Genomic DNA, 56,972 nt, shown 5'->3' on the forward strand with positions numbered 1-56,972 from the left:
GCAGTTGAAATCAAACCAGATAAGCATGACGCATATCATAATTGGGGGATTGATTTAGGGGATTTGGCTGGAAGGAAGGAAGGTGAGGAAGCAGACGCCCTGTATCAACAAGCCTTTGATAAATATCAAAAGGCAGTTGAGATTAAACCGGACAAGCCGACAGTGTATAAGAATTGGGGGATTGATTTAGAGAACTTATCTAAAAGGAAGGTAGGAGAAGAAGCAGATCGCTTGTATCAACGAGCCTTACAACTACAAGCTAGGTAGAAGTTAGGTTAAGAGAGTAGCGATATAAATGGAAAGAAACAAGATTGTGTGAAATATGTTATTCAATTTCAATTCTAACAAGTTTTTTGTCTGTGAGATGGTTCCAAACAAATGTACTCGCAGAAAACTCTTTTATGTATTTAACTCATACTATCTTGCTAGGTCATTCGATGGGGACAACAGGAGTAAGAAACCAAATGGCCATAATTATAGCATCTTTGAACAAAAAACCAGCCGAAGCGTGTAACTTACCGCTTCGGCTGGTTTTTTAATGCTTTACTTTTCCAAAATCCAAATCTTACTTCGCACTTACCGATTTAAACCATTCATTCACTTCTTGCGTGATCTGATCTCCGCCATTGGATTTCCAGTTGGCGACGAATTGGTCAAAGGCATCAATTGGCAGATTGCCGTAGATGATTTTGTTGAATGTTTCCATCTCGGACTGGCGGAGCAAGTTCCATTTGGATACCATGGTTGGTGTTGCAGCGCCAGTGAAATAGTTTTGTTTACGAACGTCGATCTGGGACATAACGACTTTACCAGCATACCAGTTTTCCGGTTTACGGAATTCGGCCATTTGTTTCTCGTAAGGTGTCTCAGGCTTCTCGCCGTTGGCCAGCTTCACGAGTGTTTTCATGTACAGATCCGGGATACGTGCTGGGCCGGTCAGGAAAGGGAATTCGTTGGAGAAGTCTTTGATCTTCTCTTTGTCACTGGTCGGTTGTCCGTCAATGATATCCCAGTCGTAACCTTTGGCGAAGCCGTATTCATACTCACTGCCCGCTTTCGGGTTCGCAAGGTTATCCAGCAGGTAGTTGTAATACAGGAAGATGGCTTCTGGATGCTTCGCATCTTTGTTAATCATGATACTTGCGTTGACACCAGAGTTCTGCCACTTCGTACCGATCTTGCCGTCTGGGCCAGCTGGAACAGGGTAAGCTTTATACTTCGAGCCAGGTACGTTCTTCAGCAGGTCAGGTGCAGGCCAGTCCGGTACCCAGTTGGCGCCAGGCAGAATGCCTGCTTTGCCAGCTGTCCAGCTTTCAGCGGATTTGCCTTCGTCCCACAGAGCGGAGTCAGCGTGGATATAACCTTTATCCATCCATTCAGCCAGCTTGGCAAGGGCTTGTTTGGCACCCGGGTTAACGGAGCCGTACTCGAGGTTGCCGTTCGCGTCTTTGTTCCATTGCTCCTCGATTGTGCCGTATGCACCGAACAACCAGTCGAGCTGACCCATCCAGGTGTTGGTGTTATTTTTCAGCGAGATTGCCAGCGGGAATACTTTGTCTGGAGACAGACCATCCGGGTTCTCGTTTTTGAATTTGTCCATGATGTTCTCAAGGTCTGCGATGGTTTTCGGAGCTTCCAGGTTCAGCTTCTCCATCCAGTCCTCGCGGAGCCAGAGCAGTGTATCGTCGTTATCGGTGTACTCCATGATTGGCATGTTGTACTTTTTGCCATCCTTGGTGAACGGATACCACAGTTCAGGATGTGCTGCTGCGTGATCTTTCAGGGTCTGACTCGCGTACTTGTCGAACAACTCATCGATCGCGATGAATTGACCGGAGTCGATCAGTTGATTGGTCAGTACCGCATTGGTGGGTACAGTGACGAAATCAGGCAACTTCTCGCCAGAGGCGATTGCCAGTTGGAGCTTTTGTCTGTATTGATCATCATTGGCCGGATACCAAGTGTCTTTATGCTTCATACCCAGCGTTTCGAGCATCCAGCGATCGTGCACGTTATTTTCTTTGGTATCTCCTTGCACGTATTTCTTCGGCATCAATACCGAACTGAACTCGATCGGCGGGTCATATTTTCCTTTGGCAAAAGCAGCTTCTGCTTCAGCTGAGCCGACATTTCCCGGCGTATTATCGCTACCATTGTCACTGGCTGTCTCGCCACTGCCGCACGCAGTGATCGTGATGAGCGCGATAACCATGAGCAGTGACCACCATGTTTTGAATTTGATCATTGTTCAATCCCCCTACGGTGTATGATCTTTACAATGTAACTGTACCAATTTGAGCGGGAGGGCATCTATATGAGTTTGTTAGTTTCCATAGGACTCTATTAGTGAATGTGCAAATGAATTTCAAAAAATTCGGTTTTCAGTCATGTTATTTATGCTGGTCTCTGTATTCCTGCGGCGTAACGCCGAATTGACGCTTGAACACTTTGATAAAATAAGCCGGGTCCATATAACCAATTTCCATGCTGATTTCATACACTTTTTTGGTGGTCGTCACGAGCTTGTGACAGGCCCGATCCATACGCAGGCGCGAGATGTAATCACTGATACCTTCGCCCGTTTCGATCTTATAGATTTTGGAGAGATGGGTCGGGTGCAGATTGACATGGTCAGCCAAAACCCGTAAAGAGACATCCAGATGCAGGTTCTTATCTGTAAAATCCTGAATCTTCTTCACATAATCGGAACGAATGTCCTTGATCTCGTTGGATGTGCCTTCCTTGAGTTTGCCGAGCACGCTGAGTGACCATTTCCGCAGTTTGCTGATGGTAGCGAAAACTTCGCCACTTTGCAAATCTTCGACATCATTGCCCATTAAAGTGGTCAGAGTGAGCTTGTTCCGGTGGGCGATGTTGGTGAACGAAGCGGTAATAAGAAAACCTGCCTCCATGCAATGTTCCCAGGATTCCGACCATTTCTCATCCAACTCTGCACAGACTGCGAGGATTTTCTCTTCGGCAGCATCCCACTGTCCGCTTTCCAACAGACTAATGAAGGTGGGCGGGGTGTACAGTACGTCGAGTGGACCTTGCGCCGCAGGTGTCTCGACATCGCTAACGCGCATGACAAATTCGCGTTCGTCCCCGACGATCTGCCGGAAATAGGCGGAAGCCTGACGGAAGCGATCGTAAATCTGTTCCGGGAAGGTGAACCACTCAGTGATAACGATGGAGAGGGAGCCTTTCAGAAACTGTTTTACTTTGGATTGAAGCTGAATCGATAGCTTCTCCAGCATGGTTTCTTTGCCAATATCACCTTTGCGATCTTTCATTTGCAGAAGAAACACCAGATATCCATGCTCCTCCTTGACGCCCCACACTTCCATAAACTCACCCATAATCTCTTCCGCCATATTGATGATCGCATATTCGATCAGGGTCTGATCATTGTTGTTATAGTGTCCGAATTCTTCTTCCAAACGAACCAGCATTAATGCGGCATCCCCGGTGTGAAAAGGGAGATCATAATTGGCGAGTTTCCGCTCCCATTCGGCAGCGGCGATTCGTTGTCCCTGTAGCGCCCCAAGGAGCAGTCGTCCTCGCAAATGGGGGAGATTCTCTCGCAATGTAAACTGCGTTCGTGTCAGTGAACTGACCAGTTCCCATTCATTGTTCAATTGATCGATGGCCTTCTGCACAGCACCCATTAATTCATCGTCAGTCGGGGGCTTCAGCAGGTAGTCTACGGCTTCGAACTGGATGGCTTTTTTGGCGTACTCGAATTCGGAATACCCGGATAACAGGATGCATTTTATTTTTTTGTCCCGGATGCGGATGCGTTCGATTAGTTCAATGCCTGTCATTTCGGGCATCTGAATGTCCGAGATCACGATATCGATGGGGTGGGTGTCAATCATTTGAAGCGCTTCGTGTGCCGAGTATGCTTTATGCACATGTTCGATCCCCAGTGTGTGCCATGGCTTGGTCATGGACAGGTTATCGACCCAGTGTGCTTCATCGTCTACGATCATCATTTGCATTATAATGTCTCCCTTGGTGGTTGAACTAAGGCATATTTACACTTGCCACTCCGATGACAGAATAACCTTCCGATCGCTGTTACCCCCAGATTTTCTGATTCACTTTTATAAAGGTGAAAATCTGGGGATAAAGGCGAACGCTTTGCTTCTTCAGTTTTTTTCTGTCCTCTGCGTTCACGTGTAAATGGTTCGTTCAAAATCAAATAGTCAACTTATCGTTCGTATCATATCAATTCGTCTCGGTATTACCTTTATCGGAATCGGTGTCCTCTTTTGATATCTCCCAGATAATTTCGGTTCGGAATCCGCCAAGTGGGGATGGGCCGAATAGGAGGTAGGAATGGCTTCCGAATGTGTGCATGATTCGTTGATTCGTATTCCAGAGGCCACAGCCCATTTCTTCCTGTAACGGTTCCTGCATCTTCAAGTTCAGCGCTTCGTACTGTTCCGAGCTTAAGCCTGGCCCATCGTCGTCGATGTATATTCTGCCAAAACCATTCTTGCGCTCCCCGGTAATTCGGATTTCCCCGGAAGAGTAAGATTTCGCTACACCGTGTATGACGGAATTCTCAACCATCGGTTGAAGCATTAATCGCGGCACCGATTGGGCAAGCATATTCTCAGGGATATCGATGTGATATTCAATCCGACCATTGCGCAGCTTCTGAATATCCAGATAGTTGATCAGCAGCTTGATCTCTTCCTGAAGCGACGATGTCTCCTTTTCCATACGGGTGGTATAGCGATAATACGCACTTAGGTTATGCGCCATGGAGACCACCGCTTGCTCGTCCTTCATCTGAGCCATGTTGATGATATAGCCTAGACAATTATATAGGAAATGCGGATTAATCTGTGCTTGTAATTGCTTCAGGGTAGCTTCCCTGGCTCTAATCTTCTCATGAAACACATTCTCGATCAGATCCTGAATCTGATGGGACATATCGTTGAATCGGCGGAACAGGAATGAGAATTCATTCTGGTTTTTGCTATGCAGTCGAACAGAATAATCGCCCTGCTCTACGCGGCGTAAGCCTTTGATCAGCTGTTTGATCGGATACTGGACATTTCGGTACAGCAGGATGGAAGCCGAGATGCCCACTACGAGTAGCAAAATCATACTGGTGTAGAACAGATTCTGACTGAGCGAGATGGGTTTCAAAATCTGATACAGCGGGATGACATCAACGAGATGCCAATCCAGATAGGTGGACTTCACGGAGCTAACCAGATATTTCTTACCGTTTAGTTCGACCACGTCCTGTGTAGTATCCTCTGGCGAGTGTGTATCCAGATACTGAGTAAGTGCTGCGGATAATTGCTTGTCCGCGCTGCGATTCAGAATGGGTTCATTTCCTTTGTGATATAAGAAAGGATCGCCTTGTCCGCCTGCTTTATACGTATCCAGCATATTCTGAATGTTCTCATAGCTGAAGCTGGCTTCAATCACCAGATTACTTCCGGTGAGCATCCCGGGTTGGGCCAAGGAATCGGTATAGAACCAGTAGAAGGATTTCATCTCATCTTGTGATTCGGCACTTTGGTCCCCATAGGTCCATTGTCCGCTCATATTTTTTTTTAAATACGCCTCATCATATCCTGTAGTTCGGTTGTAGTTCGCGATGACATCCTTATTCTGCTGTGAATGCACCGCATATCGGGTGGGCCATATATCGGTAACGCTCGTCTGAAGCGTCATCTTCTCCTGAATCACATAACGGGTCTGCATCCGGTCATATCGATCATCCCACATGTTGAGGCCGTTGAAGGCTCTGACATTCGGATCACGGGAGAGAATCAGGCTGAAATCCATCATCTGATTGATACGGGAGTCGATCTGACTGGACAAGAACGTGAGCTGTTTCGTGTTGGAGATCTGTAATTCTTTGCTGACGACATCATAAGTGACGTTGTTGGAGTAGGTGTACATGATCAGAATGGGGATGAATAAGACCACAATTAACAGGTTTATTTTGGCAAATAGACTGAATCGGGATCTGGTTTTATTTTGAAAAGGCATGAAGCGCTTCCATATATACATACAAAGTCTCCTTCTAATTCGTGTTCAGATATATAGGTTAAACCGTTCATTTACACAGTAACGGAGAGGACAGAAATAACGTGAAAAAGCGAAGCGTTCGCCTTTATCACCGGATTTTCCCCTTTAGAAAGGGGATCAGAAAAATCTGGGGATAACAGCGATTGGAAGGTTATTCTGTCATCGGAGTGTCCGTGTGAACCCATCTTTAGTTCAACTTATAGATTCCTAACAAAATACTATCAAGCCTAACAATGTTATATAGCAGACCTCAGTATGGCTTGATACTATTTATATCAGAGAACCCCATCACACACAAAAACTTTTTTTGGGAACAGGAGCAGTGCTATGGAGGCTAAATTGGAGGGTAAGCGGGTCCCGCAGGGAAACGTTGGGAACAAGCTGGAACAAAAGAGAAAAAAACGCTATAAACAGCCATGGATTCTGCACTTCATGGTGTTGCCGGCGGCCATTATGGTCTTTATATTTTCATACATTCCGATGTCCGGGATTTTGATGGCATTTCAGGATTATAAACCTGCCTTGGGATTTTTCAATTCCGAATGGGTAGGACTAAAGCACTTCAGGTACATGTGGGAAAATGATTACTTCCTGCAAATTACGTGGAACACGCTATTTTTTGCCTGTACGAAGATTGTCATGAATCTGATCATTCCGTTTGTCTTCGCCTTATTGCTCAACGAGGTACGGAAGATGGCGCTGAAAAGAACGATTCAAACGCTCGTGTATCTACCACACTTTCTGTCTTGGGTAACGTTATCCGGTATCCTGATCGACATTCTGGCCCAGACGGGTATTGTCAATCAGTTCCTGGTATCCGTATTCGGAATCAAGCCGATCTTCTTCCTGGGGGATGGCAGCTGGTTCCGATTCACGATTATCGCGAGTGATGTCTGGAAAGAGTTTGGTTTCAACACCATCATCTTCCTTGCGGCATTGTCCGGCATTAACCCGGCACTTTATGAAGCAGCTGAAGTGGATGGGGCAGGACGCTGGAAGCAAACGATGTATATTACCATCCCGGCACTTATTCCGATTGGGATCGTCATTGCAACCTTGGCACTGGGAAATGTGCTTAACGCCAACTTTGACCAGATCTTTAACTTATATAGTCCGTTGATTTACCAACAAGGTGATATTATCGATACGTTTGTGTATAGAGAAGGTCTGCTTAGTGGGCAGTTCAGTTTCGCTACCGCTGTGAATCTGTTCAAATCGGTCATCAGCCTGATCCTGATTGTGATCTCGTACCGACTGGCTTACCGATTCGCCGGATACCGCATTTTCTAGAGAGGAGGACGAACGAATGTATCATAAAACGATGCCTTACCGCATATTTAGCATATTCAACAATGTGTTACTGACCCTGCTTTCACTGCTCTGCTTGCTGCCTTTGTATCACTTGCTCATGGTATCTCTTAGCGCATCTGCACCTGCGAATGCTGGTCTCGTCACGTTCTGGCCGATTGGATTTACATTGGAGGCATATGCCAAGACATTTGCCAATACGAACTTCCTCTCCTCCTTATGGGTATCCGTGGAGCGGACCGTACTCGGTACAGGGCTTGCGTTAATCGTCAATACACTTGCAGCCTATGCGCTGTCCAAGGAGACGCGGGTGTTCCGCGCACGTAACATCTATCTGTGGTATTTTGTCATCACGATGCTGTTCAGCGGTGGCCTCATTCCGGGGTATATCCTGATTCTGAAGCTGGGTCTGATGAACACATTGCTGGCCTTGATCCTGCCGGGATTGGTTGCGGTGTTCAACATTATTCTATTGCTGAATTTCTTCCGTACCGTTCCGAAGGATCTGGAGGAAGCTGCATTTATTGATGGGGCAGGACATTTACAGACGTTTATCAAAATCTATCTGCCGGTCTCCGTACCTGTTATTGCAACGGTTTCGCTCTTCATGATGGTGGGGCATTGGAACGCATACTTTGACGGGATTATCTACATCCGTGATGCGGAAAAGCTGCCACTGGCAACATTCATGCAGACGATCATCGTGCAGGCCGATATGTCGAAGCTTGATCCAGAAGCGGTGAAGAACCTGTCCCAACGGACCATTCGGGCTTCGCAGATCTTTATCAGCGCACTGCCGATCTTGTTAGTGTATCCGTTCCTGCAACGTTATTTTGTAACGGGGATTGTGGTCGGTGCTGTTAAGGAGTAGTTAAATGTAAGGGTTAGAATAGGGCTGCGAAATAGGAGTCACTGAACTGGGGAAGGCCAGGGAGGTGGCTTCTTTTTGTGTTCTCTATCTACATTGAATTGGATATTATTCTATTTTTCAATAATGACTAAAGGACAGATGAAACTTCAATGATTGGTGCGTGTTTACTAAGTGGTATAATATCATTAAACGATAGGAGGTATGACTATGAAATGGCAAGAGGTCCAACAGATTTTCCCGAATCAATTTGTGAAGTTTGAAATCCTTCATTCTGAAGAGACAGAGAATCAAGAAGTTATAGATGAGGTAGCTGTGATCGGTCCTGTAAGCGATGAAAAAGCAACCCAAGAATTACTAAATAGCCGGGATAAGACCTTAGTCTATCATACTTCCAAAGATCAAGTCATTGTTAAGGTACGGAAGAATGTAGGTTTAAGGAGAAAATTATAAATGAACATTGAATATAGAGAGGGACTGTTATTTACTGAACTTACAATTCTTTTTAATGGAAAGAGAAAAAGGATCAATAACATAGTTATTGATACGGGAGCAAGTCATACCTTGATTTCTCAGGGTGAAGTAGACGATATTGGCATTCAAGTTGGGATAGAGGATGAGATCATAACAAGCTACGGAATTGGCGGTAAGGAACATGCTTTTAGCAAGCGGATCGAGGGAATACAGGTGGGAGATTTTGTTTTAAAGGATATACCGATAGATTTTACTTCATTTAAATATCATAATATTAACGGTTTATTAGGACTAGATATACTTAAAGAAGGTAAATTCAATATAGATCTAGAGAACTTTAGACTTTATCATTTATAAATGTAGAACAAAGCTATTTTTGAATTGAAAACTAAAACGAAGCCCGTTGCCTACGCTATGCTACCCTGTTATAATTCCGATATATCTATCGTATTGGGGGTTATGACGTGGCAATAGGGATGATGCCGGATTGCTCGTTCGCTAGAAAGCCTTACGCAAAGCCTGAATAGGGGCGGACTTTGTGTAGGGCGCGACAAAAATGAGATCGTTTGCCCTGGAATCAACATTAACATGGTTCAACCCGCAGGCTTTGCACCTTACTTTATTTTCCTAATAAATATAAGGGGCTGAAAGCCATGCAAACACCATTTATTCACAATCATCAATTTAATTACATTCATAAACAAGCTGATTTCCTGCTCAAAACGCTGTGCTCGGTCGTGGACCCCAAGGTATTGGATACGGTCCGTTATACCGTCAGCACGAATGCCGTTGGCATCTTCAATGATCTGACGCCGGAACAAAAGCAACTGCTGGAGCAGTTATCCACGTATGAGAAGACACATGAGTTGCAGACCTATCTGAACCAGCTGGAAGCATATCTGATTCCATTTCCGCAAGTATCCGCGAAGCAAATTCAGAAGCTGTTTCCCAAGGTAAAGAAGCTCAAAGTGCCGGATCTGGAATCCATCGATTACGCACGTACAACTTATCTGAGATGGACCGACATTGCTACCGATCGCTTGTTCATCGTGTATCCGCATGAAGGCAGATTCCTCGGAATTGAGGGACGGCTTACAGCCACGAACAAGAAAGGGTATTGTATGTTCTGTCATCGCCATCAGGAGCTCGGATTCTTCAACGTGAAGACCAAGAGTTATACGCCGGACAACATTTCTTCCGTGGCCCAGTACGTATGCATGGATAACACAGCTTGTAACCATAGCATCACCAATACTAGTATGTTGGAGAAGTTTCTTCTCTCGACCGTAAAATAATGCAAGACACACAGACAGGGTCGCTCTTTGGAGCGACCTTTTTGCTGTGTTCAAGCGGAATTGGGACGTCAGGTGTCATATCAATGTAGCACTATAATATCTTTATAGCGTCGAAGGATCGTTGGCATAATTCAGTCCCAGGTTATGTGCATGGTTCAGTAATGCCTCATAATGCTCAGGCTTGGATTCCAACGTTTCATATAAAAACTCAACCCTGGATCGGGACACGCCGCAGTAATCGGCAATACCCACATTGAGCAGATTGGCAATTGATTCACCATAGTTGCGCTTATGCATCTGTTCTTCCGTCACACCCGAAAGAGAGATCCACAATATTTGCTGATGAGGAAGTTTGTTCTTTCCATATGCAAACCCGTTGTTCATGACACGATCCACATAACCTTTCAACATGGCTGGTAGATGCCACCACCAGAGGGGAAACACAAAAGCCACAGCATCGTGCTTCTTCAAACGCTCCATCTCGGTTACAACCTCAGGTGAGAACACTTGATTCTCTTGGGTATAGTCGGGTTCATCCTTTTCACGAAGAATCGGGTCGAATCCAATTCCATGCAAATCCAATATTTCATAACCGTGACCAGCCTCGGAAAGCCCTTTTGCAAAACGTTCAGCTACCTGGAAGGTCAACGAATCTTTACGCGGGTGGGATACTACAACGAGTACGTTCATCTTATCTTTCACTACCTTTCTGGATTGCGGTCTTGTAGCCATAAATCAATGGCTGATGCTATTATAAACAGGTATGAGAACATCTGGAAGTACGCACTTTGATGTTCTATAAGAAGAATAAAGTGCCATAGGAACATTGAAGTACCCTACATGGATGCCTCGAAATGAGCTTAATAATAGAAAAAAGAACAGCAAAAAGATTATATTTTCATCTGGGATACAACTGGATATGGAGGGGTTCAATAATGACGGAACATGGAGAAACAAGTGCTCCAAAGAAATATAGAGTAGGCGTGGAAGCGGCCTTGGAAGTGATGGGTGGGAAGTGGAAGCCTTTGATTATCTATCACTTGATGACTGGACGGAAACGCACGTCAGAGCTTCGACGATTGATACCCGACATTACGCAGAAGATGCTGACAACACAGCTCAGAGGTCTGGAAAAGGACGAGATTGTGCAGCGCAAGGTATATTCGGAGGTTCCACCCAAAGTGGAGTATGAGTTAACGGACTACGGCTGGGGACTCAAGCCTGCGCTTGACCATCTGTGTTATTGGGGAGAGGAGCATCTGGATAAAATCCACGGGGATAAGTTTAAGGTTCTGGAAGACTTTGATTCCGAAGAGAAGGGGTCGGGAATATGAATGGTGAGGAGCACACGAAACAGGCAGTGCTCTTTCGTTGCGAAGGCGTGGCTGTAGTTCTGTTGAAGAAGAGCCAGGATCAATACCGTGTACTGATGCTGAAGCGGGCTGGTCGTATGTTGCATAATGAGTGGTGTTATGTTGGTGGCGGGATAGAGCAGGGCGAGAAGGCATGGGAAGCTGCACTCAGAGAAGTTCACGAGGAAACAGGCATTACGAAAGTCCGGTTGTATTCTGCCAATCAATTTGAACAATTTTACTCACCCAAGGATGAGTATATCTATACCGCGCCCGTATTTGTAGGGTATGTGGATGAAAGCCAGCCTGTCCGGTTAAATCATGAACATACCGAGTACCAATGGATGACGTTTGACGAAGCCAAGGAAAATGCGGCATTACCCGGAATTGATGACATTTTGGATTTTGTTGAAAAGCATTTTGCCAGAAAAGCCCCTTCCAAGTGGCTTCGAATTCATGGAGAGAATGATTAGGAGGTGGAACTCATCACATACAAGACGATTTATCCAAGAGCATGGTTGAGCCTACTATGTATGTTGGTCATTGAAGCAATACTCCTCAGGGATGGTATTTACGATAAAAATGGGATTTGGAAGTACTCCCTGATCGCTCTATTGACCTATATTCTGGTTTATATCGTTTTCCTGATCTGGCGGTTATTTTTCACTAAACCCAGTATTACGCTGGCAAGCGATCATGTGATTTCTACGAAACATCAGAGATATGATGCATCTCAGATTGAGTGTATTTATGTGAATTACAGACGGATTGGCATCAAACTCTATGGTAAACGGTTGGTGCCGATGGATCTATGTTTTTATTTTCAAAGAGGCCAGGAGTCCGCAGGGGTAGAAGCTGTGCATGAATGGGCGGCGCGAAACGACAAAGAAATAAAACACAGATTTTTTCAAACCTTGGCGTAGACCCGTGCGTCTGTTGAGTATAAAGAATTGTTAAGGCTGAAGATAGGGGAGGCGTAGCGATGCAAACCATAGAGCAATTTCTAACGAGTGATTGGTATACACATGTAACAGCTGAGATTATTCAGCTTAAACCTCAGGCCCAATTTGTCGAGCATGCCAGTTTTGAAGCATCGTTGCTGATGGACTCATTTAAAGAACGGAAATATGTACTAGAGGGTTTCGGTGTTTCGGCTCCAACCGAAGAAGAGTGTATACAGTGGATCATGGAGCAGCTGGACGTAGACAAGGATCACATCATGTCCTATGTTCTGGCTCGCTTAACATTCAGTGAACAATTGGAAGATGATCCAGATGGAGAATTTTCAGAAGGCGAGGAGCTTGAAGCAGGAGATCGATCTGAAGTGGTCGAGGTATTAGGTTTTACGAGATCTGTTATCGCTAACACAATCATTGAATATGATATGGTCAAAAACCATCCTAAACAATTAACAGCTTATTTTAAACGCACACATATTCCAGGTGCAGCTCAATTCTCGTCACAAATTAAAAAGCTTTACGCTTCAATCGCAAAGTAGATTCTAAAATCAGCAGGAGAGGTGCATATGAGATATTTAACGAAAGAATGGTATGAGCGCTGTCAGCAGACACATCTTCATTTTGGTATAAGAGTACATAGCAGAGCGTATGAGTTCGATGAGAATCTATTTTTAAGGCTATATAAACGAAAGGAAAAAGCGCATGTGAAGCAGGAGCGAGAACTATATAATATGGACCCGCGTTTCATGCTTGAGCATGATGGTCAGGTCATGACTCGTGTAGAGACAGCTTTTAGCGGGGAAGAGATAACGGAAGAGGATCAGATGGTATTTCGCATGCCGCCGGAACAAAGAGCGCATATCGAGAAACTCATTGCAGAATATGATGTACGCCCTCCGTTTGACGAGAAGAAATGCAAGGAAGAGTACAAAGAGTCAATGGAATGGAATTTTCGATATAAGGCAGAGAATTTGCCAAAGGAAATCGTTGAGCAAATTGCGGATATCCGTGTGTTTACGTTGGGTTATTGTACGAGAGAAGTTATGTTACAGCTAAAGAAACTGAGTGCAGAAAATAGGAGAGAGATGGAGCGCGTATCGAATGAATACCGGGAAGTTATTATAGCGCAGGGTATTCCCGATGAAATTCGTAACCGGGTTCAATTTCATGATTGTACATTGACTGAACTACTGACGATGGATGAAGTAGTCATTCGTTTTGATACTCGTGGAGGCTTCACCGATATAAACAAACTTACGCTGGTTGCACCAGAAATCATCAAGCAAGACGGTGGAATTGTAGGCACTTACTGGTTGTATCAGGAGCTGTACCGGATCGATAACGGATATGAGCTTCATGTTCTTTTTGATGGAGAGAATATGCCTGAGCTAATTGTTCGTTGTGCTGACATTCTTGTGGAGGAAGAATGAGAGAGAGCCCAAAAGGAGGATGGAGGGTATAGAGATAGAATGGAATACCAGTACCTTTGGTTATTTATCAATTCCCGTATTTGTCGTGGGCATTGCGTTTTACTTCTTTCCTGACCTCTTATACAAGCTATTTGTTCTGATGAGATATCGAGAAATTAAACCGAATCACGAGTTCGAAGATAACCCACCTCATAGTGATATTCCTAGACATATCGAAATAATATTAAAAGTCCTAGGCGCTATTATGGTGCTTCTGGGAGTTATATGGTTTTGGTTTTCAGAAGAGTTTTACAACTTATTATTTTGACATCAAGGAGTTGAGCACCATTTTCGAATTTATCTGGGCTATAGTGATCTCAATTATAAGTATTATTGTAGTTCTTATCTTTGCGGCAATCATACGGTATGCCGTAGATTCATCCAAAACATCAAACAAGTTGGACGCATTAATTAAAGAAGTACACTATCTTAAAACTGAAATCAAAAAACAGCAACACCATAAGCAGCAAGATGATCGCAAGCACATTATCGATGAGAAAGTATAGATGAACGACACGACTGAAAATTTCTCTGAGAAAGGAACAGACCATGATGAAAGCAAATGGGAGTGTACAAGCTGTTTTTATAGACAGAGATGGAACCATCGGTGGTACAGGTCATTTTATTCATCCGAGAGATTTCAGATTATACCCCAATGCTCAAGAAGCCATTATGTGTTTGAAACGAGAAGGAATTAGGGTACTGGCGTTTACGAATCAATATCGAATCTCACGTGGAGAAGCAAGTGTTCAGGAGTTTGAAGAGCAATTTCGCGAGGATGGATTCGATCACTCCTATATATGTCCACATGAGCAAGAATGCAGTTGCCGAAAGCCGAAACCCGGAATGTTACTGCAAGCTTCCGAAGAACATGGTCTGGATTTATCCAAATGTATAGTCATTGGTGATGTGGGAGATACAGACATGCTTGTTGCCCATGCCGTAGGAGCGACCAAGATCATGGTGAGAACAGGGTGGGGGGAATCTTCATTAACTAAATTCAGAGACAAATGGACGGAGACCGAACCTGATTATATCGCAGAGGATATTTGGGATGCCGTACAATGGATCATTCATGGAAGGGAATCCGGAAAATATTTTTAGTGTCAGTCAAGAAGAATAAGCTCATTTTGAAATATAATTCAGCGTGTTGAGGAGAACTTTATGTTAATCAATCCAACGATAGATGAGATCAATAACTTATTCAAGATGCATCATATCAATGAAGAAATATGTGAACTTCAACGTTTGTCAGGTACAACCGCTGGACGTGTTTATCGGTTGAGTACAAGTCTGAATAAGCACTATATTTTAAAATCGGATGAACCTGAACAGATTCATATTGCCCAGCAATTTTTTGATACGTATAAGAATTCTTCGTTATTGCCTGAAGTTTTGTTGACTGATCGGGACAACACTTATCTAATTTACTCCTATATCCAAGGCACAACCCATTTCAACCGGGGGCTGAAGAGAGACTGGTTAACACGTCTGGTGAAGGAGTTATTCAATACATATGTGCGTTCTACAGATACGAAATCATGGGGCAGAATGGAGTTCCCGCAGAGGACATGGAAAGAATTCAATCAGATTAGTATTCAGGAAGCAAAGATGAATATCGGAAGTATGTTAACGACAGATGATTATAATCTGGTTCAATCCAAAGTGGATCGTCTCTTTCATGAGGAAGAGGAAAAGTTTCTTTTGCATGGCGATACGGGGGTTCATAATTTTGTATACGATCAAAATAAACTCATCGGCGTTATTGACCCTTCTCCAATGGTCGGGCCTATCCTCTATGATTTCTTGTATGCTTTTAGCTCTTCGCCGGATGATATCAACACCGAAACCTTATTTGCTACGTTCGAACTGTTAGAACATGTAGATATGGATAAATACAGGTTGATCGAGGAAGCTCTGGTTCATCTATATTGCCGAATTGGGCTGAGTAACAAACATCATCCAGACGATCTGCCTGAATATTTGATGGCATGGCAGGAATGGAAGCGACTATGTAGGGAGTTTTGAACTAGCAACGTTTTTACAGCTATGCAGCAGTGGCAGCTGGAATACTTCTTGGAAGTACGTTTTACTGAACAAGTAAACTGGGATCATGCCTGTGCACTCTATGGCATCCAACGATCGAAGTAAGGGAAACATTAGCCAGCATCTCCAAGTTCTATTCCTCAAACTTCAGCTTTCACCGATCTTCTCGGCAAATCTCCTCTAATCGTTATTTCCCAGTTACTGAAGCGTGTGTTATGTCCTCCCTTTGTTAAAAATAGTGGACGTCAGTTAATTTATTTTTTTGAAATTTGTGCTTGCCTTCATGTGAACATTTAGGGTTAGTTGGCTACTAAAGGAATCTGAATAGAAGATGGGAATTATACGTCCGATCCTTAGAAAAATTTAAAGATTGATTAAGCGCCATGATTATGAATTGCATGGCGTTTTTTGATGTTCTTGGCTGGAGAAAGAACAACACATGTTCAGAATCGGTTCAGAATCGTTTGTTATACTCTACGTGAAGTTAAAAATTGAAATGTATATGAGGAGGAACATGGTTTGAAAGGGAACTTAACTAAAAAGATCCCAGATTGCGATGCTGGGGCAAGATTTTTTACAATCCAATATTGAGAAGAATATAGGCATAGGGGGTAAGAAGATGGCATCTTTCAAACGGGGACTAGTAATTGTACTGGTATTCCTGATAACGGTAGCTTTCATAACGCAAAATTCTGCGCAAGCTGTTTCTGGAGAATGGGAACAGGTGAGCCCATTTCCAACGGCTAATTCGATTAGTGATGTAGCTTATGGCAACAACCAATTTGTCGCTGTGGGACGAAATCAAGTAATTATCACTTCTACTGACAGTAAGAATTGGATAGTCTCGGACCATCCACAGGCAGTGAATTCTAACCTGGCAAGTATCACCTACGGTAATGGTAGATTTGTCGCAGTTGGATCAAGTGGTTTAATAGTAACCCTAGTAGATGGCGAAACTCAGTGGAAAGTCCAGAGACAAAATATTACCTCTTACGCTATAACTAGCGTTGTATTTGCCAACGGGAAATTTGTAGCAGTAGGGGCTCTTGGAAATGTTATGACATCCACAGACGGGATAACCTGGACAGGGCAGCCAGTAACAAGTACATATCATATGGGTGTTACTTACGGCAAAAATAAATTCGTTGGTGTGGGACAAAGAGGATCTGTGATTCAATCTTCTGACGGAACTACTTGGAGCACGTCAACAGTCAACAATACCTATATGTTTAATGGAGTAACTTATGGTAATAACAAATTTGTAGCTGTTGGTCAAGGTGGATTGATTGTTACATCCAGTGATGGGAATAGTTGGACTACTGCAATAAGTAATAGTTCTGTCACATTCAATACAGTAACTTATGACAACGTTAATAACTTATATGTGGCAGTAGGTGGAGGCGGAACTATTGTGACCTCTGTTAACGGAACGAACTGGACGGTTCAAACTACAGGCACTATAAAAGATCTTAATGGTGTTTTTGTTAAGGATGGTCTCATTTTTGCTGTTGGTTACAGTGGTGTGATATTAACATCTAACGATGGAATCCTATGGACAGATCAGTTGAGGGGAACGGCTGCAGGTCTTGAAAGTCTGACTTATGGCAATGGCATGTTTGTTGCAGCTGGTTATGAAATGATAGGATCAACGAGTATGATAGGCGTAATTTACACATCTGAAGATGGACAAAACTGGGTGAACCGAAAAAAGGCAGTTTTCCCGTATAAACGAGATTATATTAGTAGTGTTAGCTATGGTAACGGCAAATTCATAGCCGTAGGGTATAAAGAACTTTCCGGACTCTCAAATACTGGACTTATTATGACCTCATCTAACGGTGTATCTTGGACAGAACAATTATTAGATGAAGGAACACTCTTGGATAGCGTATATGGTGACCAACAATATGTGACTGTAGGGGCTTTTGGCAAAATAATGACTTCACCGGATGGTGAAACTTGGACGAGCCGAACAAGTGGAGTGTCAGTTCCGCTTACTGACATTAGTTATGGAAATGGTTTATATGTTGCGGTAGGCGGGAGTACAGTTGTGACATCACCTGATGGAGTCACATGGAAGGAACAACCGAATGACTCATCAAGGTATATCTATGATATCGCATACGGTAACGATATGTTTGTTGCCGTTGGACCAAGTGGAAAAATCATCACTTCTACCAATGGGGAAAATTGGAGTACTGTAACGAGTACAGTAAATACTGTGCTTCAAGGTATTCATTATGACGTAAATGGATTTAAAGTTACTGGGAACTCTGGAGTCATACTTACTTCACCAGATGGTATCACTTGGACTAAGCAAATGAGCGGTACAAAAGTTGACCTGCGTGGCAGAGTCTCAAGCGGAAGCGAGGATGTAGTGGTAGGTTTGGATGGACTTATTTTGAGAAAACCAGTTATGAACAGCACGATCAATCCTACAACTGGATCTTTTGATAAAAACAGTTCTTCTGCGGATTACAAGGATCTCGAAACAGAAGTCCTTTTAAATGGAAATGTATTAACTGGAATTGAGAATGGGGCTGAGAAGCTTGTACTGGACACCGATTATGAGGTTGTTACCGGGACTGTGACGATCAGTAAAGAGTATCTGGCTAAACAAGCAGAAGGGACAATAGACCTGAAATTCATCTTTAGTACAGGGACTATACAGAAGATGGTAGTTACAATTAGTGACACTACCCCGAAGATCTTAACGGTTAGCTACTTACCAGGAGAGCATGGGACAATCGACGGCACGAACGAGCAGGTAGGGATCGGGGAACATCCAGTAAACGTGCCGACAGTTACGCCTGCTAAGGGATACCATTTTGCAGGATGGAGCAGCGATGATGGAGTCACTAAGCTTAGTAGTCATGAACTAGCTGCTTCTATAGTGATAACGGATGTAACGTATACTGCACAGTATACAGCGTTTGTTAAGGGAGATGCAGATGGCGACGGTAAAGTGACTGCAGCTGATGCACTTTTGTTAACTAAATACATGAAAGGCAAGATTACACTTACGCCTGAGCAATTGCACGCGCTTGATATGAATGGTGATGGAAAATGGGACGATGAAGATGTCAAAGCGATTCTTGCCATCGCCGTAGGAAAGGGTTGATATTATGGCTTGGAAAAAATGGGTCTCAATAATGATGGCAGTCGTTGTATTTTTAACTTTTGGAACAATAGGTTATGCCGATTCTAGTTCAGATGTAGCTTCAAACTCAATTAAGGTAAACAGCGAACAAGGATATCCCGGAGATTTCGTTGACATTTCGGTACATTTGACACCGGAGGATCTGATCAATCACTATGACATTTCAATTGGGTTTGATACCGCTACATTGGCATTGGTACCTGGAAATGAAGTAACGGATGAATTGGGAGTCATTTCAGTTGAAGGAGGTTTTGAATCGGATTTTTCTAGTAACGGGATGATTAATATCAAGGCTAATCCAGTATTCATTACCGAAGCAGATACAAAGGCATTCACCCTTCATTTCAAAATTCTGGACTCTGCAGAGCCTGGAGATTGGAATTTGAATGTGATAAAACATGATCTTTACGAGGGTAATGAGCTCGCTTCCACCTCAGTTGAGACTGGGAAGGTAACGGTAAAAACAACAAGTGCGATTGAGCATACTGTGACATTCGACTCACAGGGAGGCAGTGTTGTAGAGAGTGTGACCAACGTGGACAGCGGTAAGACGATCAGTGCTCCGCCAGCGCCGACGAAGGCGGGTTATACGTTCGCAGGCTGGTACAAGGATGTGTCCGTTGCGGATACTTGGAACTTTGAAGAAGACGCGGTAACGTCCGATATGATGTTGTATGCACAATGGACGCGGCACGCGGTGAAGATTCAGATTGGCTCGGTGAGCGGAACTCCTGGCTCTACGGTGGACGTACCAGTGACAGTGACCGAATCAACTTATGGAATAGCAGGCTATAGCTTGCAGCTCGATTATGACACAGAAGGTTTGGAAGTAACGGGGGTTAAGGGGAACTCTGGAGATTTCTTCGACTCCAATTACGACAACGCCACAGGCTGGCTTAAAACAGTATGGGTTGATAATGATGGGGGAGATACACCGATCCTGGCAGGAGAGAGATTGTTCACCATTAGTTTCAAGGTGAAGAACGAGGCAGTGTTAGGGGAAAAATCACTTACAGTGCAGACAGAAGATTCCGATCTATTCTCCATTATGGAGTCATCAGGGCTAGAGTTGAACAAAATGCTGATCCCTGGAAAAGTAATGGTAATCGATGGACCAGTGCAACATACTGTTACTTTTAACTCGCAGGGAGGCAGCTTGGTTTCCAGTATTTCCAATGTGAACAGTGGCTCGATAATCAGTGCTCCGACAGCACCGAATAGATCTGGTTACACATTTGTAGGCTGGTACAAAGAAGCAGAGGGCACCAATGTCTGGAACTTTGCAGCGAATGCGGTCACGTCGGATATGACTTTGTATGCAAAGTGGACAAGCAATGGTTCGAACAACTCAAACAATTCGAATAACTCAAACAATTCGAATAACGCAAATAACACTGGCAGTCCATCTGTTCCAAGCACGTCGTCCGACGATAAACCTGTCGGTTTCCAAGTTATTGTTGACGGTATTATCAAAGACCAAATTGCTACAGGATCGACGACTAAAGAGAACGGAAAATCGGTGCTAACGGCTACAATCGATTCATTCAAGCTGGATGATCAACTCAAGCAGGCGGCCGAGAAATCCACTGTGGTCATTCCTGTGACTGCCAAGATGGACAAAATATTAGTGGTTTTGACCGGTGAAGCAGTGAAAAGTATGGAAAATAAGCAATCGATTTTGGAGATACAAACGACAAACGGTACCTACAAGCTGCCTGCTGGGCAAATTGCCATTGATAATATTTCGTCCAAGCTGGGCGAACATGTTAAACTCTCCGACATTGTCGTTCATGTGGAGATTGCCAAGAGCGATGAGAATACAGCTGTTCTCGCCGCGACCTCTTCTGCTCAAGGAGGCTTTGAGGTTGCGGCCCCGCCGGTCACTTTTAATGTAACAGCTTCCTATAATGGTAAAACGGTAGCTGTTGAGCAGTTTAGCAGCTATGTGGAACGTGAAATTCCGCTTCCTGCCGATATCGATGTGAGCAAGGTAACAACGGCAGTCGTGCTGGATTCAAATGGAAGTGTACGCCACGTACCAACCTATTTCACGACTCGCGAAGGGAAGAGTTATGCGACCGTGAACAGTCTCACCAACAGCGACTACTTCCTGATCTGGAATCCAAAGACCTTTGCGGATGTGGAAAGTCACTGGTCGAAACAGGCCGTTACTGATATGGCGTCCCGATTGATTATCAAAGGTAAAGATGAGAATCATTATGAACCCAATGCAGCCATTACCAGAGCAGAACTTACAGCCATTGTTGTTCGTGCATTGGGCTTGTCTGACAACGGCAGCGAGAGTGCATTCACCGATGTCATGCCTAATGATTGGTATGCGGGTGCTGTTGCCAAGGCTATGGAATATGGCTTGATCGAAGGTTATGAGAACAGGACTTTTGCTCCTAACCGAAACATTACTCGCCAGGAAGCCTTAGTGATCATAAACCGGGCGATGAAACTGGCGGGGGTAGAAGCTAATGGAACCAATCTAGAGTCTTTGCTCTCTCCATTCACAGACCAAGCAACAGTTTCATACTGGGCGAAGCAGGCCATGGCTGCAGCTGTGAAGAGCAGACTTGTGGAAGGATCAAACAAAAGCTTGATGCCTACGAAAGATCTTACCCGAGGTGAAACTGCTGCGATAGTACAAAGGCTTTTGCTAGAGAGCAGTTTAATTGACAACCAGAATGACTGATGCATATTTACTGATGTAAAAACTAGGCTCTATGTTTTTAATAGAGCCTAGTTTTTTTGTTGTTAATCGATGATGGAGAGGGAACGTAGAAAAGATCAACACTGGGAGGCTATACTCTACCTGTCTACTATTGTTACATCGCAGCAGGATTACTAATTATTGCAGTAATTTTTATTCGGCATAAGAAGAGGATATTTTTTGTTGAAAACGAAGTAAGTATAGACGTAAAAAAGTACTAAGCTGGGAAACTATCTGGAATCGTCCGAGATTAAAGAGGACGATGAACAACCAGGTGACTTAAAAGAAAAAAATATCATTTCAGAATATGAATTCGATCAAAAGAAAGAGAGGTTACTCTCCAGATACAAGTATTGCAGAGTCCGCTGCGATAAGGTAAAGATTATTTCATTTTCTACTCATACCAAAAAGCTGAACTTAGGCAATTAAAAACAGGGCGTTCCCTTCACCGGGGAATCTGCCCTGTTTTCATTTAGAAGCAACTGCAGTTTATGCCCATCTCAATGGTGATGGTGTGCGTGGGCATCTGGTGCGTCGCCTTTGACAGTGCATAATACCGAGGTGTCATGCAGATGTTTCTCAGACTCCACTTGGAGCGTCACATGTTTGATTTCTTTATGCTCCAGCATATGTTCAATCTTCTGAACCAGGATCTCGGATGCATAGACATCCATCGTTCCATCTACCACGATATGTGCCGTCAGCGCATTCAGGTTACTGGTGATGGACCAGACATGCACATCGTGTACGCCTTTGACGCCATCCACTTGTTTGATGGTCTGCACCAGCTCGTTCACATCCACATTGGCCGGAGTACCTTCCATTAAGATATGCAGAGATGATTTGGTGACGTAGAACCCACTACGCAATACGAGTGCTGCGACAATCACACTCGCCAGTGGATCGGCCCAACCCCAGCCAAAGAACATCATGAGCAGTGCTGCTGCAATGGCCCCAACCGATCCCAACATGTCGCTGATGACATGCAGATAAGCACCGCGCATATTCAGATTATTTTCCGTATCGCTACCACGCATCATGATCCAGGCTACCAGAATATTGACCAGCAATCCGATGACGCTGATGATCAGCATGCCTACGGTTGCGACTTCTGGCGGGTTAATGAATCGACCAATGGCTTCGTAGAAAATGTAGAGTGCAATGGCGATTAACGTGATTCCGTTTAACGTGGCAGCCAGAATTTCAAATCTTCTGTAGCCGTACGTTTTGCCGGTATTCACTGCTTTTTCACCAAACGTGAACGCCAGCAAAGCGATCCCGAGTGCAATGGAGTCGGACAACATATGGCCTGCATCCGAAATAAGTGCGAGACTGTTGGTAATAAATCCACCAATGGCTTCAACGATCATATAGACGGTAATAATAATGAAGGAAAACAACAATACTTTCTTGTTATTGGTGGTGTGAGCGTGGTTGTGTCCATGATCGTGCCCATGGTTATGACTGTGTTGATGTCCAGACATATGAAATCCTCTCCTTTGGAGCGAGGCTCCGTTATGTAATATGAATTCTAGTGTGACTATAAATGATCCTTAACAAGGATTAACCGCCTACAAATGAATATATGAGCGTTCGTTCATATGTTATGATTTTATTATAGTTGCGCCTCATAGTAGTGTCAACCAGATTTAAGGAAATGTAAACATACCAAGGTATCTCCGTGCACGTGCTGGCGAATGAGATTGCTTTTATGCTACCATCTGTGCAGGATCATAGTGAGATGTTCTCGCTACATAGAAGGGCGGATAACGATATGAAACATCTGCTGCTGGCAGACGATGATGCGAATATTCGAGCACTCCTCCGGCATGTCATGACCAAGGAAGGCTATCGGGTTCATGAAGCACAGGATGGACTGGAAGCGGTCAAACTGATGCAAGAAACGCCGATCGATCTGGCGATCCTCGATGTCATGATGCCTGGCATGGACGGACTGGAGTTATGTGATTATATTCGGCAGCATTACGACATTCCAATCATGTTGCTGACGGCACGAGATCAGCTATCTGATAAGAGAGACGGTTATTTGAAAGGAACGGATGAATATGTCACCAAACCGTTTGAACCGGAAGAATTAGTCTATCGGGTAAAGGCGTTATTCCGTCGGTACCATCGCACATCCAGCGATATCATTCGCATGAATCGAATCGTCATTGACCGTAACAATGTGGAGGTTACGGACGGACAATCCATTCTCTTTTTGCCCATGAAAGAATTTGAATTACTCTCACAACTTGCGCAGTTTCCAGGGCGATTGTTCTCGCGGGATGAACTCATTCGGCTCATATGGGGAGCGGATTACGAAGGAGATGATCGTACCGTTGATGTACATATCAAGCGACTCCGTGATCGTTTTGCCGATTATACGGATGATTTCGTCATTCTAACGGTCCGGGGCATTGGTTACAAGATGGAGGTGAAAGCACCGTGAGGACCTTGTACGTCCGGGTATTCCTCATTACAATTGCGGTGATTATGGTCAGCGGCATGCTTGGATTTCTTTTGTCCAACATCTATTATCATGCGAAGCTCAAGGAATTCAATGATGAGAAGTTGGTGGGCATTGCGACGCAAATGAAGCAATTTGTGGAGCAGCAACCGGATACAATGGAGCAATATTTGAACAATGCCGCAGATCTTGGATACGAAATCTATGTGACGGATGGGAAAGGCAACGACCAATTCTACGGCCGCGAATTCCGTGAGAAGGACCTGGACAAGCGAGCGGTAGATCTGGTGCTGAATGGTGAGGTATACCATGGTGTCGCGCAGTTTCCAAGCAAACCGTTTATTACCGGTTTCTTCGATAATCAATTAAGCAACACCGTGGGTGTTCATCTACAGTTGGGCAATACCAATTACGCTCTCTTTATGCGCCCGGATGTAATTCTGCAGTTCGGTGAGCTGCGTATCTTTTTTGCACTGATTGGCGCATTTACCATAGGCATTAGTATTCTCATCTTTCTGATCAGTACCCGCTATCTGGTCAATCCGATTGAACGTCTGTCCGAGGCGACCAAGCGCATTGCCCAAGGAAAATATAATCTGAAACTGCCTACTACAAGGCGTGACGAGATTGGCCAACTGGCTCAGCATTTCATGACTATGAGTCGTGAGTTGGAGAGAGTGGATCAGGCGCGGCAGCAGTTTGTATCCAACGTATCCCATGAGATTCAATCACCGCTGACCTCGATTCAGGGTTTTGCCCAATTGGTGGCGGATCGGGATTTGCCTGAACAGGAGCGGGAGCACTATGCATCGATCATTGAGGAGGAGAGTCGTCATCTCTCCCTACTCAGTAAACAACTGCTTCTCCTGTCCTCCCTTGAACAAGGGAACGAAGATCTGTCCAAAGTAAAGTTCTCTTTGCGAGATCAGTTCCGGCAAGCGGTTCAAGTGTTGCAATGGCAACTTGAAGAGAAAGAACTGCTGCTTCGGATATCGGTGCCCGAATCCATCCAGCTTGTCGGCAATGAAGTGCTGCTCATGCAAGTGTGGATGAATCTGCTGGGTAATGCAGTGAATCATCTGCCACAGGGAAGAAGCATCGAGATCCATGCCGAGCAGATAGATAACCAGTATGTAATTCAGATTCGGGACACAGGGGACGGCATTGCAGCCGAGCATCTGCCTTTCCTGTTCGATCGATTCTACCGGGTGGACCGTGCGCGGGAACGTTCTTCCGGACGAACCGGGCTTGGACTTGCCATTGTGCAGAAAATTATCCGAATTCATGACGGTACAATTGAGGTTTCCAGTTCGCCTGCGGGTACGGTCTTTACCGTGACCCTTCCGCAGATGTAATCTGTTATTCATTTGCCGTTCATTTTCGCCTCCTATACTTGGGTTATCAAGAGGGAGGTCACACAACATGTACTTGGCTATTCGGGAAATGAGGTATGCCAAAGGGCGGTATGCCTTAATTGCTACAATCATGGTGCTGGATTCATTTCTGGTACTGTTTGTTACAGGTCTTGCACAGGGGCTGGCGTATGATAACGCAGCTTCGGTCAAAAATATGGCAGCAACCCATTATGTGCTGGAACAAGATTCGAATCATCGGTTTACCCGGTCACAAGTCGATCAGGATCAGCTTGATCAAGCTCGCTCCGTAGTGGGGAAAGAGAACGCTGAGCCGCTCGGTGTGAAAATGACAACCGTCAGTCCAATGGGCGACACGAAAAAGATCGATGTCACGTTGTTCATGGTGAATCCGGAGGGCTGGCTTGCTCCAGCGGTTACCGAAGGAACTCCGATTACGGATCAGACCAACGGGCAGGTTGTGGTGGATCATAAGTTAGCTGAATCTGGTGTGACGATTGGCACCGTTCTGGTCGATCAAGCTTCGGGGATGAAGTGGACCGTTGGCGGATTTGTACAAAATGAGTCTTTCAGTCACTCTCCGGTCGTGTTCCTGAATGAAGAAGAATGGCATACGCTTCAAGGAGGGACACGGACTACACAAGGTTCGGCCGATACTAAAGCCAATGCTCCGGTATACAATGCCATTGCCATCAAGGGTGCAGGCGAGCAGGTAGACGGCCTGAGTGCTGCAATGCCTAATACGGAAGTCATCACGAAGTCAGATGCTGTATCGGCTATTCCTGGTTATAAGGAAGAACAGGGATCGTTGCTCATGATGATCGCTTTTCTATATGTCATCTCGGCGTTTGTACTTGCGGTATTTTTCTATGTCATCACGATTCAGAAAACGAGTCAGTTCGGCATATTGAAAGCGATTGGAACTCGGAATGGTTATCTGGCGGGTAGCGTTTCTTTACAAGTCTTGGTCCTGTCCGTCGGTAGTCTGGTAATCAGCGTGCTATTGGTTCGATTGTTTGAGTCCATCCTGCCAGCATCGATGCCGTTTCAATTGGGCTTATCCACCCTCGCCTTGACCTGTGTATTATTCATCCTCATGTCTGTGGCGGGTTCGTTATTCTCGGTGTGGAAGGTTACCAAAATTGATGCGCTTGATGCGATTGGGAGGACAGCAGCATGAGAAACCGATTGGTATTACAGGGAATTACACAGAGCTTTGAAGATGGTGGCAGCAAACGCACCATACTGGACAAGTTGGACCTTGAGGTTGCCGAAGGGGAACTTGTAGCTGTGATGGGGCCTTCCGGCTCGGGTAAAAGTACATTCTTGTCCATTGCCGGGGCACTTCTTGAACCAACGGAAGGACAGGTTCTGCTGGACGGGGCTTCTATTATGGGCAAAAGCAAACAAGATATATCTGATGTACGGCTTCAGCAGCTAGGTTTTATTTTTCAAAGTGCCAATCTCATTCCTTATTTAAAAGTAGAAGAACAACTCATGGTCGTTGCAAAGCTCGCCGGAACGGATAAAATCAAAGCGGAGAAACGAGTGGATGCGCTGTTGGATACGGTAGGTTTGACTCATCGGCGGAAGGCGTATGCGGAGAAGCTGTCTGGCGGGGAACGTCAGCGGGTGGCCATTGCACGGGCCTTGATGAACGACCCGGCTGTCCTGCTCGCAGATGAACCGACAGCCAGCCTGGACGCGGAGCGTGGACTGGATATTGTGAGCATGATTGCGCGGCTCGTAAAGGAGCAGGGCAAGAGTGCCGTGATGGTTACGCATGATGAGCGGATTTTGCCGCTCTGTAGCCGGGTTCTTTTTTTGGAAAAGGGCAAGCTGGTACAGCATTAGAAGGAGCATGGTCTGAGAGTCTGGAGAGAGAACTGATCCAAGGTTTAAAGGGCGCAGAGAGCGAAAGAAGAGGGTCACGTATTCCCGGTCGGGAGGTGGCCTTCTTTCTGTGTTTTCGACTATAATTGGAAGAATAGTGGAATTACATAGAGAGGAACGGATGTGGATGAGCAGTTTGAATGCGGAACGATTTCCGGCGCTGAGTACGTTAATTCATTGGGGGATTATTGAGGCGGAGTTCAGATTGAACGAGATCGTGGATGAAACGTTAGTGAGCAATATTAGCATCATTCCGTTTGTTGGGGAGCAATGTGTTGTTTTCCAACTAGATAATGGAGACTGGGAGCTGCCTGGAGGAACGCTTGAAGCAGGTGAGCAGTATATGGACGGACTGAAGCGCGAACTGATGGAGGAGTTGGGGGCAGAATTACGATCCTATCAGATTTTCGGTCAATTTCACTGTACATCCAGTGCGTTGGAACCGTATCGACCGCATATCCCGCATCCCCATTTCGTACGAATCATTGGATATGGAGATGTTGAACTTGTTGCTGATCCGCTGAATCCAGAGGATGGCGAGCAGGTGGTTGCTGTTGAAGTGGTAGAGATTGATGAAGCGATTCGGAGGTTCCAGGCACAGAACAGATATGACATCGCCGAGATGTACAAACTGGCTCATATGCTGCGAGAAGAAGCTAGATAGTCAGGCGAGGACCAGGTATTTTAATTCCAATATCCTAGGGAGGTAATGATGATTCGAGATAAAATTAACGAGCTGCTGGATACTTTACCCGAATTGGAACTGAACCGAGCGTATTGGGGGATTGAGCGTATCCATCAGGAATATATGTTCAAGAAGAATTTGCAGGATAAGGGAGTTGTCGTGTCCGAACTGTACGAGGAATCCGAAGGGATTGTACAGCAATGGGACAGGACATTCGCCAATAATATCGATGATGTAGTCAAAGAGTCTATCCATTATAGCCAGTACAAGTGGCATATGTTCAGTTATGAACAACAGAAATGTCTGACACATGACGAAGCACGAGATGCTTTTGATGCCGAGCCGAAAGATGAAGTATATGTGATGTATGAAAATGGTGGTTGGGTGCTTTTATACGAAAATGCGAATCGGATCATTGCAGCGGATTTTGATTCGGAGCAAGATATCTATATCTTCGACCTTGCGTTTACATGGACTTACGTGTATACGCACGAATCCATGTGTGGTCCTTATTTTTATAAAATAGAACAAGCATGATTCTGAACAAAAAAGGGTAACAACGTATTAAATAAACTTTGCCTTGGGAGTGATATCTAATGCAGGAACTTTTTAAGAAGATCATCAATACAGAAGTCAAACCCGTATTTGCCAAACAAGGCTATTCCAAGAAAAATCTGAATTTCTACAAAACGGATGGAAACCTCATATATAAGTTCAACATTCAAAGAGCAAAGTATAACACCAGTAGTCAAGTCCAGTTTTATGTTAATTGTGGTGTTCATTCTAACGAACTTGCAGAGTTGCAGTCCGTTGGATTGAATGGAGACATATCGGAGTACGTATCTCATTTTACCTGCCGAATCAGAGAAATAGCCCCTTCCGCTCCGGCCCACTATACCTTAACGCCTGATATCGATGCAGACGCTTTATCGAAAGAACTGGTGTCACATTTGGAAGAGGGCATGTCATTCCTGCACTCGCTAACAGGGGCCAGAGATATAGTCCATTATTATATGGATAAGACAGCGCTACATTTAAGCGAAGTAACGTTTCGCTTCCTGCTAAAAGCCGGCAATACGGAAGAAGCCAAGCATTATTTACAGCAACTGCATGCCAAATACGGAGCCGAAAAGCGCTGGACGATATTAGAAAAGAAATATGCAACCGTTTTTGCCGAGTATGGATTGTGAATTTAGCATAATGTAGCAATACAATACTTAATCCAGGAGAGATGTCCACATGTCAAACGATAAAGGAACACTCAGAACATGCGAACAAGGACATTCGTATTATAAGAAAAGTGATTGTCCAATCTGTCCGACGTGCGAATCTGAACGTAAACCGACAGAGGGATTTCTAGCTTTGCTGTCCGCTCCCGCCAGACGTGCCTTGGAGAATGAAGGCATTGCGACACTACAGCAACTATCAGCGTACACGGAGAAAGAGATCCTAAAGTTGCATGGAATCGGACCATCTGCCATACCTAAACTGCGAAACGCATTGGAAGAAGAGGGATTATCGTTTAAGAAATAACCCTCTTCACTCCTTTACTTTAATCCAAAACAGAAGTAATCTCCTCCATCGTTACCTGGTACAGCAAGTTACCTTCACTGAGTAGCAGACGATGCTGGCGAAAATCTTGCCGTGCCTGCTTGAAGGGCTGATCTTCTTCATTTAGCAAATCAATCTTCTGCCCCTTGCTGAATTTACCGGGTTTCTCCATTTTCTTAAGTACAAACGTCCCATGTTTACCGTACCCGGCATCGAACAAGAAATGATAACCATCTGTACTGAAGCCGGAGGAACCTGAGATGTTTGGATTCATCAATGTAACGTTCGTTTCACTAGTGCCCCCTGAGATACAACCGAGTTCAAAATCGGTATAGAAGTAGAACCAGACCTGTTTCTCATTCACCACATTAAGTGCGTAACAATCCGCAATGTCAGCTGCGCTGTTTTCGTACAGTTTATTGCCGTACTCATCCCAGGCCAGCAGACCAGATGATCCAATCGGATCGCTCCATCCGTAGTTCCCAAAGATACCTTCATCGAAGTAACTGGTCCAGATCGTTCCCTTCTCTGTAACCTGCACACTCTGAATTCCGTCTCCCAGCAAAAACTCGCGGATCGGTTTTCCTTCCAGATCACACACTTTGGCGTTCAGATCATAATGTTCATCCCCATAATTCGCACACCGTGCCCCGACGAGCAGCAGATGATCATGTAATGGTTGTACGTAATGATAATTGAACGTCTGTCCCCAAATGACAATTTCCTTGATAGTTTGATCTGTCACAATAAGTACTTTGTACGTATAGCTTTGATTCAATTGACTTTGGACGAATATACCTCGTTCTCTTTCAGGGATCTGATTTATCAGCAGCACATAGACAATGCCATCAACGCCCCACTGGGTGGAAACGATATCGAATCCTTTGACATAATCTGAGATATCGGCAAAAGGCAAAAGTTTTACTTTGGGATTGGACATATCCATAACCTCCTTCGTAGTCAAATGCAGAGTCACCATCTGCATCTGTATAAGAGCATTATGACGTACGCGTACTATGCTGAACATGGCGGAAGTATAGCGAAGGTTTCCTTTGATATTTCAGCGTATGAGTATAATGTTCTGAAATTGAAGCTTCTTCCTTGACACACGTAGTACAATAAGGAAGTTGTGTAAAATTCTATATGATCAGAGGATGGGGAGGTAGCTATAGAAGAGTATCAGAATATACATACAACGCATTTGGAATAAGGAGATAGAAGCACCCGTAGATTCGATTTGGAGTAGTACTATTACGAGGAAGACTCATCTCAGAAAAACAAAATGATATAAGGAAGTGTTACGAAGTGGAACCACATATTCAAGAACCAAAAACAGACTACCGTCCACTAGGCGTATCAGGATTGGGTGGCTGGTTAATTCTTGTCCAGATTGGATTATTTCTTACAGTAATTCTGCTTGCAGTGCAATTAATTCAATTTTCTTTACCCACAATGACGACAGAAACATGGGAGTTGCTGACTTCAGAGCAATCAGACTATTATCACCCGTTATGGGGTCCCGTCATTATTTTTGAGACGGTATATAATGCACTCTTTTTAGTGTTTGGTATTTATACGATCATTGCTTTTTATAGCAAAAAATCGATCTTTCCTCGTCTGATGATCATGTTTTATAGCGTAAGTCTGGCCGTTGGTATTATTGATTATCTGTTGTTGCTCCAGATTCCAATGGCGAGAGAACTTGAGGATGGAAGCTCAATCAGAGATATTGCTAAATCTGTCATCACTTGTGCCATCTGGATTCCTTACTTTATCAAGTCGGAACGAGTTCATAATACATTTGTAAGATAAATGGGTTGCAGGAAATGCCCGATCTTGGATAGAAGCTATCTGAGGTCGGGTTTATTTGTGAAGGAATCTGTTCCATAGGAAGTGAAAAGGAGGGAAGATCTTGAAAATTTATCTGGTAAGACACGGTATGGACGAGGAAGGGTATCGGGGTGGATGGAGCGAGCGTGGACTTACGGAACAGGGGATCAATCAATCCAAGAAACTGGGAGAGCATCTGCATCATCACGCTGAGGAGTACAACATACATACGATCATGAGCAGTGATCTTCCTCGTGCAGTGCAGACAACACAGGAAATTGAGAAGAGATTAAACATGCAAGCAATCTTCATGGAAGAATGGAGGGAGATGAATAACGGAGAGTTGGCAGGTATGCTTCATAAGGATGCAGAAGTGCATTACCCAGGAGTATATTTCAACACTCTCGAGATGCAATCCCCTTTTCCGGGAGGAGAAAGTCCAAGGGATTTTTATAATCGTATAAGCACATCTTTCGAGCGTCTCCTTAGAGATATAGAGGAACGGACAGTCCAGTCCAATGTCCTGTTAATTACTCACGGCGGAGTGATTAACATTCTGTATTATCTGCTTGAGAAGCGGGAATGGAGCAATAAATCCGGCTTCTATCCCATGGGTAACACCAGTGTACATACCTTTGAAAAGGGAGAACATGGTTGGAAACTTGGCAGCGCAAATGTGTTAAGTCATCTTGATTAGTCGTTTTACCTTGGAGAAAACTCGGTTGGATCTCTGGACCACGGGATTTGTGGATTGAAGAACACCCTTGAGGATAAGGAGGAAAAGGATTATTTTATTGTTAATAAAAAGAATTACAAATGTAGTGTTAGTCGTCTCGATTCTTGTGTCTTTCTATTATTTGTATATTATGCTTGTTCATCTACCAACAGATGGTTTGGAATTAGCAAAATTAAAAATTAGATCCACTGTAGCGTTAGGAGTTACGGCAATCGCTGCGTATATTAGATTAAAGTTATAGAAACTATGATCGATTTTACAACAGATGAGTTAGGCAATTTTGATCGAACTGCTGTGAATATTTTTGTCCTAACAATCTCAAGGAGGGTGAGTCTATGAGAACAATTGAAAGTTTCTTCGAACCATTTCCGGTGTTGGAGACGGAACGGACGGTACTCCGGCCGCTTACCTACGATGATCTGGATGATATGTATAGTTATTGCGTTGTACCTGCTGTATCGGAGTTCACTACCTGGGACGCGCATCAGAGCAAAGAAGACACCAAAGCTTTTTTGGATTTTGTCATGAGTCGCTATGAGACAGATCTAATAGGCCCGTGGGGGATTGAAGATAAACATACCAAGAGGCTGATTGGTAGTTGTAACTATCTAGGGTGTGATAGCGATAACAGGAGAGTCGAGCTGGGATATGTATTATCTGATCAATATTGGAATCAAGGCTACATGACCGAAGTGGTGAAACGAATCATCCAATTTGGATTTGACGAAGTGGGGCTCGAGCGAATCCAGGCCAGATGTTTGGTGAGGAACACAGGTTCCGCCAAGGTTATGGTGAAGGCAGGCATGCAATTCGAGGGTGTTTTAAGGAAATATATGATGGTGAAAAATGAATTTCAGGATTTGAAGATGTATGCCATTGTAAAAGAAGATTTCTATAACTTGTATTAAATAAAGAAGGTATTTTTGAAAGGAAGATCGAGGTTGAACAAAGGAATTCTGTATCTTATTCTATTCATGACTTTTTTAAGCAGCTCAGAAGTGGCATACCATCGTAATGCCGTTTCACAAGAACCTACTACATCTCATGCAACTAGGATATTTACTGAGGATGAATTCCAATTTCAGATTAAATCCAAAGATATTAAGATTAAACTCGGAAGTACTCGTGAAGAGGTTGAGCAGCAACTTGGACCACACGTAGATTATTATAAACATACGAATTTCTACCAGTATAAAGATATGACTATTCATTACAAGGATGGCCGTGTGGATGGCATCATGATTGATGACCCGGCAAAGTTCAAAACGTATAAAACGCCAAGCGGAATAGGTTATGGAAGTACAGTCCAGGAGGTCTTTCAACAATATGGCAAGAAAGCTTTTATAGATACTAAAAAAGGAAAAGTAACAAGTATTACATATATCATGGAGAAAAATAAACAAGGAAATTACCATATCATAGCGTCCTTTGATCATGCAATTTTGGAAGAAGGCAGATATGAGAACATGAATGGATTATCCATGAATTTTGATCACAAAGGTCGTGTCTCATTCATCATGCTGGCGAGCCATGAGTTTGCTTATAATCCTGAGTTCAATATGGATGATATACAATAAAAGGAGGAAATAAGAATGAGCTTGATTGGATAGTATCTGGCTATGCCTCAGGAAGTAATCTCTCAACTGTATCGTAGTTTATATTGTATATTCAATAATCATATGCCGAGCTCTGGCCCATTCCTGATCATTGAGGAAATGGGTTTTATTTTTGTTTTCAGCAAGCAACGTACATAATGTCATATCTTGAACCGGGTGCCTTCCGCTATAATCTTCAAGTTATCCAAATGTGGAATGAATGAAGGAACCAGGAGGTACAACAAATTGATAGCCAAAAACAGATATAAATCACTCGAACTGGAAACACCCGGCGTATATGAGCTGGAAGGGCTTGAGGTGGGAGTGACATCGAACTGCAATTATAAATGTGACTACTGCTGCGCCTACAATCGGGATGATGGAGCATGCATCGATAGTCAGGAAGTGATCCGTATTATTAGTGAGCTTCCTCGTCTCAAGCGCGTGCGATTGTCCGGGGGCGAAGTTACCCTGAAATACCAGGATTGCTTGGAAATCGTGGCGTACTGCGCGGCACATGGCATCGATACACAATTGAACAGTAATGCCAGTCTGCTGACAGAAGAACGGATTCTCGCATTGCGTGATGCAGGATTGTCCAACATCCATATCTCGTTCAATTATACGGATGCAGAGGCCTATGCTGCGTACTACCGTGTGCACCCTCGCATGTATGAGAGACTGGAGCAGAATATCCGTTTGTGTACGGAAGCCGGTCTGGAGACGGTACTGGAAACGTTACTGTTTGCAGGGAACCAAGCGAACATGCAGGCCATTAGTGATAAGGTGTATGATCTGGGTGTGCGTATCCATGAGATCCAGAACAGCATTAAGATGCCGCATACCGATTGGAGTCAGATTGTATCCAGAGAGTCCCTCGTTCGATCTGTAACGGAATTAATCGGGCATAAAAAGCCGGATACAACGCTATATTTCACCTGTATGGATCGGTTCGCTGAACAATTGGATTTGCGTGAACAACCAGGGGTGTATTTCTCTAATTGTGTAGATGGCACGAAACAGCTGCACTTGCACGGCAACGGGGATATTCTCATCTGTGAGTTATGCCATCCTGTTGTGATTGGCAATATCTATAACGGAACGTCGTTGAAGGATATCTATGCCCAGCAGCCGCCTGCATTAAAAGAATTTCTGGAGAAGCGGCCTTGTCCCGCTTACGATGCTCTTTTTGCTGACGCATAACAGCAAAATCTGTTGGAGAAGATCTCTAAGCAAAACGAAACATGTATGCGATACTCGTGACATTTAGGGTTCTATAGATTGAAAATCAAGGTGATCTGATTTCCTCAATGGGGCAACGGATGGCCTTTTTTTATGGAATTATTTATTCACACAATAACAGCGATTGGAAGGTTGTTCTGTCATCGGAGTGTCAGTGTGAATGTTCTTTAGTTCAATTGATATGGTTTCAGATTCATTTAAGCTACTCGGCCTAATATGGCTTTAAGAACTTAGATGAAGAGGTGAGCTTCACATGATGAAGATCTATGAGAAACCAACCCGGAAAGACCCACATAAAAGGCCCATTTCCCCAAGAAAGCGCAGATGGCTCATCATCACACTTGTCATGGTGCTCACGGTGGGGGGAATCCTGTACAGCCTGGTTGACCGTTATCTAATCCGACATGTGCAGGTGGTTGTAGCGGATGAGAACACGACAACGGCAGCAACGGGCAACAGGAATGATTCCACCAGCACATCGACCACCTCAACTGAAGTGAATGCAACGTCAGATGACTGGAATTATTCGAGTGATGATATGGAGGTCCATATTGAAAAGGTACAGACAGGATCTGGCTCGGATCAGATAACGTATTATGTCGCTGATGTTCAGCTAACAGATGCAAGCAGCCTGCGAACTGCACTGGCGGACAATAGTTTTGGAACGAACATTACCGAGAATACCTCAGAGATTGCCGCAGCTAACAACGCGATCTTTGCCATTAATGGTGATTATTACGGTTTCCGCGATGATGGTGTCATTATTCGGAATGGAACATTGTACAGGGATAGCCCGACGCGGGATGCACTTGCCCTGTTCAATGACGGAACGATGAAAACATACAACGAGAACGAGATTTCTTCCTCGGAACTGCTGGCAGATGGTGCAACCAATACGTTATCCTTTGGACCCATTTTGATTCAGGATGGCGAGATCGTCAGTGATTTTAGCAGTGTGAAAATTGATAACAACTTCGGTAACCGCTCCATCCAGGATGCCAATCCAAGAACAGCAATCGGTATGATTGCTCCAAATCATTACGTCTTCGTGGTGGTGGACGGACGGCAGGACGACAGCCGTGGCATGACCCTGGCAGAACTGGCCGATGTCATGAAAGGCCTTGGAGCAACCGAAGCTTACAATCTGGACGGCGGCGGTTCATCCACAATGTATTTTATGGGTCGAGTCGTGAATAACCCGCTGGGGCGTAACCAGGAACGTGGCGTAAGTGACATTCTATATCTGACGGAGGGACAAGGATCATGACCATATTAATTCCATCATATGAACCCGATGTGCGTTTACTGAATCTCATTCTGCAGTTACAGACATTTAAACTTGGGCCCATTGTAATCGTGGATGATGGCAGTGGACCCGGTTACCGTGGAATTTTTGAAACAGCAGAAGCCTATGGTTGTACGGTCCTGACACATCCCGTCAATCTGGGGAAGGGCAGGGCACTGAAGACAGGCTTTCAGCATATTAAGGAGCATGGACCTCAGGGCGGAGTGGTATGCGCGGACAGTGACGGACAGCATCTGCCACATGATATTAAGCGTATCTTCGAAGTATTGCTCGCACAAACGACACCCGGAATTGTACTCGGCAGCCGTCGCTTCAGTGGTAAGATTCCAGCACGCAGCCGTTTTGGCAACACAGTCACACGGGCGGTCTTTTCCTTCACGACAGGCACCAAAGTATATGACACGCAGACAGGGCTACGCGGTTTTCCCTACGCCATGCTGGACTGGCTGAACCAGATTCCCGGGGATCGGTTTGAATACGAGATGAACATGCTGTTAACGTCACACAAGGAAGGGTATGAGATTACAGAGGAGTTTATTGATACGGTGTATCTGGATCACAATGAGTCCTCTCATTTCCGCCCACTGGTTGATTCGTTCCGGATCTATATGCCCATTCTGATGTTCAGCACATCTTCGGTACTGTCGGCTCTGATTGATTTTGGATTACTATTCGTTATTCAGTATTTCACGCATAATCTGTTTCTATCAGTTGTTGCTGCAAGGCTGTGCAGTTCCATCTTCAACTATACGATTAATCGGAAGTACGTATTCTCCGCAGGGCGAACCTCGAAGGTTCGGAAATCTTTGCCCAAATACTTCTCGCTTGTCCTGCTGGTGCTGCTATTAAACTATGGTTTACTGTATTTTTATAATGAAAAACTGATTATCCCACTGCTCGCAGCGAAGCTGTTGACCGAGGTGTCCATCTTTGTGTTCAGCTATTGGGCGCAGCGCAGATTTGTCTATTAACTCTGAAGAGAGAGTGAGCCTATGGCTTGCTCTTTTTTTGTTGAAACGGTTTCATATGCACCCCGTTATAGGGTACGATGGAAAGGAAATGTGAATTTGAGCGTTAAATTGAAATAGAACACATAGGGGAGGGTGATTATGTATCTTCGAAGTGTGGAACTTATGTCGTCCAAGATTGAGAATCGAGACCAATATCCTTTTGACATCCCCTCGATACAGTGCTTGGAACGCCTGGAGTTCAAGAATAACATTACTTTTTTTGTAGGTGAAAATGGTTCAGGGAAATCGACGCTGCTTGAAGGCATCGCTCATCAATGTGGATTCAATACCGCAGGAGGCGGCAGGAATAATAGCTATGAGACACATGCTTCGGAATCCTCGCTAGGGAACTATCTAAGACTGGCCTGGTTGCCCAAAATAACCAATGGCTTCTTCATGCGCTCGGAGTCCTTCTATCAGTTTGCATCACATGTCGATGAGATGCCGGAATCACTTCGATATTATGGCGGGCGTTCATTGCATGCACAATCTCATGGAGAGTCATTTCTCAATCTGTTCGTCAACCGCTTCAGTTCCAAAGGCATCTATCTGCTCGACGAGCCCGAAGCTGCTTTATCTCCAGCAAGACAGCTCTCGTTATTGCGTATCCTTCATGATCTGTCAGGCTCTTCGCAATTCATTATTGCAACGCACTCACCCATTCTGCTCGGATATCCGGGGGCAGAGATTTTAAGTTTTGACGATAGCCACATACAAGAGGTAGCCTATGAGGATACCGACCACTATCAGATTACCCGAAGTTTTCTGGAGAATCGCGACCGGATGTTGAATGAACTTTTTAAAGACTAAGTTAAGTTATCCGTGTAAACAAGGGAAGATACTAAACCATGCGACGTAAAATTTATTGTTGAGGAGAGATCGGATGAAAGTAGGATTGCTGATTATTGATATGCAAGAGAGTATTGTGCAGAAAAAGATGGACCAGACTTCGATAGACCATGCCTGCGAGTATATTAATCATGTGGCTAATGTGCTGCGCACGAATAATCATGTGGTCATTCACGTACAGGATGTGGAAGGGATAGAAGAGGCAGCGCCAGATGATTATCGCATTATTCCCGAGGTGGATGTGAATGAGAAGGATATCACGGTTACGAAGGAAGCATCCAATGCCTTCTGGCAGACTGATCTGGAGCAGGTGTTGAAGAGTCATGGCATTGAACTATTGATCATCTCCGGTTTTGCCGCAGAGGAATGTGTTCTATTCACCTACAACGGTGCGATGGAGCGAGGTTTCCGGCCGGTGATGTTGCAAAATGGAATTCTTAGCACACATCACGACGCGGTGATGTCAACGTACAGAGATCGGAATGTGATTTCTTATCCTGTGGTAGATTATCTAATTCAATAAGTGTTGGTTAAATGCAAATGGAGGTGATGGAACGTGCCTGATTTTGCTTTTGTCTTATTGATCTCTTTGGCAGGAGTTGTCTTTGGCATACAAGGGTTAAAGAAAAAATCTCCAGTCATGATGTATATCAGTGTAATATTTATTTTCTTGCCCATACTGCTTTTCATGGATTGGATGCCTTTCTTGCCTTTGGTTGCTCCGGCAGCACTTGCCAGTGGATACTTGGTAAAAAATAAAGATAAGACTGAAAATCGGACTCTTTAGGGGGTCTTTTTTTCATTATATGGATATGCGCTACGACAGTTAAGGTTACTTCACGGTTTAAACCAAACTTTGCCTATTTCTACTTGGGTTGAAACGATATATTGAGATCAGGACAGAGCAAGCGCGCTGTGGAACTAACTCATTAACTAAGGAGATGTGCAATGAAGATGAATGTACAAATTACGAGTATTTTGCCAGAACAAAAGGGATTGTTTCTCAATCTGTACAACTTGTATTTATACGATCTGTCCGAATTCTCGGGCGAAGACCTGCTGGAAGAGGGTACATACGATCCAACCAACACGTATCTATATCTGGAACGTGATGAATTGCATCCGTTTTTAATTCAATATGAAGGGAAAGTGATTGGATTCATCCTGGTGTGTTCACCCCCATATGTGTCAGAAGATGTGGATTATACCGTGCAGGAGCTGTTTCTAGTCAAAAAGTATCGAGGACAGGGAGTGGCAGCACAAGCGGTTGACTTGGTTTTAGCTCAATTTCAGGGCAGATTCAAAGTAGAACAGCTCGCTAACAATGCGGCAGCAGTTTCATTCTGGAAAAAATATTATAAGCAACATCAGATTGAATATACAGAGTCTGAATATAACATTGAGATTGACAACGTCGCTGGCAGCCACCGGATTTTGTCTCAGACTTTTGTCTGGGGATGAAGGTATAGATGCAGGAAGGGAGCAAGTAGTCTAAATGTCTAAAGAGCAATATCTTAAGAACCTCGAAGAAATTATTTATGATGTGATGTATATAGGTTCTTCAGATTCAGAACTTCAGAAAGAAATAGAAACGAATATGTGGTATATTTCAATTTCAGAAGAAATGTCTAATGAGGTGAACTTGGGTGATTTTCGTAGTTTTATCATGAACGTCATAGCCAACCGCCAGAATCAGATTAATCGTTCGAATAAGCAGAACGGAATGATATTTTATCTATGGTTTGACTCTATGGCGAGTCAATTGAGGTTTAATTTAATCTCGGATAGCAATAGGGAGCTACCATTTAGATGCAAAATTCAGAATGTGAGTGAGCTTGATGAGATTATAGATCTTTTTTTGAAGTCGAATGTTAATGGTGAGATAACCCAAGATACTAATGAAAATGATGCAGATAATGAATACGTATTAAAGGTATATACACAATATTTAGATAAACAGTAAACCGTATATCATAGGAATATGTAACTTAGAAGGTGATTAGCTTGTTTATTATCGTAGCAACTAAGGGGAATTTGAAGTGGATTTCAGGTATATTTCAGGCAGAACAGGTAGCTAAACAGTACATGGATCTAATACCTGATGAGCTTAAGGAATACCAGGAATTCATTCAGATAGGGAACATCACCTACCCCTTTTATATTATAGAGCGTCAAAAATTTCCATTTAGGTTTCTCGGCAAAGATGAAGTGATTTCACTTTTTGATCATACGGAACTATTAGAGGACGAAGATGAGGTGCACTTCAATATCTACACGGTGGATTTAGATTATAGACCGAAGAAACCTGGAACAGATTACCTGGGAGCACTGAGGCATGATCATGTGACCAATGAATTTATAGAAATGTATCGTAAAGAGGGAACAGAATTTCTGGGTAAACAAAGAATTTTTTAATGAGAGAAAGTTTTTATCGCGGTCCTATTTTGCTTCTCCTGATTTGGGAGGTAGATAGGATCTTTTTCAATTTTCATTTACCAATACATGGGTTATGATGAATTAAGAGGAGTCAACTCAAAGGAAGTGAATGTGTAAGGAGGACCACCAGGCGCAACCCAACAGAGAGGGGCAGAGATATGACTAGTCGTATTGTAGTTACGGGTGGAGCTATTATTCGAGATCATATGGGTAGGGTACTGCTGCAAAAGAGATCAGATTATGGAGATTGGGGATTACCCGGAGGGGGTATGGAGCCAGGTGAACGAATCGAAGAAACCATGATTAGAGAAGTGAAAGAGGAAACAGGGCTTGAAGTGAGCTCTTATGAATTGTCCTCCATCTATACAGGTGAGAGGATGCACTATACATATCCGGATGGAAATGAAGTAGTTTTTGTAATGTTTTTATTTGACGTTATTGCGGAGTTGGAAGGAAAACTTTGTGATGATCAAGTGACTCTTTTATTTGAAGATGAACAAAAGGAATCATTACAGCTTGTTTTTAGATATCTTGATGAGATTGATATTTCCACAATAAACAATGCGCAGAAGCCTATATTTGTAGATTTGCAGCAAGGAGAGTCTAAACTATTACGCGAGTGATAGCGTTAATACAGTAGTTTACATGATATCGAAAGGAGTCTTTACATTGCCTTGGCCGATGGTTCATTTTGCAATTGCATCCGAATTGATTTCCGAGCCATCCCCTGAATTGTTATTGGGTAGCCTCGCTCCAGATTCCATCCATGTAAGAACCAATCTTCGTACCGAAAAGGCAAAAACCCACCTCATGCCAGAGGCAGGAAGGTTCGCAACAGACGAAGAACTTGGAGCCTTTTTTGAGTCAAACAAACTGTTAGCTTATAGTGATCCCAAATTCATGCAATATCTGTGCGGTTACATCGCCCACATCTATACGGATCGCGTGTGGACATTCGATATCTACCCTGCGTATGAAGTCCACCCCAATGGAAGAAGCGTGTATACACAGGATGTTAAGAAGCTGGAGTTTATGATTTTGCGGAATTGGAACCAGGCCAACGATTGGTTAAGGGAGCTGAAGGTGGGGAGAGCATTTGATTTAGGCGGATTGCTGGAAGCTGAGATGTATCAGTATAGGGGAGAGAAACTGAAGTTTTTAGCTAACCCTGACAACGAACCTTCGGGTGACTTAGATATTATATCCATGGAAGCTATGGAAGAGTTCATACATACAACAGGATTAGCGCTAAAACAATTGTATACGGAATGGAATGTGTATGAAGCTTTACACAGCAATGCCTAAGTAAGGAGGAGTATGTCTGAAGGTATACAGGAAACAAGTCCGTAAAATTGTAGTGAATGATGCACTCTTCCTGTACGTTGTGGATGAGCAAGCATACAATATCATCATTCGGATTTATTCGAATGCGCTTAAATCTACTTTTGTAGAGTTCGATGTTGCTTGGGAAGACACATGGGATATATTTGTCTATGAACCCAAACTGATATCCAGCCTTATTCAATATGCAATAAGACAAGGATGGAACTACCAACAGAAGAATAACAAAATGAAATTCAACAACGCGACCAATATTGTAAGAGTTTTAATAGCAGAGAAACAAACTTGATAACAAGGACGTGAACACAAAATATAAAAGGACGTCGACTACTCCCCAACGCGTCTAAACATAAAGGACATCTATCATGCAAAAAAATAATGGAACGATCTGATTTAATGAAGAAGTATCCCAAAAGTGCAGCATTTTTATTATCTATTGTTGTGTTAAATTTGGTTTGTGCCTTATAGAATTACATCAAGGAGGATGGCTATGGACATTGTTATGACGCTTGAGCAGCACGGGTGGCTGGATATCCTGGTTCAACCCGATCAAGGAGAACAGATTGAGATTCCCGTGTCTTTTTTGTCGGATGCGGTTGAGGATATAGCACGTCAATTCGTTGCATTGCATAAGGGAGCCACAGAGGTAACCATGACCATGCAGACCGAACCTGGGGAGTATCGATTCTGGATTAAGAAACGATCACAGACGATGGTTCAATTCATGGTGTATGAGATGAGTGATAATTTTAGCCCGGAAGCCGTCACAAAGGGCCGTTTACTTATGTCCGAGGAGTTAACCTTGGTCAAGTTGACCAAGTTGTTCTACAGAGAACTAAGCAAAATGAAGGAAATGGGACTGGAGGAATATCACAAACGATGGAGTTTTGATTTCCCTCTGAATGCCTATGAGCGGATAGGAAGGGTCGTCCAGATCCGATGAAATCGAATGTTTTTGTCGAGAAGGAGGAGTGACATGGTCAATATTCATAAGGGAAGATATTCAGCTCAGATTGAAGGAGAATTTGTTGTTTTTATCATCGGAATGAGGATTAATCGTCTGTGGGCTATACATAAATGGCTGCCTGTTCTACAGTCCATGGGCCCGATGATTAAAGAACTGTATATGAATCCGGAGACCGGATTTCTGAGTACAGAGTATTTTATAAGCTGGCGTGGGGTGACGCTACTACAATATTGGCGCTCTTACGATGAATTGGAGAAATACGCACGGGGCGGACTGCACTTGGAAGCCTGGAAAAGATTCAACCGCTCCATTGGTTCCGATGGAACGGTAGGGATCTATCACGAAACATACAAGGCTCAATCGGGTTCCTTCGAGACCATATACGCCAACATGCCCGAATTCGGATTAGCTAAAGCGTCTGAACATGTGCCTTCGACAGGGAAAATGGAGACATCCAGACGCCGAATGGGCGGCGAGAATGAACCGGCAGTGGAAGCACCAGAAAATCCATAAAGTGGTGAATAGAGAGGAGCATGTTATGAAGGCTGGACTTCGACCAGAAGATATACATTCCAAGCAACTTAGCTGGTTGTGTATTGAACCCATGCTTGTTTCGGTGCGGGGCAGGGATATGGCAGCCAAAACAGAACTATACCGACAGTTAAACGAAGGGCAACAAGCCTTATTTCTGTTCTATTCCTATCATAATCATACGAAAAGTCTGGCAGAGTTTTATTGGTTCTCGGCATATAACATCACCCAGATCAAAAGTTGGAATGGGATTAAAAATGGCATGCGTTTTTTTCATTTAGAGGACATGGTGACCGTACTGGACCAGATTGAATGTCTCATTACGGAGGAAAACAAAGTGGGTGAAGCGTGGCGTGAGGCGCTGGCAACGGATCTGGAGAAGGACCCGATCTTGCTTCAGAGAACAGAGGTGTTGTATACGAACTATCAGACCGTGGCGCAAGCAGCTATTGTACACATGAACGAAGTGATTCTGCAAAATCAGGAGATGTATCTGGAGGTCGAGTAGGTTAAGGCAACATCTTGATAAAAAAGACTAGCTCATGCCTTGAATCCTTCTGGATGAGTACATAGACGAGCTGCTCCTAAGGAGTGGTTTTTTTATTGTCTATGCAGTGCTGATGCAACAAACCTGCAAGATCCTGCAACAAAACGCAATACAGTGGGATTGTCATAACTATGCTTGTAATATGAGTTGTGAGAGGAGGCCAACACGTGAAAATCATTTTTGAAGAGGATTCAGCAATAGAGCAAAAAGTAGCCAAGGTAACTACTCATCCGGCGGAGAAGCCGAAGTGGGACCGTATTCAGAAGGCAATCTGCGCATCAGAGACTCAATTAACGGTGATTCATGCCAAGAATAATCGCAATATACAGATTCAATTGAGCTCGGTGGTTGCCTTTGAATCAGAGGATCGGATGTGCTGTGTCCGGGTGAACTCAGGTGAGAAGTACTTGCTACCTAAACGTCTGAAATTTGTGGAAGAGGATCTGGATGACGTTCATTTTGTAAAAATCAATAATCAGACCATCATCAATACTCGGTACATCACCGCATTCTCTGCAACAGACCATGCCCGAATTAAGGTTGACCTGAGCGATCGCTCCAGTTACTTCGTCAGCCGATTTTATATTAAGAACTTTAGGGGGAAATTATCATGATAACTCAACTTAGACATTCGTTTTTTCAAGTATTCACTATAATGACGCTATGGGTTACGCTCTTGGCAACAATATTCTTTGATGATCTGCCCATTCAGATGTCCTATTTATGGAACATAGCGGGTATTGCTGTCATTGCTGCTGTAGTGTTTGGAATGATGTATAACCTGCTATGGAACTATTTTACACTAAAACCAGTATGGAATATTGTCATCTCTTCCACATTCAATATTGCAGGAGGTATGGCGATGGTGTGGTTATTCTCGGAAGACATGTTCCAGTTCATCGCTCCCTGGTTCCCCGGCATGTGGTTATTATCTATCGTACTGCACATTATCGCTTTTTATTTTTATGCTAGAATGGATAGCAGGAAAAAAGCGGAAGAGTTAAACAACATTCTGAAGTAGGTAAGGGGAACAAATATGAACGTGGAAGAACTGTTGCAGTTGTAAGGGTTGGAACCTGATGGGGTAAACTGGGAAGCCATCCGACAGTTGCTTCATCAAGAGATGGAGAACCGACAATCAGAGGATAACGAAGTTCTGAAACTACTGTGCATCATGTTGTTCTGTATCGGAAATGTGGAGGACACTGGACTGATCTGGCAGGCCAAACGAATGAATCAGGATACGAGCAGTTATATTGATGTGCAGTTATTATGTGGTGCAGGATATGAGGAGACCTTGTTTTATCTGGAAAAGATGGACGGGGAACAGGCGAACAAGGAGTTACTGTACCTTAGACAGTGCGAGCCGTATGATTTTGTTCATTTCTCCAAAGTAGAATGGGTCTTGGACTATAAACGATATTACGGTGTTTGATATAAGAGCATACAGCTTACTGGAAGGAGGGGGACTATGCCAAGTTTGCATGACAACATCATATTAAGTTACGAAGTTGATTTGGAGAATGAATGGATCAGGATGCGTACTCGTTCAAGTCATGCTGTGCCGAAAAATATGGATGTGTTATTCTCTGGTGTAATGGCCCATGCGTTCGATACACCGCTGCATGGCAGCATTATTTTGGATCTGGATGAGTGGGATCTAGCTCATTTTATTCCTTATAATCAAGAGTTGTTAGCGACGGGGAAGGGCTACGGCTGGCCTGTCGGTTACGATTCCTATGACGAATTGCACAACCGGCTGATCGAGGAGAAATACAAGTACATGGTGATCTCATCCTCGTATGGATTAAGTGGTTGGGTTCTGGCGAAGAATGTAGAGATTTCTGTTCAAGAAATGGGGTGAATGGAATGAAGCCTGAATACACGCAACAGGGTAGCAAGAGAAAGCCAGGACTAAGAACGGGCATTGTTGCATTTGTTGTTCTGCTCGTTATTCTGGTCATGACCAATCCAAACGAAGAGGATTTTGTTGCCTGGCTCTCAAGTGAACATGGCATTCATTCTTCGTATAATGTGAATGAAGGCAGTACGTTTACGCAGACAATCGACGGTGACGAAAAGAGACTTCATTACAAAGGTGGACATATACGCCATATGGGGATATTTTCAACATATAGTTATCTTTTCTCGGATCATGAAGAAAAAGAGATCCAGATTGAAGCGGTTGGTGTAATGAAAATGCTATTTAATAGATAGGTAGATTGATTGTGTGACAGTTACAAAATTTGGACGAAATTTCTGTTTATATTCACGCTCTTTGCATGAGGTAACTCGTGCAGAGAAGCGTGTTTTTTGCGTGAAATGCGAGAGAAACAGAGATGGATTACTTCGTTTATTCGCAAATTCCACATTATGGGTTATGATGTACCTTGAGAGAAAATTTTACATACATAGGAAGTCTTCTTATGTAGACGATTGCTGATTGGAGGACGGAATATGAAAAAGTTAACCGTAGTTTCATTAGTATTTCTACTTCTGGTGGCCTGTCAGAACCAGGAAAACACTGACGATGCACAGCAAACAATAGATTCCTCACCCTTAAATGTCACAGATAAAGAGGCACAACAGAATGAAGAAATATCGACATCCCAAGAGAAGGAAGACATTCCACCGGAGTATCTCGATGAGACAAACTATACCGGGGACCAATTGGAAATTGTCAAACTGATGAATGCACGTGTGCGTTATCTATACGAAAGTGACGAAAAGGGGTATAAGGATCTGTTTGATCCACAGTCTCCTATATCGGGCATGGGAAGATACAAAATTCGCGAGATTACTTCCATAAGCGATATTATTATTCAAGAGCAAAAGAAACTCTTCCAGGTAGCTGTAACGATTACTGAATTAAGAGAGAACGATAAGGAATATATAAATACGATGGTGTTTTGGAAAAAGAAAGAAGATGGCGATTCTGCGAAATGGGTTATTGCAGATATTGATTAATAACATAGTGCCTGACACATGGGAGATCCATATCTTCACACATTATAAAGGGTGATGTAATGATGACAAGGCGATTAATACTGATTGAAGGATTACCGGGTTCAGGCAAGTCGACGGTTGCCCACATGGTATCCGACATTTTAAAGGGGCAAGGCAAGGAGGTGCAACTATTTCAAGAAGGAAATCTGGATCACCCTGCGGATTATGAGGGCGTATCTTTTTATTATGCTGGAGACTTTGAGGTTTTATTGAAAACGTATGAAGAATACAGAGAAATTCTGGTAAGCAATGCAACTGCCCATGGCGATGGTTTTCTGATTCCTTATCGTAAGATGAGAGAACAGTGGGGAATAGAGCTTCCTGATCACATTGTACAGGATATTTTCAACCGAGATATTTACGAAATTCCTTTTGAGCAAAATGTGAAGCTTATCACCGAGAAGTGGCAAGATTTCACCCAAAACGTGTTAAGCACGAATGAGGATTGCATCACAATATTTGAGTGTTGTTTTATACAGAATCCACTGACCATGGGTCTCGTAAAATGCAATCAATCCAAAGAGCAGAATGTGCAGTATGTATTGGAACTCGGGCGTATCGTTCATGCTCTAAACCCGCTTCTCATCTATATCGACCAGAAAGATATATCCTTTACTTTTGATAAGGCAGTTCGTGAAAGACCGAAGGAATGGTCAGAAGGGTTCATTCATTATTATACGAACCAGGGTTTGGGGCAAGCGCAGCGGTATCAGGGTGTTCAGGGTACGGTACAGGTTTTGCAGGAAAGAAAGAGGTTGGAGTCCGAAATCTATGGCTTACTTCAAATGGATAAGGTATGGCTGGATAACTCGGAATATGACCGCGAGGTTTGTAGACACAAACTAGAAAAGATTCTGAAGTAACTGAATGGCAGAATGATTCCATAGCGTCATTTTTGGAAGCAGCAGCGGAGTGGGGGCAAGTCTCGGTAGATGGATTAATCCATTACGAGAAGCCGGATAACCCTTGGAAGAGATGTGCCCAGATCATGTATATGGGCAAGATTTATGAGTAATATCAGACTAGACGAGTGGAGGAAGTTAGCAACATGATGCATATTCAGCTGACAGAAGAAGATTACTGGCAAATGAACAAATTTGCGATGTTTAAACTGTATGGGAAAGGTGTGCTGATCGCTGTATGTGTGCTGCCTGTGGCCATTGCTATCATATTTAGACAACTGGATTTTACATGGATACAAGCCATTATTGCTGCGCTGCTTTGCAGTATATTTGCCAATGGTATGACCTACATACGAACCAAAAGGAAAATTAAGAAATTGGCACGTGAGAGCAAAGGGATACTGGGTGATCATCAGCTTGAAATCTCAGAGCAGGAAATTCGCTGGAGCAATGATATGACTTCAGGTGCAACGCAGTGGAAAGGATTGGAGAGCTTCAATGAGACCAAACAATATTTCTTTATTTTCATTAATAAGGCAAGTGCACATGTGATTCCGAAACGATCTTTTGAAACGCAGGCGGAAGAAATTCGGTTTGCAGAACAGGTCCGAACATATATGAAAACTGCTCATCATAATACATAACGGAGGTTTATTTGCATGGTTTTGTTGGAAGTAGCATTGATTGTTGTAACAGCACTATTGTTAGGGATTGGGGCAAAAAGCAAAAGGAAGATAATGCTTAAATAGGGTATAGCCAGTTTGATTTTATTGCTTGGACTTGTTATTTTTTCATTCATCACAGGATTTATCGATGGAGTGTCTGAGGGATGGTCAGCTAGATAAGTATCTAGAAAAAAATGATATCGGTTGAGCATCTTGAGGAATAGAGGGCTTATGGACATTACATTTATTCGGCATGGTCACGGTGAACACTTGGTAGATTACCCTAATCAATTAAATTGCCTGCATCCTGGTCTCACTGAATTGGGAAAAAGTCAGGTTATAGGATTGCGTAAACAAGTGATTGTTGCGCCTGAAGACGTCATTTTGGTGAGTCCAACCCAACGTACGATTGAAACGGCACTCCTTTTAGCCCAGAATACCAATCTAATGTTTAGCCCGCTGGTTGGCCCAAGAATGTTTCCTCAGAATCCGGAGTTTGTTCCTCTTGTCTGCGATCAGATCTATTCCAAGGAAGAACTCAGCCATAAGTATCCTGGCATAAAAGTGGTTGAGTTGGGGCTGGATTGTTGGGAAGAAAGTATTAATCAGATGGATGCATGTCGATTCAAGATATTAGCTGAACATCTTCTGGAATGGTGCAGGCAACAGAGCGGCAATGCGTTTATCATTTCCCACGATGGCACGATTACAAGCTACAGGATGTTGCTTGGAGAAATAGGATTAACCAGAAGTGATTTTCTTGGTGAAGCAGGTCAGTACACAATGAGGAACGTTTAACGAGTAAAGGAGATCCGGTCATGACTTATTTTCCTAATATAGAGACTGAACGATTGCACCTTCGGAAGTTAACCATTGCGGACCGAAAGGTTGTGTATGAACATTTTGCTAAACCGGAAGTACCCGATTTATGGAGAAGCAATTTGCTGTATAAGCGACTATAACTGTACTTAGGGGGATATTCAATGAAGTTATCGGATTATGAATATTTAACTTTGGCTATGGAAGAAGCAGAGCAATCACTGATTGAAGGAACGTATCCGATTGGTGCGATAATCGTTGATGTAGATGGGAATGTCGTGAGCAAAGGCAGGAACAGGGTCTACTCTGCTTGTGATCCCACCGCACATGCTGAAGTGGATGCCATTCGTCGGGCCGGACAACATTTGCTGGATGTGGAGAAGAAGAGATACACGAAGAACGATCTGACACTCTATACTACCTGTGAACCTTGTCCTATGTGTACCTGTACCATATTAATGTCGGGAATTAAAAAGATTGTATGGGCAGCGGATGATGAAGATTACGGCGGGCTTCGACGTTTCAAGGAAGGGCCTCATTTTATCCATATGTTTGACACGTTATCCTGTGTTGCGGCTCCCTATCTTGATTTGGAAAATAGACAAAGAGCGTTGCTCGCCAAATGGAATATTGGTAGAGGGGTGCTTAATACAGAGTGGGAGATTCCTAAGCAATGATCATAATTCAATGAAAGGAGATGAATCCACATGGAATTCGTAGGAGAGAAGATCAAAATAACAACAGTTACAGAACAAGACCTCGACTTCATAGTGCAACTGGAATGTGATGCAAGCATATGGAGCTTTGAGGAGACTGTTGAGACGGATGAGGAGAAGGTTCGCGAGAAATATCGCAGCCAGTTTGCAGTAGCAGATGAGAGACCGTATGCCTATGATTTCGTTATACGCCGCTTGAATGATCCGGAAGACACACCCATTGGGATCGTTCAGATGTGGAGTTATGTGGATTACCGAAAAAGCTGGGAACTTGGATTCGCAGTACTTTCAGAATACGCAGGCAACGGATATGGGAGCGAGGCTACCCGACATTTGTTACAATTTGCATTCCACGAGTTACAGGCTCATAAGGTCGTCGGCATGTGCAATTCACTAAACGTCCGCTCATCAGCACTGATGCAGCATATGGGTATGACACGGGAGGCCGTTTTCCAGGAAGAGTTATGGTGGAACAATCAGTGGACAGACCAACATTTTTTCTCGATTTTGGATAGAGAATTTAAGGCAGTCTAATCGGTAAGGGAGGAAATGAGATGACTACGTTGGTTCTGCTAAGTGATATGGTATTCGAATCTAACGATAAGTTGGATCAGAGAATACGAAGCTTATTCAACAGTGAACAGCCTTCCATCGGATATATCCCTTCATGTTCTGACCCGGAACGGAAATATTTTGAACACACTAGACGTTACTATAATCAAATAGGAATAGATAACATTCAATATTATGATCTTGATCTGCAGTATGAGGAGAGCACATTTGGCTCTATTTTCGAGTGTGATGCAATTCATCTATCCGGCGGAAATACGTTTTATTTTCTAAGTCTATTACAGAAGAGAAATGTGCTTGGTTTGCTGCATTCCTATGTGAAGAGGGGCGGCACTCTGATCGGGGTCAGCGCAGGCAGTATTCTAACTACACCTACCATAGAGATCGCCGGGTATGGGGAAGATGCAGATGAGAACAATGTAGATTTGAAAGATATGAAAGCACTGGGGCTTGTGGATTTTGAGTTTGCACCGCACTGGGATGGTTCGGAAGATACCCTGAATTCATTAAAAGAATATACGCGCGTTAACCGTACGACGGTCTATGCGTGCCAAGATGGGGGCGGGCTTGTAATGGATGGGGAACGCTTAGAGTTATATGGAAATGTGCGTCTCGTAGATTATAGAGAGAGTGGGTCTGTTGATGAGTGATGTTACGGTCTACCATTATGATGCTTTTTCCACAGTTCCTGGTCAAGGTAACCCGGCAGGAGTGGTCTTTGATGCTGATCATTTCAGTGATACGGCGATGCAGCAGATCGCATATCAAGTTGGTTTTAATGAGACGGTATTTGTGTTGAAATCTGAAGTAGCTGACGTCCGATTACGTTATTTTACGCCGGGCCATGAGATTAATCTGTGTGGTCATGCCACAATGGCATCACTGTATGGTTTGAAGACGCGTGGTATGTTGGGTGACCAAGAGTTAATCACGATTGAAACCAATGTAGGAACACTACCTATACGATTTGAGCGCGCTGCCGATACCATTTACATGGAAATGAAACAGGATCAACCGCAGTTTACACCGTTCCAGGGGGATATCGAGAAGCTGGTAAGCGCCATAAATCTCAGTTTGGATGATGTGGACCATTCTACGCCAATCGTTTATGGGAGTACGGGAACCTGGACGTTATTGATTCCCATTCGTAAATTAGAGTCTTTTATGAAAATGAAACCGGATTCTTCCTTGTTCCCAGGAATTTTAATGGAGAATCCCAAAGCTTCCCTGCATCCCTTTTGTTTTGAAACCCGCGATTCCGATGCCATGATGCATGCCAGACATTTCTCCTCCCCTTACTCAGGTACAACGGAAGATCCAGTGACTGGAACAGCCTCCGGGGTGATGGGTGCTTACTATTTAACCTATGTGAAACCGGAATTCAATCAGGTACAGTTTGCGGTAGAACAAGGGCATGAGATTGGAAGAGATGGAAAGGTTCAAGTGAGCGTGATTCGGGACGGTGAGGATATGGATGTCAGAATGAAGGGGACAGCTGTTTTTGTGCGTGAACTGAACGTTGAATTGGATACCTGATTATATACATAAAGGAGTTGTTGTTGTTTTGAATGAAAAGACGGTTTTAGATAGCGCTACTCGTGTCTTGAAAGAAGAATTAACGGATGCTTTGGTGGGAATCTATCTACACGGTTCTATGGCTATGGGATGCTTTCATCCGAATCAGAGTGATATCGATATATTGGTCGTTAGCCGGGAAAAGCGATCTGCCGACACCTATCGAAGGATTGCAAAAAAGCTGATGCAGATTGAAGATGAGATGCGCATTACGAAAGGGTTTGAACTCAGTATCGTACTGGAATCTACAGTTGTTGCTATGCCTTACCCTACACCTTTCGAATTTCATTATTCTGCTTATCACCGGGAGAAATATCGAACGGATGAGCAATATCTATGTGGTGGATATGAAGATCCGGATCTGGTAGCACATATGGCGGTCATCTATGATCGAGGTATTGTACTCGCTGGTAAACCCATTAAGGATCTGTTTCAACCGGAAAATCGTGAACATATGATAGCTTCAATTACATCGGACGCGAGTTCAGCTATGGAAGAAATTGTGGACAACCCAGTCTATTATGTATTGAGTTTATCCCGTGTACTTTTGTACGTGAGAGATTCAGTCATTCACTCCAAACGAGAAGCAGGAGAATGGGCACGTACAAACCTTCCTTCGAAATACACGGATGTCATCTCACAATGCCTTGCAAAGTACAATGGTGAACTGGAAAATGTGAATTTGAGTGAAACCTTACTTCTGGAGTATGCGGAATATATGTTGAGTCAGATCCAATTGAAGGGAGATTAACATTTTGCAAATTTTTGATATTCGGTAGAAGCCGGAGGTGCTACAAGAAGCAGTACAGTATTTCTGGAAACATTGGGGCCAAAATCCGGGTGGACAACTTCAGAACCATGCATTGAGTGAGGTGAAAGCAAAAGGGTATAACAAGCTATATTTGTGTACTGATCTGACGGATTATTATGAGAAAAATAACTGGGCCTATATCGGTAAAGGATATTTGCTGGATGATGAAGAGACGAGAATCTATGAATATCAGATTTGATTTCTGACATGAAGGAGGATGTGCTGTGAGCGAATCATTACAGGATCAGATTCAATTTCTCATTGAGATTGATAAACTGAAGACGATTGAAAGAAAGACAAGAATTATGCATGGTGAGAGACTTGAAAATGATGCGGAGCATTCCTGGCATCTGGCAATGATGGCCTTGGTTTTACAGAGTCACGCGAACAAAGATGTGGATATGCTCAAAGTCATTAAGATGCTTCTTGTTCATGATTTGGTTGAGATCGATGCCGGCGATACTTTTGCCTACGATACGGTCGGGAATACGGATAAATATGATCGTGAACTCAAAGCGGCTCATCGACTGTTTGGAATGTTGCCTAAGGAACAGGCTGAAGAACTACTCCATTTATGGTTGGAGTTTGAAGAAAAGCAGACTAATGAAGCACAATTTGCCTCCTCTCTCGATCGGTTGCAGCCTATTATCCATAATCATCAAAATGAGGGTGATACGTGGCAGAAATATAACATTACAAGTGAACAGGTGATAAACAGAAACCGTGAGATTGCGAACGGTTCCGAGACATTGTGGGAATATGCGCAGCAGCTTATTCAGAGCTCCGTGGATCAGGGAATCTTGACCAAATCATAGGAATACGTTTTAAGCTAGCACTTTGAAGATGGGGGAGAAACATGTATGGGATATATCATGGAGCTAAGAAAACTGGTGGGCTCGCGTCCGTTAATTATGGCGGGCTCATGTGTACTCGTGTTCAATGAGGAAGGTCATTTGCTGCTGCAAAAACGTACGGATAGCTTGGATTGGGGGACACTTGGGGGATCTTTGGAACCCGGGGAGTCTTTGGAGGAAGCAGCTGCACGGGAATTATATGAAGAAGCTGGACTGAGAGCGGAATCGTACAAACTCGTTAGCGTTTTTTCAGGTGAGGACATGTATTATAAGTATCCACATGGTGATGAAGTATATAACGTCATGGCTGTTTATGAAGCTACAGGCATCAAGGGCAACCCAACCATTATGGATGATGAAGGGCTTGAACTCCGATATTTTGATCTGAATCAGCCGATCCCTGAGATCAATCCGTTTACGGAGTATGTGTTGAAGAAGGCTGGATATATCCGAACTCATTAGTAAGAGGAGAGCATGTGATGACGCAGGATTTCTATTGTGATGAGGTGTTAAGTGGTAAAACGCAAGTCAAAGTTGTGATGGAAACAAAGAACGTTATGGCTTATCATCACACTCGGCCATACTACAAGCATCACATTGTTGTAATTCCCAAGATACATATTCAGTCCTTCATTTCAGAAGAGGAAGAGAATAATAATGAGCTACTCATAGAAATGATGCAGGTCATTAAAAAAGTAGCTGCTGACATGTTAGCTCATACAGGCTCATCAAAGATTGTAACTAACTTGGGCAGCTATCAAGACTCGAAGCATCAGCATTGGCATATAGTCAGTGGTGAACCAACTTAGAGAACTCTATACCGGATTATAAAACTTCCACCTTTCGCATACGGATGTGGAGGTTTTTTGTTTTGAACCAATGAGTAAACACACCAGATAATTCTTACATCCTTTATAAAAGTTAACTGAGGAAAAATATGCTAGAATAGGGAGTGTATTTTCAAAAGGTAAACTAGGAGGAATAATCATGATGTTTGGCTCTATGATTACGATATTTGCTATGTTGATTAATGTGTTGTTATATGGACTCGGTGTGTATGCGCTGATCCTGTTTATTAGGCTAGCCCAGCGTGGGATTCAGGCGCTGGACATCTACCTGTATGAGAAACGCGGAGAGCGGTTTTAACGTTCACCAGGTCACATCGAACAGAATTATCATTTTTCTCTCAGTGTTTTATCTTTCCTAATCTAGTATGATTAACGCATCATTCCAGTAAAGAGAGGTTCATAACATGGAAGCTTTTTTAGAGCAAATTAACGAGTTAAACGAGCTTCAGAAAGACTTGGTTAGCATACATTCTTTATTTGCAGAACATTATCCAGTGGTTGTCGCCCATGAAGCTTTATTATATATCTATGATTATTCGTCCAAAACACATCAATATGAGTGGGTAAAGACGGTGCCGGACGATTTATATATTCCAGATGAATGCCTTGCAGCCATGCCAGTGCCTCATATGGACGGTCGAATGTGTGCGATTGTAACGGATGCAGCGTTCAGAGACCTTGAGCAGAAAGTCTACCTGTTCCACGAATATGTTCATTGCTATGTATATGGGAAATATGATGAACGGATCGTGAACCGTCTCCAGATTAAGCATAAAATGACGCAACTGAAGCGTGTAACATGGGAACTGGATTATGAATTTCCGTACGAAGATGCAGTTGTTGTGGAGCGGATTAACTCATTGTTGTCTGCTTTGAAGAGTAGAGACCTGACACAAGTACACACAGCTAGAAAGGCGTTGTTCACTTCATTAAATGAAGAACAAGCTGAGTACTGGAGTTGGTTGGAGTGGAACGAGGGTTACGCGCGTTATATTGAGAATCTGATTCGGGCAAAATTCGGGCAGGAAAGCAATCATATGGGAGACTCATCCCCGTTTAACCGCTTAATGTTCTATGAATGTGGGTCGGAATACATTAGTCTGCTTGTGAGGGAACACCCGGAGTACCATACGGATCTGGAGCAGCTGTTCAACCGGATGCAATTGGAGAGACTACAGGATTAATCAAGCATCTACGGTGAAAAAGGTGGAACATAACGGAGTCTCACTATTCCAGTAATTCTTACGTTGCATCAATAGGTGGTATCTTTTCTTTTCCTTCCTATTATAGAATACTTCCCGATATAAAGGAGATCATCTCTATGCCGCTACCCATGGTTCATCTCAATATTGCTAATCTGATTGCTGACTCGCTGCAAGTGCAGGCTGATCGAGGTTCATTCTATCTGGGGAATATCGCCCCGGATTCCATACATATGCGTGAAGGTACAACGAGAGATGATAAGGAGTACACCCACTTCAACCCGAAGGATGAAGGAGATTACACTGGACGACTCAAGGAACTCTACTCATCTTATATGCAACAACGTACCGATGGAGAGTGGAAGTGGTTTGTTCGTGGGTACTTTATGCATGTGATGACAGACTATTACTGGTTCCGGAGTGTGCATCCTGAATTCGTCGAACGGGTCAACAAGGCAGACTTGCCCATGGGTACGAGTAGATCCAAGGAAGAGCTGGCGCATTTATACTATCAGGAGACGGACCAGATTGACTTCAATCTCTATCGAGGTTCAAGATGGAGCGAAGAGGTATGGCAGGTGCTTAACAGCTCACCGGGTTATGACATGACGGATCGTTTAACTGCTGATGAGATTATCCGTTGGCGGGATCACACGTTTTCTTTTCTTAATGGGGAAGAACCGGGAATTACTCCTGAGTTTATTACGGGTGAGAGAGTCCAGTTATTTGTGGAAGAGACCGTAGAGCGATTAAGCTGTTTGTTGTCTTCATGGGACCCGGAGTATGGAACGGAGAAGAAACCAGTGGATGACAAGATTACCATTGAACCTATGACACGATCGGATGCAGAGGGGGCGTATCAGGTATTCGAGACAACGATCCCCGCAGCATTCGAACAGGAGGGAATAGGCTCGCTTCTGGATGATATTCAGGAA

General features: G+C 43.7%; 70 protein-coding genes (1 of these 70 only partly in view). 64 read left to right on the forward strand and 6 right to left on the reverse strand.

The features are described 5' to 3' along the window. Positions 1-267 (forward strand): hypothetical protein (locus tag ACTHPG_RS03105; protein ID WP_440387655.1); only part of this gene is annotated, 267 nt, incomplete at its 5' end. 298 nt (positions 268-565) lie between these two features. Here ACTHPG_RS03105 and ACTHPG_RS03110 read toward each other — a convergent pair. The 3 genes from ACTHPG_RS03110 to ACTHPG_RS03120 all read right to left on the reverse strand — a co-directional run bounded on the left by ACTHPG_RS03110 (position 566) and on the right by ACTHPG_RS03120 (position 6,042). Further along, positions 566-2,245: an ABC transporter substrate-binding protein gene (locus ACTHPG_RS03110; RefSeq protein ID WP_440387656.1), complete on the reverse strand. Its 1,680-nt coding sequence runs from the start codon at positions 2,243-2,245 to the stop codon at positions 566-568. A 145-nt stretch (positions 2,246-2,390) separates the two neighbouring features. After that, positions 2,391-4,001, reverse strand: coding sequence for a response regulator transcription factor (locus tag ACTHPG_RS03115; RefSeq protein ID WP_440387657.1), 1,611 nt, complete (start codon positions 3,999-4,001; stop codon positions 2,391-2,393). 229 nt (positions 4,002-4,230) lie between these two features. Continuing rightward, the gene (locus ACTHPG_RS03120; protein ID WP_440387659.1) at positions 4,231-6,042 is read right to left on the reverse strand and encodes a sensor histidine kinase; all 1,812 of its coding nucleotides are present in this window, start codon (positions 6,040-6,042) and stop codon (positions 4,231-4,233) included. Between the two features lie 450 nt (positions 6,043-6,492). Between ACTHPG_RS03120 and ACTHPG_RS03125 the strand changes: the two genes are divergently transcribed. From ACTHPG_RS03125 to ACTHPG_RS03145, 5 genes are all read left to right on the forward strand, one after another. Then, entirely contained in the window at positions 6,493-7,350 is an 858-nt protein-coding gene (locus tag ACTHPG_RS03125) for an ABC transporter permease (protein ID WP_179086446.1), read from the forward strand. Between the two features lie 16 nt (positions 7,351-7,366). Further along, the gene (locus ACTHPG_RS03130) at positions 7,367-8,239 is read left to right on the forward strand and encodes a carbohydrate ABC transporter permease (protein ID WP_253432288.1); all 873 of its coding nucleotides are present in this window, start codon (positions 7,367-7,369) and stop codon (positions 8,237-8,239) included. Between the two features lie 207 nt (positions 8,240-8,446). Then, a complete protein-coding gene (locus ACTHPG_RS03135; protein WP_440387661.1) occupies positions 8,447-8,689 on the forward strand; it encodes a hypothetical protein in 243 nt (80 codons plus the stop codon). Continuing rightward, complete coding sequence (locus ACTHPG_RS03140; RefSeq protein ID WP_440387663.1) at positions 8,690-9,067, forward strand: retropepsin-like aspartic protease; 378 nt, start codon at positions 8,690-8,692, stop codon at positions 9,065-9,067. A gap of 296 nt (positions 9,068-9,363) precedes the next feature. Beyond that, the gene (locus ACTHPG_RS03145) at positions 9,364-10,005 is read left to right on the forward strand and encodes a FusB/FusC family EF-G-binding protein (RefSeq protein WP_440387664.1); all 642 of its coding nucleotides are present in this window, start codon (positions 9,364-9,366) and stop codon (positions 10,003-10,005) included. 102 nt (positions 10,006-10,107) lie between these two features. Here ACTHPG_RS03145 and ACTHPG_RS03150 read toward each other — a convergent pair whose 3' ends face one another. Further along, complete coding sequence (locus ACTHPG_RS03150) at positions 10,108-10,695, reverse strand: NAD(P)H oxidoreductase (protein ID WP_440390113.1); 588 nt, start codon at positions 10,693-10,695, stop codon at positions 10,108-10,110. Positions 10,696-10,940: 245 nt separating this feature from the next. On the opposite strand from ACTHPG_RS03150, the gene ACTHPG_RS03155 reads away from it, so the two are divergent. From ACTHPG_RS03155 to ACTHPG_RS03195, 9 genes are all read left to right on the forward strand, one after another. Continuing rightward, positions 10,941-11,339 carry a winged helix-turn-helix transcriptional regulator gene (locus ACTHPG_RS03155; protein WP_440387666.1) on the forward strand — a complete coding sequence of 133 codons (399 nt, stop codon included), beginning with the start codon at positions 10,941-10,943 and terminating at the stop codon, positions 11,337-11,339. Then, the gene (locus ACTHPG_RS03160; RefSeq protein WP_440387668.1) at positions 11,336-11,830 is read left to right on the forward strand and encodes an NUDIX hydrolase; all 495 of its coding nucleotides are present in this window, start codon (positions 11,336-11,338) and stop codon (positions 11,828-11,830) included. The genes ACTHPG_RS03155 and ACTHPG_RS03160 overlap by 4 nt, the downstream gene beginning before the upstream one ends. A 3-nt stretch (positions 11,831-11,833) precedes the next feature. Beyond that, positions 11,834-12,280, forward strand: a complete 447-nt coding sequence (locus tag ACTHPG_RS03165; protein ID WP_440387669.1) for a hypothetical protein — start codon at positions 11,834-11,836, stop codon at positions 12,278-12,280. Positions 12,281-12,339: 59 nt separating this feature from the next. Continuing rightward, a complete protein-coding gene (locus ACTHPG_RS03170) occupies positions 12,340-12,855 on the forward strand; it encodes a hypothetical protein (protein ID WP_440387671.1) in 516 nt (171 codons plus the stop codon). Positions 12,856-12,882: 27 nt separating this feature from the next. Continuing rightward, on the forward strand, positions 12,883-13,746 hold the full coding sequence (locus tag ACTHPG_RS03175) for a DUF4085 family protein (protein ID WP_440387672.1): 864 nt from the start codon (positions 12,883-12,885) through the stop codon (positions 13,744-13,746). Positions 13,747-14,334: 588 nt separating this feature from the next. Beyond that, positions 14,335-14,889: an HAD-IIIA family hydrolase gene (locus ACTHPG_RS03180; protein WP_440387673.1), complete on the forward strand. Its 555-nt coding sequence runs from the start codon at positions 14,335-14,337 to the stop codon at positions 14,887-14,889. 60 nt (positions 14,890-14,949) lie between these two features. Further along, positions 14,950-15,813 (forward strand): aminoglycoside phosphotransferase family protein, encoded by an 864-nt coding sequence (locus ACTHPG_RS03185; protein WP_440387674.1) that lies wholly within the window; start codon positions 14,950-14,952, stop codon positions 15,811-15,813. Between the two features lie 637 nt (positions 15,814-16,450). Further along, on the forward strand, positions 16,451-18,952 hold the full coding sequence (locus ACTHPG_RS03190; RefSeq protein WP_440387675.1) for a X2-like carbohydrate binding domain-containing protein: 2,502 nt from the start codon (positions 16,451-16,453) through the stop codon (positions 18,950-18,952). A gap of 4 nt (positions 18,953-18,956) precedes the next feature. Further along, positions 18,957-21,689, forward strand: coding sequence for an InlB B-repeat-containing protein (locus ACTHPG_RS03195; RefSeq protein WP_440387676.1), 2,733 nt, complete (start codon positions 18,957-18,959; stop codon positions 21,687-21,689). 518 nt (positions 21,690-22,207) lie between these two features. Here the strand turns inward: ACTHPG_RS03195 and ACTHPG_RS03200 are convergent. After that, a complete protein-coding gene (locus tag ACTHPG_RS03200; protein WP_440387677.1) occupies positions 22,208-23,191 on the reverse strand; it encodes a cation diffusion facilitator family transporter in 984 nt (327 codons plus the stop codon). Between the two features lie 290 nt (positions 23,192-23,481). Between ACTHPG_RS03200 and ACTHPG_RS03205 the strand changes: the two genes are divergently transcribed. The 8 genes from ACTHPG_RS03205 to ACTHPG_RS03240 all read left to right on the forward strand — a co-directional run bounded on the left by ACTHPG_RS03205 (position 23,482) and on the right by ACTHPG_RS03240 (position 29,661). Continuing rightward, complete coding sequence (locus ACTHPG_RS03205) at positions 23,482-24,159, forward strand: response regulator transcription factor (protein WP_440387678.1); 678 nt, start codon at positions 23,482-23,484, stop codon at positions 24,157-24,159. Beyond that, a complete protein-coding gene (locus ACTHPG_RS03210) occupies positions 24,156-25,532 on the forward strand; it encodes an ATP-binding protein (protein WP_440387679.1) in 1,377 nt (458 codons plus the stop codon). Before ACTHPG_RS03205 ends, ACTHPG_RS03210 begins: the two co-directional genes overlap by 4 nt. 67 nt (positions 25,533-25,599) lie before the next feature. Next, a complete protein-coding gene (locus tag ACTHPG_RS03215) occupies positions 25,600-26,730 on the forward strand; it encodes an ABC transporter permease (RefSeq protein WP_440387681.1) in 1,131 nt (376 codons plus the stop codon). Continuing rightward, entirely contained in the window at positions 26,727-27,404 is a 678-nt protein-coding gene (locus ACTHPG_RS03220; protein WP_440387682.1) for an ABC transporter ATP-binding protein, read from the forward strand. The genes ACTHPG_RS03215 and ACTHPG_RS03220 overlap by 4 nt, the downstream gene beginning before the upstream one ends. Before the next feature lie 166 nt (positions 27,405-27,570). After that, on the forward strand, positions 27,571-28,107 hold the full coding sequence (locus tag ACTHPG_RS03225; protein ID WP_440387683.1) for an NUDIX hydrolase: 537 nt from the start codon (positions 27,571-27,573) through the stop codon (positions 28,105-28,107). A gap of 48 nt (positions 28,108-28,155) precedes the next feature. After that, positions 28,156-28,665, forward strand: a complete 510-nt coding sequence (locus ACTHPG_RS03230) for a DUF4275 family protein (protein WP_440387684.1) — start codon at positions 28,156-28,158, stop codon at positions 28,663-28,665. A gap of 59 nt (positions 28,666-28,724) precedes the next feature. Continuing rightward, on the forward strand, positions 28,725-29,318 hold the full coding sequence (locus ACTHPG_RS03235) for a DUF4304 domain-containing protein (RefSeq protein WP_440387686.1): 594 nt from the start codon (positions 28,725-28,727) through the stop codon (positions 29,316-29,318). 49 nt (positions 29,319-29,367) lie between these two features. After that, entirely contained in the window at positions 29,368-29,661 is a 294-nt protein-coding gene (locus tag ACTHPG_RS03240) for an RNA polymerase alpha subunit C-terminal domain-containing protein (protein WP_440387687.1), read from the forward strand. A gap of 19 nt (positions 29,662-29,680) precedes the next feature. Here the strand turns inward: ACTHPG_RS03240 and ACTHPG_RS03245 are convergent, their stop codons facing one another. Beyond that, positions 29,681-30,619: a hypothetical protein gene (locus ACTHPG_RS03245; protein WP_440387688.1), complete on the reverse strand. Its 939-nt coding sequence runs from the start codon at positions 30,617-30,619 to the stop codon at positions 29,681-29,683. Between the two features lie 365 nt (positions 30,620-30,984). Here ACTHPG_RS03245 and ACTHPG_RS03250 point away from each other — a divergent pair, with 365 nt between their 5' ends. The 41 genes from ACTHPG_RS03250 to ACTHPG_RS03450 all read left to right on the forward strand — a co-directional run. Beyond that, entirely contained in the window at positions 30,985-31,491 is a 507-nt protein-coding gene (locus ACTHPG_RS03250; RefSeq protein WP_440387689.1) for a DUF2569 domain-containing protein, read from the forward strand. Positions 31,492-31,591: 100 nt separating this feature from the next. Further along, positions 31,592-32,206 carry a histidine phosphatase family protein gene (locus tag ACTHPG_RS03255; protein ID WP_440387690.1) on the forward strand — a complete coding sequence of 205 codons (615 nt, stop codon included), beginning with the start codon at positions 31,592-31,594 and terminating at the stop codon, positions 32,204-32,206. Positions 32,207-32,580: 374 nt separating this feature from the next. Beyond that, entirely contained in the window at positions 32,581-33,153 is a 573-nt protein-coding gene (locus ACTHPG_RS03260) for a GNAT family N-acetyltransferase (protein ID WP_440387691.1), read from the forward strand. A gap of 33 nt (positions 33,154-33,186) precedes the next feature. Then, positions 33,187-33,822: a hypothetical protein gene (locus ACTHPG_RS03265; RefSeq protein ID WP_440387692.1), complete on the forward strand. Its 636-nt coding sequence runs from the start codon at positions 33,187-33,189 to the stop codon at positions 33,820-33,822. 234 nt (positions 33,823-34,056) lie between these two features. Beyond that, entirely contained in the window at positions 34,057-35,043 is a 987-nt protein-coding gene (locus tag ACTHPG_RS03270; RefSeq protein WP_440387693.1) for a radical SAM protein, read from the forward strand. A 292-nt stretch (positions 35,044-35,335) separates the two neighbouring features. Beyond that, positions 35,336-36,349 (forward strand): phosphodiester glycosidase family protein, encoded by a 1,014-nt coding sequence (locus ACTHPG_RS03275; protein WP_440387694.1) that lies wholly within the window; start codon positions 35,336-35,338, stop codon positions 36,347-36,349. Beyond that, entirely contained in the window at positions 36,346-37,359 is a 1,014-nt protein-coding gene (locus ACTHPG_RS03280) for a GtrA family protein (RefSeq protein ID WP_440387695.1), read from the forward strand. The genes ACTHPG_RS03275 and ACTHPG_RS03280 overlap by 4 nt, the downstream gene beginning before the upstream one ends. Positions 37,360-37,497: 138 nt before the next feature. Further along, positions 37,498-38,208: an AAA family ATPase gene (locus tag ACTHPG_RS03285; protein WP_440387697.1), complete on the forward strand. Its 711-nt coding sequence runs from the start codon at positions 37,498-37,500 to the stop codon at positions 38,206-38,208. A gap of 73 nt (positions 38,209-38,281) precedes the next feature. After that, positions 38,282-38,770, forward strand: a complete 489-nt coding sequence (locus tag ACTHPG_RS03290) for a cysteine hydrolase family protein (RefSeq protein WP_440387698.1) — start codon at positions 38,282-38,284, stop codon at positions 38,768-38,770. A 33-nt stretch (positions 38,771-38,803) separates the two neighbouring features. Beyond that, positions 38,804-39,034: a hypothetical protein gene (locus ACTHPG_RS03295; protein WP_440387699.1), complete on the forward strand. Its 231-nt coding sequence runs from the start codon at positions 38,804-38,806 to the stop codon at positions 39,032-39,034. 161 nt (positions 39,035-39,195) lie between these two features. Next, positions 39,196-39,708 carry a GNAT family N-acetyltransferase gene (locus tag ACTHPG_RS03300; RefSeq protein WP_440387700.1) on the forward strand — a complete coding sequence of 171 codons (513 nt, stop codon included), beginning with the start codon at positions 39,196-39,198 and terminating at the stop codon, positions 39,706-39,708. 34 nt (positions 39,709-39,742) lie between these two features. Continuing rightward, positions 39,743-40,210 (forward strand): hypothetical protein, encoded by a 468-nt coding sequence (locus ACTHPG_RS03305; protein WP_440387701.1) that lies wholly within the window; start codon positions 39,743-39,745, stop codon positions 40,208-40,210. Positions 40,211-40,251: 41 nt separating this feature from the next. Next, positions 40,252-40,662 carry a hypothetical protein gene (locus ACTHPG_RS03310; RefSeq protein ID WP_440387702.1) on the forward strand — a complete coding sequence of 137 codons (411 nt, stop codon included), beginning with the start codon at positions 40,252-40,254 and terminating at the stop codon, positions 40,660-40,662. Positions 40,663-40,841: 179 nt separating this feature from the next. Further along, complete coding sequence (locus ACTHPG_RS03315; protein ID WP_440387704.1) at positions 40,842-41,306, forward strand: NUDIX domain-containing protein; 465 nt, start codon at positions 40,842-40,844, stop codon at positions 41,304-41,306. 46 nt (positions 41,307-41,352) lie between these two features. After that, on the forward strand, positions 41,353-41,988 hold the full coding sequence (locus tag ACTHPG_RS03320) for a hypothetical protein (protein WP_440387705.1): 636 nt from the start codon (positions 41,353-41,355) through the stop codon (positions 41,986-41,988). Positions 41,989-42,514: 526 nt separating this feature from the next. Beyond that, positions 42,515-42,967: a hypothetical protein gene (locus tag ACTHPG_RS03325; protein ID WP_440387706.1), complete on the forward strand. Its 453-nt coding sequence runs from the start codon at positions 42,515-42,517 to the stop codon at positions 42,965-42,967. 33 nt (positions 42,968-43,000) lie between these two features. Next, positions 43,001-43,504 carry a DUF4188 domain-containing protein gene (locus ACTHPG_RS03330; RefSeq protein ID WP_440387707.1) on the forward strand — a complete coding sequence of 168 codons (504 nt, stop codon included), beginning with the start codon at positions 43,001-43,003 and terminating at the stop codon, positions 43,502-43,504. Positions 43,505-43,529: 25 nt separating this feature from the next. Continuing rightward, positions 43,530-44,030: a hypothetical protein gene (locus tag ACTHPG_RS03335; RefSeq protein ID WP_440387708.1), complete on the forward strand. Its 501-nt coding sequence runs from the start codon at positions 43,530-43,532 to the stop codon at positions 44,028-44,030. 206 nt (positions 44,031-44,236) lie between these two features. After that, entirely contained in the window at positions 44,237-44,683 is a 447-nt protein-coding gene (locus ACTHPG_RS03340; RefSeq protein ID WP_440387709.1) for a LytTR family DNA-binding domain-containing protein, read from the forward strand. Then, positions 44,680-45,090, forward strand: coding sequence for a hypothetical protein (locus tag ACTHPG_RS03345; protein ID WP_440387710.1), 411 nt, complete (start codon positions 44,680-44,682; stop codon positions 45,088-45,090). The genes ACTHPG_RS03340 and ACTHPG_RS03345 overlap by 4 nt, the downstream gene beginning before the upstream one ends. Positions 45,091-45,138: 48 nt before the next feature. Further along, complete coding sequence (locus ACTHPG_RS03350) at positions 45,139-45,504, forward strand: hypothetical protein (protein ID WP_440387711.1); 366 nt, start codon at positions 45,139-45,141, stop codon at positions 45,502-45,504. A 36-nt stretch (positions 45,505-45,540) separates the two neighbouring features. Continuing rightward, a complete protein-coding gene (locus ACTHPG_RS03355; RefSeq protein ID WP_440387712.1) occupies positions 45,541-45,933 on the forward strand; it encodes a hypothetical protein in 393 nt (130 codons plus the stop codon). Between the two features lie 5 nt (positions 45,934-45,938). Next, positions 45,939-46,286, forward strand: a complete 348-nt coding sequence (locus tag ACTHPG_RS03360) for a hypothetical protein (RefSeq protein ID WP_440387713.1) — start codon at positions 45,939-45,941, stop codon at positions 46,284-46,286. Positions 46,287-46,526: 240 nt separating this feature from the next. Then, positions 46,527-47,036, forward strand: coding sequence for a hypothetical protein (locus ACTHPG_RS03365; RefSeq protein WP_440387714.1), 510 nt, complete (start codon positions 46,527-46,529; stop codon positions 47,034-47,036). A gap of 59 nt (positions 47,037-47,095) precedes the next feature. Further along, positions 47,096-47,938, forward strand: a complete 843-nt coding sequence (locus tag ACTHPG_RS03370) for a hypothetical protein (protein ID WP_440387715.1) — start codon at positions 47,096-47,098, stop codon at positions 47,936-47,938. 32 nt (positions 47,939-47,970) lie between these two features. Beyond that, a complete protein-coding gene (locus ACTHPG_RS03375) occupies positions 47,971-48,090 on the forward strand; it encodes a hypothetical protein (protein WP_440387716.1) in 120 nt (39 codons plus the stop codon). A gap of 33 nt (positions 48,091-48,123) precedes the next feature. Further along, entirely contained in the window at positions 48,124-48,621 is a 498-nt protein-coding gene (locus tag ACTHPG_RS03380) for a YcxB family protein (protein ID WP_440387717.1), read from the forward strand. Positions 48,622-48,873: 252 nt separating this feature from the next. Further along, complete coding sequence (locus ACTHPG_RS03385; RefSeq protein WP_440387718.1) at positions 48,874-49,440, forward strand: phosphoglycerate mutase family protein; 567 nt, start codon at positions 48,874-48,876, stop codon at positions 49,438-49,440. A 20-nt stretch (positions 49,441-49,460) separates the two neighbouring features. Further along, complete coding sequence (locus tag ACTHPG_RS03390) at positions 49,461-49,604, forward strand: hypothetical protein (protein ID WP_440387719.1); 144 nt, start codon at positions 49,461-49,463, stop codon at positions 49,602-49,604. 21 nt (positions 49,605-49,625) lie between these two features. After that, the gene (locus ACTHPG_RS03395; protein WP_440387720.1) at positions 49,626-50,138 is read left to right on the forward strand and encodes a nucleoside deaminase; all 513 of its coding nucleotides are present in this window, start codon (positions 49,626-49,628) and stop codon (positions 50,136-50,138) included. Between the two features lie 30 nt (positions 50,139-50,168). Beyond that, on the forward strand, positions 50,169-50,711 hold the full coding sequence (locus tag ACTHPG_RS03400) for a GNAT family N-acetyltransferase (protein WP_440387721.1): 543 nt from the start codon (positions 50,169-50,171) through the stop codon (positions 50,709-50,711). Positions 50,712-50,731: 20 nt separating this feature from the next. Beyond that, positions 50,732-51,397, forward strand: coding sequence for a Type 1 glutamine amidotransferase-like domain-containing protein (locus tag ACTHPG_RS03405; protein ID WP_440387723.1), 666 nt, complete (start codon positions 50,732-50,734; stop codon positions 51,395-51,397). Further along, on the forward strand, positions 51,390-52,283 hold the full coding sequence (locus ACTHPG_RS03410) for a PhzF family phenazine biosynthesis protein (RefSeq protein WP_440387724.1): 894 nt from the start codon (positions 51,390-51,392) through the stop codon (positions 52,281-52,283). Before ACTHPG_RS03405 ends, ACTHPG_RS03410 begins: the two co-directional genes overlap by 8 nt. 28 nt (positions 52,284-52,311) lie before the next feature. After that, complete coding sequence (locus tag ACTHPG_RS03415; protein ID WP_440387726.1) at positions 52,312-53,073, forward strand: aminoglycoside adenylyltransferase domain-containing protein; 762 nt, start codon at positions 52,312-52,314, stop codon at positions 53,071-53,073. 37 nt (positions 53,074-53,110) lie between these two features. After that, positions 53,111-53,332 carry a hypothetical protein gene (locus ACTHPG_RS03420; protein WP_440387727.1) on the forward strand — a complete coding sequence of 74 codons (222 nt, stop codon included), beginning with the start codon at positions 53,111-53,113 and terminating at the stop codon, positions 53,330-53,332. Between the two features lie 25 nt (positions 53,333-53,357). Beyond that, positions 53,358-53,948, forward strand: a complete 591-nt coding sequence (locus tag ACTHPG_RS03425) for an HD domain-containing protein (RefSeq protein ID WP_440387729.1) — start codon at positions 53,358-53,360, stop codon at positions 53,946-53,948. 45 nt (positions 53,949-53,993) lie between these two features. After that, on the forward strand, positions 53,994-54,449 hold the full coding sequence (locus ACTHPG_RS03430) for an NUDIX hydrolase (RefSeq protein WP_440387730.1): 456 nt from the start codon (positions 53,994-53,996) through the stop codon (positions 54,447-54,449). 17 nt (positions 54,450-54,466) lie between these two features. After that, positions 54,467-54,796: an HIT domain-containing protein gene (locus ACTHPG_RS03435; protein ID WP_440387732.1), complete on the forward strand. Its 330-nt coding sequence runs from the start codon at positions 54,467-54,469 to the stop codon at positions 54,794-54,796. Positions 54,797-54,974: 178 nt separating this feature from the next. Next, the gene (locus ACTHPG_RS03440; protein ID WP_440387733.1) at positions 54,975-55,133 is read left to right on the forward strand and encodes a hypothetical protein; all 159 of its coding nucleotides are present in this window, start codon (positions 54,975-54,977) and stop codon (positions 55,131-55,133) included. 106 nt (positions 55,134-55,239) lie between these two features. Beyond that, positions 55,240-56,019 carry a hypothetical protein gene (locus tag ACTHPG_RS03445; RefSeq protein ID WP_440387734.1) on the forward strand — a complete coding sequence of 260 codons (780 nt, stop codon included), beginning with the start codon at positions 55,240-55,242 and terminating at the stop codon, positions 56,017-56,019. A 137-nt stretch (positions 56,020-56,156) separates the two neighbouring features. Then, positions 56,157-56,972, forward strand: the 5' portion of a protein-coding gene (locus ACTHPG_RS03450; protein ID WP_440387735.1) for a GNAT family N-acetyltransferase. Its footprint extends 447 nt past the window's final position; the window shows 816 of its 1,263 coding nt (coding positions 1-816); it begins with the start codon at positions 56,157-56,159; its stop codon lies off the right edge, out of view.

Source organism: Paenibacillus sp. SAF-068 (assembly GCF_051967555.1).
Lineage (GTDB): Bacteria > Bacillota > Bacilli > Paenibacillales > Paenibacillaceae > Paenibacillus.

Excerpts from the sequence above, each read along its gene's own strand:
- ACTHPG_RS03400 (WP_440387721.1), top strand. The coding sequence starts at position 50,169 with ATGGAATTCGTAGGAGAGAAGATCAAAATAACAACAGTTACAGAACAA.
- ACTHPG_RS03430 (WP_440387730.1), top strand. The coding sequence starts at position 53,994 with ATGGGATATATCATGGAGCTAAGAAAACTGGTGGGCTCGCGTCCGTTA.
- ACTHPG_RS03270 (WP_440387693.1), top strand. The coding sequence starts at position 34,057 with ATGAATGAAGGAACCAGGAGGTACAACAAATTGATAGCCAAAAACAGA.
- ACTHPG_RS03360 (WP_440387713.1), top strand. The coding sequence starts at position 45,939 with ATGAAGCCTGAATACACGCAACAGGGTAGCAAGAGAAAGCCAGGACTA.
- ACTHPG_RS03245 (WP_440387688.1), bottom strand. The coding sequence starts at position 30,619 with ATGTCCAATCCCAAAGTAAAACTTTTGCCTTTTGCCGATATCTCAGAT.
- ACTHPG_RS03175 (WP_440387672.1), top strand. The coding sequence starts at position 12,883 with ATGAGATATTTAACGAAAGAATGGTATGAGCGCTGTCAGCAGACACAT.
- ACTHPG_RS03190 (WP_440387675.1), top strand. The coding sequence starts at position 16,451 with ATGGCATCTTTCAAACGGGGACTAGTAATTGTACTGGTATTCCTGATA.
- ACTHPG_RS03325 (WP_440387706.1), top strand. The coding sequence starts at position 42,515 with ATGGACATTGTTATGACGCTTGAGCAGCACGGGTGGCTGGATATCCTG.
- ACTHPG_RS03205 (WP_440387678.1), top strand. The coding sequence starts at position 23,482 with ATGAAACATCTGCTGCTGGCAGACGATGATGCGAATATTCGAGCACTC.
- ACTHPG_RS03120 (WP_440387659.1), bottom strand. The coding sequence starts at position 6,042 with ATGTATATATGGAAGCGCTTCATGCCTTTTCAAAATAAAACCAGATCC.
- ACTHPG_RS03220 (WP_440387682.1), top strand. The coding sequence starts at position 26,727 with ATGAGAAACCGATTGGTATTACAGGGAATTACACAGAGCTTTGAAGAT.
- ACTHPG_RS03160 (WP_440387668.1), top strand. The coding sequence starts at position 11,336 with ATGAATGGTGAGGAGCACACGAAACAGGCAGTGCTCTTTCGTTGCGAA.
- ACTHPG_RS03330 (WP_440387707.1), top strand. The coding sequence starts at position 43,001 with ATGGTCAATATTCATAAGGGAAGATATTCAGCTCAGATTGAAGGAGAA.
- ACTHPG_RS03370 (WP_440387715.1), top strand. The coding sequence starts at position 47,096 with ATGATGACAAGGCGATTAATACTGATTGAAGGATTACCGGGTTCAGGC.
- ACTHPG_RS03215 (WP_440387681.1), top strand. The coding sequence starts at position 25,600 with ATGTACTTGGCTATTCGGGAAATGAGGTATGCCAAAGGGCGGTATGCC.
- ACTHPG_RS03275 (WP_440387694.1), top strand. The coding sequence starts at position 35,336 with ATGATGAAGATCTATGAGAAACCAACCCGGAAAGACCCACATAAAAGG.
- ACTHPG_RS03365 (WP_440387714.1), top strand. The coding sequence starts at position 46,527 with ATGAAAAAGTTAACCGTAGTTTCATTAGTATTTCTACTTCTGGTGGCC.
- ACTHPG_RS03155 (WP_440387666.1), top strand. The coding sequence starts at position 10,941 with ATGACGGAACATGGAGAAACAAGTGCTCCAAAGAAATATAGAGTAGGC.
- ACTHPG_RS03125 (WP_179086446.1), top strand. The coding sequence starts at position 6,493 with ATGGTGTTGCCGGCGGCCATTATGGTCTTTATATTTTCATACATTCCG.
- ACTHPG_RS03300 (WP_440387700.1), top strand. The coding sequence starts at position 39,196 with ATGAAGATGAATGTACAAATTACGAGTATTTTGCCAGAACAAAAGGGA.
- ACTHPG_RS03445 (WP_440387734.1), top strand. The coding sequence starts at position 55,240 with ATGGAAGCTTTTTTAGAGCAAATTAACGAGTTAAACGAGCTTCAGAAA.
- ACTHPG_RS03405 (WP_440387723.1), top strand. The coding sequence starts at position 50,732 with ATGACTACGTTGGTTCTGCTAAGTGATATGGTATTCGAATCTAACGAT.
- ACTHPG_RS03315 (WP_440387704.1), top strand. The coding sequence starts at position 40,842 with ATGACTAGTCGTATTGTAGTTACGGGTGGAGCTATTATTCGAGATCAT.
- ACTHPG_RS03150 (WP_440390113.1), bottom strand. The coding sequence starts at position 10,695 with ATGAACGTACTCGTTGTAGTATCCCACCCGCGTAAAGATTCGTTGACC.
- ACTHPG_RS03170 (WP_440387671.1), top strand. The coding sequence starts at position 12,340 with ATGCAAACCATAGAGCAATTTCTAACGAGTGATTGGTATACACATGTA.
- ACTHPG_RS03200 (WP_440387677.1), bottom strand. The coding sequence starts at position 23,191 with ATGTCTGGACATCAACACAGTCATAACCATGGGCACGATCATGGACAC.
- ACTHPG_RS03230 (WP_440387684.1), top strand. The coding sequence starts at position 28,156 with ATGATTCGAGATAAAATTAACGAGCTGCTGGATACTTTACCCGAATTG.
- ACTHPG_RS03290 (WP_440387698.1), top strand. The coding sequence starts at position 38,282 with ATGAAAGTAGGATTGCTGATTATTGATATGCAAGAGAGTATTGTGCAG.
- ACTHPG_RS03395 (WP_440387720.1), top strand. The coding sequence starts at position 49,626 with ATGAAGTTATCGGATTATGAATATTTAACTTTGGCTATGGAAGAAGCA.
- ACTHPG_RS03145 (WP_440387664.1), top strand. The coding sequence starts at position 9,364 with ATGCAAACACCATTTATTCACAATCATCAATTTAATTACATTCATAAA.
- ACTHPG_RS03240 (WP_440387687.1), top strand. The coding sequence starts at position 29,368 with ATGTCAAACGATAAAGGAACACTCAGAACATGCGAACAAGGACATTCG.
- ACTHPG_RS03385 (WP_440387718.1), top strand. The coding sequence starts at position 48,874 with ATGGACATTACATTTATTCGGCATGGTCACGGTGAACACTTGGTAGAT.
- ACTHPG_RS03285 (WP_440387697.1), top strand. The coding sequence starts at position 37,498 with ATGTATCTTCGAAGTGTGGAACTTATGTCGTCCAAGATTGAGAATCGA.
- ACTHPG_RS03135 (WP_440387661.1), top strand. The coding sequence starts at position 8,447 with ATGAAATGGCAAGAGGTCCAACAGATTTTCCCGAATCAATTTGTGAAG.
- ACTHPG_RS03355 (WP_440387712.1), top strand. The coding sequence starts at position 45,541 with ATGCCAAGTTTGCATGACAACATCATATTAAGTTACGAAGTTGATTTG.
- ACTHPG_RS03410 (WP_440387724.1), top strand. The coding sequence starts at position 51,390 with ATGAGTGATGTTACGGTCTACCATTATGATGCTTTTTCCACAGTTCCT.
- ACTHPG_RS03185 (WP_440387674.1), top strand. The coding sequence starts at position 14,950 with ATGTTAATCAATCCAACGATAGATGAGATCAATAACTTATTCAAGATG.
- ACTHPG_RS03140 (WP_440387663.1), top strand. The coding sequence starts at position 8,690 with ATGAACATTGAATATAGAGAGGGACTGTTATTTACTGAACTTACAATT.
- ACTHPG_RS03260 (WP_440387691.1), top strand. The coding sequence starts at position 32,581 with ATGAGAACAATTGAAAGTTTCTTCGAACCATTTCCGGTGTTGGAGACG.
- ACTHPG_RS03390 (WP_440387719.1), top strand. The coding sequence starts at position 49,461 with ATGACTTATTTTCCTAATATAGAGACTGAACGATTGCACCTTCGGAAG.
- ACTHPG_RS03345 (WP_440387710.1), top strand. The coding sequence starts at position 44,680 with ATGATAACTCAACTTAGACATTCGTTTTTTCAAGTATTCACTATAATG.
- ACTHPG_RS03225 (WP_440387683.1), top strand. The coding sequence starts at position 27,571 with ATGAGCAGTTTGAATGCGGAACGATTTCCGGCGCTGAGTACGTTAATT.
- ACTHPG_RS03235 (WP_440387686.1), top strand. The coding sequence starts at position 28,725 with ATGCAGGAACTTTTTAAGAAGATCATCAATACAGAAGTCAAACCCGTA.
- ACTHPG_RS03195 (WP_440387676.1), top strand. The coding sequence starts at position 18,957 with ATGGCTTGGAAAAAATGGGTCTCAATAATGATGGCAGTCGTTGTATTT.
- ACTHPG_RS03280 (WP_440387695.1), top strand. The coding sequence starts at position 36,346 with ATGACCATATTAATTCCATCATATGAACCCGATGTGCGTTTACTGAAT.
- ACTHPG_RS03380 (WP_440387717.1), top strand. The coding sequence starts at position 48,124 with ATGATGCATATTCAGCTGACAGAAGAAGATTACTGGCAAATGAACAAA.
- ACTHPG_RS03110 (WP_440387656.1), bottom strand. The coding sequence starts at position 2,245 with ATGATCAAATTCAAAACATGGTGGTCACTGCTCATGGTTATCGCGCTC.
- ACTHPG_RS03130 (WP_253432288.1), top strand. The coding sequence starts at position 7,367 with ATGTATCATAAAACGATGCCTTACCGCATATTTAGCATATTCAACAAT.
- ACTHPG_RS03440 (WP_440387733.1), top strand. The coding sequence starts at position 54,975 with ATGATGTTTGGCTCTATGATTACGATATTTGCTATGTTGATTAATGTG.
- ACTHPG_RS03305 (WP_440387701.1), top strand. The coding sequence starts at position 39,743 with ATGTCTAAAGAGCAATATCTTAAGAACCTCGAAGAAATTATTTATGAT.
- ACTHPG_RS03335 (WP_440387708.1), top strand. The coding sequence starts at position 43,530 with ATGAAGGCTGGACTTCGACCAGAAGATATACATTCCAAGCAACTTAGC.
- ACTHPG_RS03435 (WP_440387732.1), top strand. The coding sequence starts at position 54,467 with ATGACGCAGGATTTCTATTGTGATGAGGTGTTAAGTGGTAAAACGCAA.
- ACTHPG_RS03180 (WP_440387673.1), top strand. The coding sequence starts at position 14,335 with ATGATGAAAGCAAATGGGAGTGTACAAGCTGTTTTTATAGACAGAGAT.
- ACTHPG_RS03115 (WP_440387657.1), bottom strand. The coding sequence starts at position 4,001 with ATGCAAATGATGATCGTAGACGATGAAGCACACTGGGTCGATAACCTG.